48 protein-coding genes (1 of these 48 running past the window's edge) are annotated in these 57,671 nt (G+C 64.3%); 19 read left to right on the top strand and 29 right to left on the bottom strand.

Annotated elements, in window-relative coordinates:
• The 16 genes from DUPY_RS08320 to DUPY_RS08395 all read right to left on the bottom strand — a co-directional run.
• On the bottom strand, positions 1–408 hold a 408-nt coding region (locus tag DUPY_RS08320; protein ID WP_167359050.1), incomplete at its 3' end, for a penicillin acylase family protein.
• A gap of 132 nt (positions 409–540) precedes the next feature.
• Positions 541–1,479: a LysR family transcriptional regulator gene (locus tag DUPY_RS08325; RefSeq protein ID WP_070247365.1), complete on the bottom strand. Its 939-nt coding sequence runs from the start codon at positions 1,477–1,479 to the stop codon at positions 541–543.
• 65 nt (positions 1,480–1,544) lie between these two features.
• Positions 1,545–2,519, bottom strand: coding sequence for a glycoside hydrolase family 43 protein (locus DUPY_RS08330; protein ID WP_070247366.1), 975 nt, complete (start codon positions 2,517–2,519; stop codon positions 1,545–1,547).
• Positions 2,520–2,628: 109 nt separating this feature from the next.
• Positions 2,629–5,016 (bottom strand): glycoside hydrolase family 127 protein, encoded by a 2,388-nt coding sequence (locus DUPY_RS08335; protein WP_070247367.1) that lies wholly within the window; start codon positions 5,014–5,016, stop codon positions 2,629–2,631.
• A complete protein-coding gene (locus tag DUPY_RS08340) occupies positions 5,013–6,035 on the bottom strand; it encodes an arabinan endo-1,5-alpha-L-arabinosidase (RefSeq protein ID WP_070247368.1) in 1,023 nt (340 codons plus the stop codon). The genes DUPY_RS08335 and DUPY_RS08340 overlap by 4 nt, the downstream gene beginning before the upstream one ends.
• A gap of 106 nt (positions 6,036–6,141) precedes the next feature.
• A complete protein-coding gene (locus DUPY_RS08345; RefSeq protein ID WP_070247369.1) occupies positions 6,142–7,692 on the bottom strand; it encodes an alpha-N-arabinofuranosidase in 1,551 nt (516 codons plus the stop codon).
• 13 nt (positions 7,693–7,705) lie between these two features.
• A complete protein-coding gene (locus DUPY_RS08350; RefSeq protein WP_070247370.1) occupies positions 7,706–9,670 on the bottom strand; it encodes a glycoside hydrolase family 97 protein in 1,965 nt (654 codons plus the stop codon).
• Between the two features lies 1 nt (position 9,671).
• Entirely contained in the window at positions 9,672–10,439 is a 768-nt protein-coding gene (locus tag DUPY_RS08355) for an SDR family NAD(P)-dependent oxidoreductase (RefSeq protein ID WP_070247371.1), read from the bottom strand.
• 74 nt (positions 10,440–10,513) lie between these two features.
• Positions 10,514–12,094, bottom strand: coding sequence for an aldehyde dehydrogenase (NADP(+)) (locus DUPY_RS08360; protein ID WP_070247372.1), 1,581 nt, complete (start codon positions 12,092–12,094; stop codon positions 10,514–10,516).
• Positions 12,091–13,083 (bottom strand): AraD1 family protein, encoded by a 993-nt coding sequence (araD1, locus tag DUPY_RS08365; RefSeq protein ID WP_070247373.1) that lies wholly within the window; start codon positions 13,081–13,083, stop codon positions 12,091–12,093. The genes DUPY_RS08360 and araD1 overlap by 4 nt, the downstream gene beginning before the upstream one ends.
• 163 nt (positions 13,084–13,246) lie before the next feature.
• A complete protein-coding gene (locus DUPY_RS08370; protein ID WP_070247374.1) occupies positions 13,247–14,992 on the bottom strand; it encodes an IlvD/Edd family dehydratase in 1,746 nt (581 codons plus the stop codon).
• 144 nt (positions 14,993–15,136) lie between these two features.
• Positions 15,137–16,195 (bottom strand): aldose epimerase family protein, encoded by a 1,059-nt coding sequence (locus tag DUPY_RS08375; protein WP_070247375.1) that lies wholly within the window; start codon positions 16,193–16,195, stop codon positions 15,137–15,139.
• Between the two features lie 137 nt (positions 16,196–16,332).
• Complete coding sequence (locus DUPY_RS08380; protein ID WP_070247499.1) at positions 16,333–17,286, bottom strand: glycoside hydrolase family 43 protein; 954 nt, start codon at positions 17,284–17,286, stop codon at positions 16,333–16,335.
• 16 nt (positions 17,287–17,302) lie between these two features.
• Positions 17,303–18,658 (bottom strand): MFS transporter, encoded by a 1,356-nt coding sequence (locus DUPY_RS08385; RefSeq protein WP_070247376.1) that lies wholly within the window; start codon positions 18,656–18,658, stop codon positions 17,303–17,305.
• A 25-nt stretch (positions 18,659–18,683) separates the two neighbouring features.
• Positions 18,684–21,374 (bottom strand): TonB-dependent receptor, encoded by a 2,691-nt coding sequence (locus DUPY_RS08390; protein ID WP_070247377.1) that lies wholly within the window; start codon positions 21,372–21,374, stop codon positions 18,684–18,686.
• A gap of 192 nt (positions 21,375–21,566) precedes the next feature.
• Positions 21,567–23,084: an AMP nucleosidase gene (locus DUPY_RS08395; RefSeq protein ID WP_070247378.1), complete on the bottom strand. Its 1,518-nt coding sequence runs from the start codon at positions 23,082–23,084 to the stop codon at positions 21,567–21,569.
• A gap of 143 nt (positions 23,085–23,227) precedes the next feature.
• On the opposite strand from DUPY_RS08395, the gene DUPY_RS08400 reads away from it, so the two are divergent.
• Both DUPY_RS08400 and DUPY_RS08405 read left to right on the top strand, forming a co-directional pair.
• Complete coding sequence (locus tag DUPY_RS08400; protein WP_070247379.1) at positions 23,228–27,277, top strand: Pls/PosA family non-ribosomal peptide synthetase; 4,050 nt, start codon at positions 23,228–23,230, stop codon at positions 27,275–27,277.
• Positions 27,278–27,282: 5 nt separating this feature from the next.
• The gene (locus tag DUPY_RS08405) at positions 27,283–27,864 is read left to right on the top strand and encodes a 4'-phosphopantetheinyl transferase family protein (RefSeq protein WP_167359051.1); all 582 of its coding nucleotides are present in this window, start codon (positions 27,283–27,285) and stop codon (positions 27,862–27,864) included.
• On the opposite strand, the gene bla is transcribed toward DUPY_RS08405, so the two are convergent.
• Positions 27,865–28,752 (bottom strand): class A beta-lactamase, encoded by an 888-nt coding sequence (gene bla, locus DUPY_RS08410; protein ID WP_070247500.1) that lies wholly within the window; start codon positions 28,750–28,752, stop codon positions 27,865–27,867.
• A 132-nt stretch (positions 28,753–28,884) separates the two neighbouring features.
• Between bla and DUPY_RS08415 the strand changes: the two genes are divergently transcribed.
• The gene (locus DUPY_RS08415; protein WP_070247380.1) at positions 28,885–30,465 is read left to right on the top strand and encodes an FAD-dependent monooxygenase; all 1,581 of its coding nucleotides are present in this window, start codon (positions 28,885–28,887) and stop codon (positions 30,463–30,465) included.
• Here DUPY_RS08415 and DUPY_RS08420 read toward each other — a convergent pair.
• Positions 30,420–30,926 (bottom strand): DUF6622 family protein, encoded by a 507-nt coding sequence (locus DUPY_RS08420; protein ID WP_070247381.1) that lies wholly within the window; start codon positions 30,924–30,926, stop codon positions 30,420–30,422. The genes DUPY_RS08415 and DUPY_RS08420 overlap by 46 nt on opposite strands.
• Positions 30,927–31,238: 312 nt before the next feature.
• On the opposite strand from DUPY_RS08420, the gene DUPY_RS08425 reads away from it, so the two are divergent.
• The 3 genes from DUPY_RS08425 to DUPY_RS08435 are packed head-to-tail and all read left to right on the top strand — an operon-like array spanning position 31,239 to position 35,430.
• The gene (locus DUPY_RS08425; protein ID WP_070247382.1) at positions 31,239–33,122 is read left to right on the top strand and encodes a DUF885 domain-containing protein; all 1,884 of its coding nucleotides are present in this window, start codon (positions 31,239–31,241) and stop codon (positions 33,120–33,122) included.
• A gap of 17 nt (positions 33,123–33,139) precedes the next feature.
• Positions 33,140–34,402, top strand: coding sequence for a D-amino acid dehydrogenase (locus DUPY_RS08430; RefSeq protein WP_070247383.1), 1,263 nt, complete (start codon positions 33,140–33,142; stop codon positions 34,400–34,402).
• Positions 34,403–34,452: 50 nt separating this feature from the next.
• Positions 34,453–35,430, top strand: a complete 978-nt coding sequence (locus DUPY_RS08435) for a tetratricopeptide repeat protein (protein WP_070247384.1) — start codon at positions 34,453–34,455, stop codon at positions 35,428–35,430.
• A gap of 6 nt (positions 35,431–35,436) precedes the next feature.
• Here the strand turns inward: DUPY_RS08435 and DUPY_RS08440 are convergent, their stop codons facing one another.
• On the bottom strand, positions 35,437–36,402 hold the full coding sequence (locus DUPY_RS08440) for a LysR family transcriptional regulator (protein ID WP_229255292.1): 966 nt from the start codon (positions 36,400–36,402) through the stop codon (positions 35,437–35,439).
• Positions 36,403–36,571: 169 nt separating this feature from the next.
• Between DUPY_RS08440 and DUPY_RS08445 the strand changes: the two genes are divergently transcribed.
• The 4 genes from DUPY_RS08445 to DUPY_RS08460 all read left to right on the top strand — a co-directional run bounded on the left by DUPY_RS08445 (position 36,572) and on the right by DUPY_RS08460 (position 39,989).
• Positions 36,572–37,201: a response regulator gene (locus DUPY_RS08445; protein WP_070247385.1), complete on the top strand. Its 630-nt coding sequence runs from the start codon at positions 36,572–36,574 to the stop codon at positions 37,199–37,201.
• A 37-nt stretch (positions 37,202–37,238) separates the two neighbouring features.
• Positions 37,239–38,315, top strand: a complete 1,077-nt coding sequence (locus tag DUPY_RS08450; RefSeq protein ID WP_070247386.1) for an NAD(P)H-dependent flavin oxidoreductase — start codon at positions 37,239–37,241, stop codon at positions 38,313–38,315.
• A 64-nt stretch (positions 38,316–38,379) separates the two neighbouring features.
• Positions 38,380–38,667, top strand: a complete 288-nt coding sequence (locus tag DUPY_RS08455) for a helix-turn-helix domain-containing protein (protein ID WP_070247387.1) — start codon at positions 38,380–38,382, stop codon at positions 38,665–38,667.
• Positions 38,668–38,678: 11 nt separating this feature from the next.
• Entirely contained in the window at positions 38,679–39,989 is a 1,311-nt protein-coding gene (locus DUPY_RS08460; protein WP_070247388.1) for a type II toxin-antitoxin system HipA family toxin, read from the top strand.
• A 16-nt stretch (positions 39,990–40,005) separates the two neighbouring features.
• On the opposite strand, the gene DUPY_RS08465 is transcribed toward DUPY_RS08460, so the two are convergent.
• The gene (locus tag DUPY_RS08465; RefSeq protein WP_070247389.1) at positions 40,006–40,248 is read right to left on the bottom strand and encodes a hypothetical protein; all 243 of its coding nucleotides are present in this window, start codon (positions 40,246–40,248) and stop codon (positions 40,006–40,008) included.
• An 84-nt stretch (positions 40,249–40,332) separates the two neighbouring features.
• Here DUPY_RS08465 and DUPY_RS08470 point away from each other — a divergent pair, with 84 nt between their 5' ends.
• The 5 genes from DUPY_RS08470 to DUPY_RS08490 all read left to right on the top strand — a co-directional run bounded on the left by DUPY_RS08470 (position 40,333) and on the right by DUPY_RS08490 (position 44,504).
• Positions 40,333–40,743 carry a DoxX family protein gene (locus DUPY_RS08470; RefSeq protein WP_070247390.1) on the top strand — a complete coding sequence of 137 codons (411 nt, stop codon included), beginning with the start codon at positions 40,333–40,335 and terminating at the stop codon, positions 40,741–40,743.
• The gene (locus DUPY_RS08475) at positions 40,740–41,138 is read left to right on the top strand and encodes a GFA family protein (protein ID WP_070247391.1); all 399 of its coding nucleotides are present in this window, start codon (positions 40,740–40,742) and stop codon (positions 41,136–41,138) included. Before DUPY_RS08470 ends, DUPY_RS08475 begins: the two co-directional genes overlap by 4 nt.
• An 81-nt stretch (positions 41,139–41,219) precedes the next feature.
• A complete protein-coding gene (locus tag DUPY_RS08480; RefSeq protein ID WP_084640616.1) occupies positions 41,220–42,617 on the top strand; it encodes a CHASE2 domain-containing protein in 1,398 nt (465 codons plus the stop codon).
• Between the two features lie 13 nt (positions 42,618–42,630).
• Positions 42,631–42,996, top strand: a complete 366-nt coding sequence (locus DUPY_RS08485) for a hypothetical protein (RefSeq protein WP_070247393.1) — start codon at positions 42,631–42,633, stop codon at positions 42,994–42,996.
• The gene (locus DUPY_RS08490) at positions 42,996–44,504 is read left to right on the top strand and encodes a M48 family metalloprotease (RefSeq protein ID WP_070247394.1); all 1,509 of its coding nucleotides are present in this window, start codon (positions 42,996–42,998) and stop codon (positions 44,502–44,504) included. Before DUPY_RS08485 ends, DUPY_RS08490 begins: the two co-directional genes overlap by 1 nt.
• 28 nt (positions 44,505–44,532) lie before the next feature.
• On the opposite strand, the gene DUPY_RS08495 is transcribed toward DUPY_RS08490, so the two are convergent.
• From DUPY_RS08495 to DUPY_RS08525, 7 genes are all read right to left on the bottom strand, one after another.
• Complete coding sequence (locus DUPY_RS08495; RefSeq protein WP_070247395.1) at positions 44,533–45,024, bottom strand: VOC family protein; 492 nt, start codon at positions 45,022–45,024, stop codon at positions 44,533–44,535.
• 95 nt (positions 45,025–45,119) lie between these two features.
• Positions 45,120–47,156: a M13 family metallopeptidase gene (locus DUPY_RS08500; protein ID WP_070247396.1), complete on the bottom strand. Its 2,037-nt coding sequence runs from the start codon at positions 47,154–47,156 to the stop codon at positions 45,120–45,122.
• 149 nt (positions 47,157–47,305) lie between these two features.
• A complete protein-coding gene (locus tag DUPY_RS08505) occupies positions 47,306–47,887 on the bottom strand; it encodes a hypothetical protein (protein WP_070247397.1) in 582 nt (193 codons plus the stop codon).
• Positions 47,888–48,013: 126 nt separating this feature from the next.
• Complete coding sequence (locus DUPY_RS08510; RefSeq protein WP_070247398.1) at positions 48,014–48,670, bottom strand: YoaK family protein; 657 nt, start codon at positions 48,668–48,670, stop codon at positions 48,014–48,016.
• Between the two features lie 81 nt (positions 48,671–48,751).
• The gene (locus DUPY_RS08515) at positions 48,752–49,189 is read right to left on the bottom strand and encodes a DoxX family protein (protein WP_070247399.1); all 438 of its coding nucleotides are present in this window, start codon (positions 49,187–49,189) and stop codon (positions 48,752–48,754) included.
• A complete protein-coding gene (locus DUPY_RS08520) occupies positions 49,189–51,120 on the bottom strand; it encodes an amidohydrolase (protein WP_070247400.1) in 1,932 nt (643 codons plus the stop codon). The genes DUPY_RS08515 and DUPY_RS08520 overlap by 1 nt, the downstream gene beginning before the upstream one ends.
• Positions 51,120–51,386 carry a XapX domain-containing protein gene (locus DUPY_RS08525; RefSeq protein ID WP_070247401.1) on the bottom strand — a complete coding sequence of 89 codons (267 nt, stop codon included), beginning with the start codon at positions 51,384–51,386 and terminating at the stop codon, positions 51,120–51,122. Before DUPY_RS08525 ends, DUPY_RS08520 begins: the two co-directional genes overlap by 1 nt.
• Before the next feature lie 341 nt (positions 51,387–51,727).
• Here DUPY_RS08525 and DUPY_RS08530 point away from each other — a divergent pair, with 341 nt between their 5' ends.
• The 4 genes from DUPY_RS08530 (at position 51,728) to DUPY_RS08545 (ending at position 56,620) form a co-directional block, all read left to right on the top strand.
• Positions 51,728–52,402: a LuxR C-terminal-related transcriptional regulator gene (locus tag DUPY_RS08530; protein WP_084640618.1), complete on the top strand. Its 675-nt coding sequence runs from the start codon at positions 51,728–51,730 to the stop codon at positions 52,400–52,402.
• 59 nt (positions 52,403–52,461) lie between these two features.
• Complete coding sequence (locus DUPY_RS08535; protein ID WP_084640619.1) at positions 52,462–52,788, top strand: hypothetical protein; 327 nt, start codon at positions 52,462–52,464, stop codon at positions 52,786–52,788.
• Between the two features lie 99 nt (positions 52,789–52,887).
• The gene (locus DUPY_RS08540) at positions 52,888–55,038 is read left to right on the top strand and encodes a TonB-dependent receptor (RefSeq protein WP_070247402.1); all 2,151 of its coding nucleotides are present in this window, start codon (positions 52,888–52,890) and stop codon (positions 55,036–55,038) included.
• A 106-nt stretch (positions 55,039–55,144) separates the two neighbouring features.
• The gene (locus tag DUPY_RS08545; RefSeq protein WP_070247403.1) at positions 55,145–56,620 is read left to right on the top strand and encodes a serine hydrolase domain-containing protein; all 1,476 of its coding nucleotides are present in this window, start codon (positions 55,145–55,147) and stop codon (positions 56,618–56,620) included.
• Positions 56,621–56,655: 35 nt separating this feature from the next.
• On the opposite strand, the gene DUPY_RS08550 is transcribed toward DUPY_RS08545, so the two are convergent.
• Positions 56,656–57,315: an acyltransferase gene (locus tag DUPY_RS08550; protein WP_070247404.1), complete on the bottom strand. Its 660-nt coding sequence runs from the start codon at positions 57,313–57,315 to the stop codon at positions 56,656–56,658.
• A 48-nt stretch (positions 57,316–57,363) separates the two neighbouring features.
• A protein-coding gene (locus tag DUPY_RS08555; protein ID WP_141749476.1) for an alpha/beta hydrolase crosses the window boundary here: on the bottom strand, positions 57,364–57,671 show its final stretch. 589 nt of this gene lie beyond the right edge of the window; 308 of the gene's 897 nt are visible here — the last part of the coding sequence; its start codon lies beyond the right edge, outside the window; it ends in the stop codon at positions 57,364–57,366.

Genomic DNA, 57,671 nt, shown 5'->3' on the forward strand with positions numbered 1-57,671 from the left:
GGCCTGCAGCGCGGCCAGCGCCAGGTCGGCGCGGGCGCGCAGCCGGTGCAGCCGGTGGGCCTGGTCGCTGGGCAGCGCGCGCGGGCCGAACAGCTCCGACAACTCGCCGGCCGCCACCCGGCGCAGCAGGTCCATCTGGAAGTAGCGCTCCTGGGCGTGCACGAAACCGGTGGCATACGCCACGTCGAGCCGGCTGGTGCCGCTGATCACCGGCACACCGTGGACATCGCGCGCCACACTGGCAGCACCTTGCAGGCCGGGCGCCTTCTGCGTGCCGTCCAGCACTGGCAGACTGGCGCGCAAATACAGCCAGCCGCCGGCCACCATCAGCAGTACCAGAGCCACCAGGGCCAGCACCACCCTCGCCGGCCACTTCCACCAACGCTTCTGCCACACCTCGTTGCCCATACATCCCCACGACCATGGTTGATAGTCCGGTCAGTGTGCCAGAGCCGCGCCGGACGGGCAATCACGTCAGAGGCCAAGGTGCTGCCTGATATCTTTGCCAGCTTCGGCCCGACCGCTTGCCGCGGACATCGGTCAGTAAATCTCGCGCGCCACTTCGCGCACATAGCGCAGCAGCAGCTGCGCCCCTGGGGACATCAGGTGGCCATCGACCATGATGATGCCGTAGGCGTCCATCCGGCACGGCAGCTCGATCGGCAGAATCTTCAGCACGCCCTGGGACTCGTAGTACTGCGCCACCGCCACCGGCATCACGTTCAGCGCGTCGGTCTGCTGCAGGAGTGGCTTGATCATCAGTACCGCCGTGGTGTCGATCACGTTGAACGGCACTTCCAGCCCGGCGCGGCGGAACATCAGTTCGCAGCGCGCGCGCAGGATGCTGCCCTGCGGCGGCAGGATCCAAGGCTGCGATGAAATGTCGCGCAGCTGCAGGTTGCGGGCAGAGAGCAGCGGATGGCCCGGACGCACCACCGCGCACGCCGGCTCGTCGCCCAGCTCTTCGTAACTCAAGCCCTGGGCGCTCTGGCGTTCGGGAATCCTGCCGATCATGAAATCGAGGCGGCCGCGCTGCAACTGCTCGAGCAGCACGTTGGACTGTTCCATCTCGACGCCGATGCGCAGGCGCGGCGCGGCCTGCTTGGTGCGCGTGATCGCCTGCGGCAGCAGCGCAATCCCCGGTGTCATGATGGTGCCGATATCGACCTGGCCGGCCAGGCCGGCCTTGATGGCGACGATGTCCTCGTGCGCCATCGACAGGCTGGTCAGGGCCATGCGGGCGTGGCGTATCATGGTTTCGCCGTAGATGGTCGGCTCCATGCCGCGCGGCAGACGGTCGAACAGCTGCACGCCCAGCATTTCTTCCAGGTCCTTCAACTGCTTGGACGCGGCCGGCTGCGTCATGTGCAGCTCTTCGGAGGCGCGGTGGATGTTGCGTTGTTCGTCGAGTGCGATCAGCAGCAGCAGCTGGCGCGTCTTGAGGCGTGCGCGTAAAAACCAGTTCGGGTTAGTTTCCATAGGAAAAATGATATCACAAACGGTATAGATTTTTAGTCAACACCGCTTGTTTCGATATCACTCGTTCACTTGCTGCAAGCAGGACTGGGGTTGGCCTGTGGCCCGTCCGCGGTCTGCTTGATGTACGGGATGGTGCCGTCGGCGTTGTACGTGAACTCTTCCACCGCCACCGAGCGCCGGTACTCGCCGCCGCCAGGCAGCTTGTCGTTGTGGTACACGATGTACGACTTGCCGTTGAATTCGATGAACGCGTGGTGGATGGTCTTGACCACTTTGTTTTTTGACATGATCACGCCGCGATAGGTCCACGGGCCGGTGGGGCTCGGGCCGGTCACGTACGCGGTTTCTTCCGGAAACTCGCGCGAGTACGACAGGTAGTAGATGCCGTTGCGCTTGTGCAGGTATGGCGCCTCGGTAAAGCGGTCCATGCCCACGGTGACGATCGGACCATCGAACTCGGTCATGTTCTTTTTCAGCCTGGCGTATTTCAGTACCGTGTTGCCCCAGTACAGATAGGCCTGGCCGTCGTCATCGACAAACACACCGGGGTCGATATCATCCCAGGCGATCGGCGACTCCCTGGTCATGTCGTTCGATACCAGCGCCGAACCGCGCGCGTCCACGAACGGGCCTTCCGGCTTGTCGGCGACCGCCACGCCGATGGCGCGGCCGGGAATGGTGGCGTGATCGACGGTCGAATAGAAGTAGTACTTGCCATCGCGCTTGACGATGTCCGAGGCCCAGGCATCGACTTTACCGATCGCCCACTTGAAGGCGGACGGCTTGAGCGGCACGCCGCGGTCGGTCCAGTTCTTCATGTCGCAGCTCGAGTACAGGCGCCATTCCTTCATCACGTAGTCCTTGTCCTTGGGCGTGGCTTCGTCGCGGCCCACGTACAGGTAGGCCACGCCGTCTTCCACGAAGGCGGCCGGATCGGCGGTGAAGATCTTGGGGAGCAACGGATTGGCGGCATGCGCCACGGTGGCGCCAGCAAGGGCCAGGCCAGCAACGATGATGGTAGTGATGTTTTTCAGCTTCATATTCGACTCCTCAGTCTCCGAATGGCACGTACTTATAGTTCGTATTTATCGAACAAATACTAAGGGCTGAGGAAATATCTATCCAATCATATTTTGCGCATGTTCCATATCATTTCGGGTATGACCGCAGCAGCCGCAGGCCGTACAGGCCGCCCGCGACCGATCCGGCCCTGGCCACGAACTTCACCACCAGCTTGCCCCTGGCCGCAGCCACCAGCGTCGGCGGCAACGGATAGTCGACCGTGTAAAACGGTTGATCGGCCTGGTCGCCCAGCACCACTTGCGCCAGCAGTTCGCCATTGACCAGGATGTCGAACTTGCGCCCGGCGTCGCCCTTGGCGTAGGTCAGGCGCAGCGTGCGCGCCTCCGCTTTTTTGTCGGTGAGGTCGTAGCTGAACCAGCCGGTCGCATGGCGCCAGTGCCTGCCCTGGTTGATGCCGGCGTCGCCGCCGTCAGACTTGAAGAAGTGGTCGGACTCGGGTTGCTGCTCGCCCGGCGCCACCTGGTCGATGGTCAGTGCGTTCAACGCCAGCCGTTCCTTTTCACCTTCGGCAGCCCTGGCCTGCATGGCCTGAAGGTTGGCCGGCGTGGAATACGGCCAGTACATCACATAGCGCGCATCATGCAGGCGGAAGAACGGCATGAAGACCACGCTGCCCGCGTCCTTGCCCTGGACTAGTCCCGGCGCCGTGAACGTCAGCGGGTGACCCGGCACCGGCTTGAAGCGGTCCATGAAGTCCTTCGTGTCGCTCACCAGCGTGGGCGCCGACTCCAGCGGGCACACGGGGCCGGAAGCGATATGGCCCATGCGCGAGTCGTCGGCCAGGAAGCTGAGCTTCTCACCCGCGATCGGCGCGGTTTTCGCCGCCAGCACGATGGGACCGTGCAGCACGGCATAGTAGTTCGATTTGTCCGGCATCTGCTCGAGCCAGGTCGTCATCGGCAGCTTGACTTCCACCTTGTCGCCGCTCTGCCATTGGCGCTCGACGCTGACATAGCTGTCGGCGCCGGGTTTGGCGGCTACCGCGCGGCCGTTGACCGTCACCTGCATGGCGCCGCGCGCCACCCACGACGGGTAGCGGATCTTCATGGCGAACTTGCCGTTGCCAGTGACCGTAATCGTGCTGCGGTCCTGGTCCGGGAACTGGCTGGTTTGCGTGATGGTGAGGTTCTTCTCTTTCCACTTGAGCGTGGACGGGATGAACAGGTTGACGTACAGCGCATCCTTGCCGTGGGCGTAGATGAATTCACCGTACTTGGCGTGGCTCTCGATACCGGACCCTACGCAGCACCACATGCCCTGGTCCACCTGCGAATACACGCGGTAGTGATTGGGGCGCATCGGCGTGAAGTAGACGAATCCGCCCGTATTGGGCCGCTGCGACGACAGGATGTGGTTGTACAGCGCGCGCTCGTAGTAGTCGGTGTACGAACCCCTGGCATCGCCGAGGAACAGCAGCTCGGTGAGCTTGAGCATATTGTAGGTATTGCAGGTCTCGGGGCCCTCCACCTCGTCGATCATCGACGTAAAATCGTTGGAGGCGTGGAAGTGCTCCTTGACGCTGTTGCCGCCGATTGCCACCGTGCGATGGTCATGCACGGTCTGCCAGAAGAACTGCGCGGCCTGCTGCCAGTCGCGCCGGCCGGTCATGTCGCCGATGCGTTTGAAGCCGATCACCTTCGGAATTTGCGTGTTGGCGTGCAGGCCGGTGAGCTTGTCCTGCTTTTCTTCGAGCGGGCGCAGGACGGCCTGGTGCGAAAAGCGCACCGCCAGGTCCAGGTACTTCTTCTGCCCCGTCATCTCGGCCACGTCGGCCAGCACCTCGTTCATGCCGCCGTGCTCCGCGCGCAGCATGTTCTGCATCTGTTCATCGGTCAGGTGCGCGCTCAGTGCCAGCGCCCAGTCGGACAAGGCGATCAGCATCGTGCGCGCGTCCTCGTTGCCGGCGTACTTGTAGGCGTCGCGCAGGCCCGCGTACACCTTGTGCAGGTTGTACCACGGTACCCATTTGCCGTTGACCGAGAAGTTATCGGCCTTCATTTCACCGCGCGCGATGGCCTGCCACACGGCGCTGCCCTCGGGGATGCCGCCGAGGTAGCCATTGCCGTTCTTCTCCTGGCAGCGCTTGAGCTGCGCGACGAAGTAGTCGAGCCGCTGCTTGACTTCCGCGTCGCCGGTGGACGCAAACATCAACGCCAGCGCCGACAGGTAATGGCCGCCCATGTGGCCATCGAGACCGCTGGACTCCCAGTTGCCGTAAGTCGGCTTTTTGAGCGGCAGGCCAGCCTCGCGCAAAAATGGCGCCAGCAGGCGGTCCGGGTCCATCTCCATCATGTAATGGAGGTCGGTCTGCTGCGCTTCCAGGAATGGGCTGGCGCCCAGGCGTACGTCCTGCAATGGGAACAGCTTTAACGGCGCCGCATTGACGATACCGGCGACGGCGCTGGTGACAGCGATCAGGGTGACGGCAGCCAGCCGGCGAAGTCGGGGTTTCATTTGGCAGGCAGCAGCACGCTGCGATACTTGTTCAGGTCCGCCTGGTCCACGGTCGGCCAGCCGCTCTTGTCCCATTTCATTTCCATGATTTTCAGCTTTTGCAGGTAGTTGTCCGCCGTCTCGTACGCGTGCAGCACCAGGTAGTCCTTGCCATCCATGGTGTAGGCGCTGTTGTGGCCCAGTCCTTTCCAGTCCTTGTCGCCGGCGATCAAGAGCGAGCCGCCGCCCTTGACCATGTCCACGCCTTGCTGGTCCAGGTAAGGCCCCTTGACCGACTTCGAGCGCCCTACGACGACGTGATAGGTGCTGTCGGCCTTCTTGCAGCACAGCCCAAAGGAGGCGAACAAATAGTAATAGCCGTTCTTTTTGAAGATGAACGGCGCTTCGATTTCGGCGGGGCCGGCAGACTCGCCGGCCACCTTGTCGCTGCGCGGGCGGGCGGCAATCGCGTGCCACTCCTGCGGCTCTGCCAGGCCGGTCCATTCTTTGTTGAGCTTGACCAGTTTCAGGCCGCTCCAGAACGAGCCGAACGACATCCAGGCGTCGCCGTTTTCATCCTCGATCACGTTCGGATCGATGGCGTTCCAGTCGTCGCGCACCGGCACCGATTGCAGCACCATGCCCTGGTCTTCCCAGCGGTAGTCGGGCGAGCGCGGATCGAGCGTCTTGTTGACGGTAACGCCCATGCCGGACGTATTCTTGCCGAAGCCGGAGACCGAATAATATAAATAGTATTTACCGTTGTGATGCTGGATGTCCGGCGCCCAGATATGGTCGTCGAACGTCGGCGCGGCGCGCCTGGCCCACGTGGGCTGGCCGGCAAACACGCGGCCTTCGGGCTTCCAGTGTTTCATGTCCTTCGAGCTGTAGAAAGTGATGCCGGGACCGGTGGAGAAAACGTAATAGGTATCGCCTTCCTTGGCCATCACGGGGTCGTGGACGCTGACTTCTTTGGCGGTCGCTGGAAGGGCTGCCACGGTGGCGGCAACGAGAATGATCGAGGAGATGAGAGACTTCATTGTAACCCTAGACGTAAAATTTCGACCTCCCCGCGCAGGCGGGGACGCGCACGGACACCAGCCGCGCTGGCCTTACGGCGCGCGCAGCCGGTGTCCGCCATGGCGCTTACTCCACCGCCACCACGATCACCGCTTTCGACGGGATCTTGATCGTCAGCTTGCCGTCGGCGCCGGCGCTCGCGCTGAACGGTACAGGCTTGATGGTGTCCGGCGCCTGGAAGGTGTTGTGGGTGTCGAGGGCCGGCGCGGTCAGCACGCGTCCCTTGACCGACTTGATCGCCACACCCGGCACATCGACCGCCACTTCGGCTTCCTGGTTCGGATTGGTATTCACCAGCGCCAGGTACAGCTTGCCGTCCTTGGCGCGCGCGGCGGACGCACTGATCTCAGGAATGCTGCTGCCGTTGTACGAGTACTGCGGATTGTCCTTGAGCGTGATCGGCAGCGACGTCGCATCCTGGAACGGCACGTACATATGGTAGGCGTGGTAGGTTGGCGTCAGCAGCATCTTGTCCTTGTCGGTCAGGATCATCGCCTGCAGCACGTTGACCATCTGCGCGATATTGGTCATGCGCACACGGTCGGCGTGCTCGTGGAAGATGTTGAAGTTAAGCGCCGCCACCACCGCGTCGCGCAGCGTGTTTTGCTGGTACAGGAAACCGGCGTTGGTGCCCTTCTCCACGTCGTACCAAGTGCCCCATTCATCGACCAGGAAGCCGATTTTTTTCTCGGGGTCGTTGCGGTCCAGGACTTCGACATTTTTCTTGATCATGCTGTCGATCTTGAGGGTGTTCGACAGGGTCGAGAACCATTCGGCTTCCTTGAAGCCGGTGGCCGCGCCCTTCACTTCCCACTTGCCGGTCGGGATGGTGTAGTAGTGGAAGCTGATGCCGTAGGTCTGCTTCTTGGCCTCGCGGCTGATCATGTCGGTCCACGTGGTGTCGTAATCGTTGCCGCCGCTGGCGATGATTTGCGGGCGCAGGTGCTTGGGCGCGCGCAGGAAGGTTTCGGTCTGCTTGTACAGGTCCGTGTAGTAGCGCGGCGTCATGTTGCCGCCGCAGCCCCAGGCCTCGTTACCGATGGCGAAGAAGTCCACCTTGAATGGCTTGTCGCGGCCATTTTTGCGGCGCAGTTCGGCCAGCGTCGATTTGCTGTCGGAGGTCATGTACTCCACCCATTCCGACATTTCCTGTGCGCTGCCGGTGCCCAGGTTGCCGTTCACGTAGGTGTCGGCGCCCAGCTGCTCGGCCAGGTCGAAGAACTCGTGGGTGCCGACAGCATTCGATTCCTCCACGCCGCCCCAGTTGGTGTTGACCTTGACCGGGCGCTTTTCGCGCGCGCCGATGCCGTCACGCCAGTGGTATTCGTCGGCGAAGCAGCCGCCCGGCCAGCGCACCAGCGGCACGTGCATTTCCTTCAGCGCGCCGATCACGTCGTTACGCCAGCCACGGGTGTTGGGGATCTTCGATTTGGGGCCGACATACATGCCTTCGTAAATGCCGGTGCCCAGGTGTTCGGCAAACTGGCCGTAGACGTTCTTGTTGATCACCGGGCCGGGCCTAGTGGTGTCGATGGTGACGCTCACTGGCGCGGCATAAGCGTAACCGCCGGCGGCGATCAGGCACAGGGTGGCTACGGCGTGTTTGATAGGGTTCATACGGGTCTCCTGGTTACTGTTTTTTTGTTATTACGAAGCCACCATGCGGCTTGATGGTGACTACTGCTTTCTCGCCGGCGTCAATGCTGCGCTGGCTGAAACTGGCGGGGTTGCCGGTGACGGCTTCCCCATCGCTGATGATGCGCGCCGCGCCGCTGCCGGCGAACGACAGGTCGAGCGTGAGCGTTTTGTCTTCCCCGGTGGCGTTGATGCCGGCGATATACCAGGTGTCGCCGGCGCGGCGCGCGATCACCGCGTACTTGCCAGGGTAGCCATCGACGTAGCGGCTGTCGTCCCAGCTGCGCGGCAGTTCACGCAAGAAGTCTTTTACGTAGGCCGGCGCGGTCGCCATGCCCTCGGGACGCTCGGCGAAGTGCTGGATGCCGGAGACCATCAGCACCGAGGTGGCCAGCTCGAAGCCGTTGCTGCTGGTGCGTTTGATGTTGGGAATGTCGCCGAATACCATCGGCGTAAAGTCCATCGGATCGAACAGGTTGCGGGTAAACGGCAGCATGGCCACGTGGGTGGGCATCGCATCTTCATCCTTTTGCTCGAAGCTGGTGAACTCGAAACCCTTGACCGATTCCATCGTCATCAGGTTGGGCCAGGTACGGTGCCAGCCACGCGGCAGCGTGGAACCGTGGAAGTTCACCAGCAGGCCCGCCGCCGCCGCATCGTTGAGGATATCGACGTAATACGCCATCATCGCCTGCGAGTCGCCGTTGAAGAAGTCGATCTTCACGCCCTTGATGCCCATGGCGCGGATGCGCTTGAATTCCGCCACGCGCTGCTCGTGGGTGAGCAACTTGCCCTTCGGTGAATACTTGGTGCCGTTCCACGGGCCGGACGAGTTATACCAGAGCAGCAGGCCGACGTTTTTGGTGGCGGCGTAATCGGCCAGCTGCTTCACCTTTTCGTAGCCAATTTTCTGGTCCCAGTCGGCGTCGATCAGGGTGTAATCCCAGTGCATGTCGGCCGCGTAGTCGATGAATTTCTTCTGCACGTCATACACCGTGCCATCGTCCTTGAGCAGCGCCCAGCTCCACGACGCGTGGCCCGGCTTGACCAGCTGCGCGTCGAACTTGATGGCGGGTGCCGCCAGGTCGGTGCCCAGCGTGGAGTTGGTGACGGTGGCCAGCGATCCGAGCGCGATCAGGCGCCATGGCGTGGTCAGCGTGCCTGCCACGTCGGCCAGCAAGCCCTTGCCGCCATAGGCTTCGGCCGGCATCGGATTGCCAATGCGGTACACCCCATCCCTGGAGTCGGCCGCCAGGCGCGAAGCCTGGTAGCTGCCGTCCATACCCGCTTCGGACAGCGCGACCCAGGTCTCGCCGCTCTGGTACAGCGCCGGGAATACCCAGCCGGCCGGCGACGGCGACGTCGTGCCCACCGCGATGTCCATCCGGTAGTGCTCTTCGTAGGAAGGATTGGTGCGCTCCCAGCCGGTTTGCGCCACCGACATCGGTTGCAGCCAGGCCTTCGCGCCCGCCGGGAACGCGAACGTCGTGCGCTCCTGCACCAGCGTCTTGCGCGGCAGCGATGGTTCGGCGACAACGTAGCGGAAGGCCACGCCATCGTTGGAGACGCGGAACACGATGTCCATCTTCTGGTTCTGTGCATTCTGCACGGTCCAGGTTCTTTCGTTGGCGCGGTAGCTGATGTCGCGCTTTTTGCCGACCGCCATGCGGTAGTCGTCGGTGATCGCTTTGTCCTGCGACGCGTTCGTGATCGTCAGCGCGCCGGACAGGTCGGCGCCCTGCAACTGCAGGCCCAGTGCCGACGGCAGCAGTACCGGCTTGCCATCGCGCGCGACGGTGTACATCAACGGCTTGCCGGTCCTGGCGATGACGCTGACCGTGATGTGTCGATCGGGGCTTGCCAATACCGTCAGATTCGTATCACTGGTGGGGCTGAGTGCCATTGCACCTGGCGCGGCCATCACGCCAACCGCGAGCGCGGAAATAAAGTTCTTCACCATGTTAAACCCATCCTCCATCGACAATGAATTCCTGCGCCGTGCACATGGCGCCGTCGTCGGCGGCCAGGAACAGCACCATCGACGCGATATTTTGCGGCATCAGCTTGGTGGGCAGGCACTGGTTGCGCTTGATATCCTGCTCGCCGGCGTCATCGAGCCACAGCTCGACCTGGCGCTCGGTCATCACCCAGCCCGGCGTGACGGTATTGACGCGGATGCCGTGGGCGCCGAACTCGCGGGCCAGGCCACGCGTCAGGCCATGGGTGGCCGCCTTGGCGGTGGCATACACGGGATAGCCGGCATTCTTGACCTGCCACGAGATCGAGCCGACATTGATGATGGCGCCGGCGCCCTTCTCCCTCATGCCGTTGAAAACGGCCTGGCAGGTGAAGAACATCGGGCGCTGGTTGATGGCGATGCGCTGGTCCCAGTACTCGACGGTGACATCTTGGGTTTCGTGGCGCTGGTCGTTGGCGGCGTTGTTGACGAGGATGTCGAAGTCGCCGATGGCGCCCGCCAGTTCGGCCATGGTGGCCTTCAGGGCCGCGATATCGGTGATGTCGCACGCGCGGAACAACGGCTCGGGGTAGCCGGCTTCCTTCACGCGCCGGCACAGGGCCAGGCTGGGGTCGCGGGCGATGTCGACAAAGGCGACTCTTGCGCCCTGCTCGGCGAACGAGATCACCATCGCCTCGCCGATGCCGGTGCCGCCGCCGGTAATGAATACACGCTTGCCGCGCAAGCTGGGGAACTTGGCCAACTGGGTCATGCAGTCTCCTGAAGTTTAGGCTTGCGCCTGCGCCTGCGGCCCCGTCTAGGCGGGGCTCGCAGTTTGCATCTACATCATTTGCGGGTCAGCTCACCGTCGCGGCGACGCCAGCCTTCCGTACCGCTATCGCGCAGCACTGCCGGCAACAGCGCCTGCGGCAGGTTCTGGTACGACACCGGGCGCAGGAAGCGCACGATGGCGCCGGTACCGACCGACGTGCTACGGCCGTCCGACGTGGACGGGAACGGGCCGCCATGGACCATGGCGCTGGCCACTTCCACGCCGGTCGGGAAACCGTTGGCCAGGATGCGGCCCACTTTGCGTTCCAGCACCGGCAACAACGCGCGGGCGGCGTCGATGTCGGCGTCGTCCAGTTGCAGGGTGGCGGTCAGCTGGCCTTCCAGGTTTTCCGTCACTTGCAACAGCTCGGCCACGTCGCGGCACGCCACGACCAGCGAGGCTGGTCCGAAGATCTCTTCGCCCAGTGCATGCTGCGCCAGGAACGCCGCTCCGGTGGTGACGAACAGCGCCGGCGCGCCCTTGCCTTCTTCCTGCGGCGCCAGCGCTACGGTGGCAACGTTCGGCTGGTCCTTGAGCTGCGCCACGCCGCGCTGGAAGTTACCGGCGATACCGGGCGACAGCATGGTGACGGCCGCGCCGCCAGCCAGTGCTTGCGCAGCGGCGCTGGTGAAGCGATCGAGCTCGGGACCGGCCAGGGCCAGCACCAGGCCGGGATTGGTGCACATCTGACCCACGCCCAGCGTGAGCGAACCGGCGAAACCGGCGGCAATCTCTTCGCCTCGGTTGGCCAGTGCGGCTGGCAGCAGGAATACCGGGTTGATCGAGCTCATTTCCGCATACACGGGAATCGGTACGGGGCGCGCGGCAGCGACTGCCATCAGCGCCATGCCGCCAGCGCGCGAACCGGTAAAGCCCACCGCCTTGATCGACGGATGGCGCACCAGTTCCTGGCCGATGGCGTTGCCGGCGCCGGTCAGCAGCGAAAATACGCCACCGGGCAAACCGCACATCTCGACTGCCCTGGCCACCGCGCGGCCGACCAGCTCGGACGTGCCGGGATGGGCAAAGTGGCCGCGCAACACGACCGGGCAGCCGGCGGCAAACGCGGAAGCGGTGTCGCCACCGGCCACCGAGAACGCCAGCGGGAAATTACTGGCCGCGAAAACCGCGACCGGCCCCAGGCCGATCATGCGCAGGCGCAGGTCGGGACGCGGTGGCGCGCGGTCGGGCAGCGCGGCGTCGATGCGCACATCGTTCCACGAGCCTTCGCGCAGCAGGTTGGCGAACAATTTCAGTTGGCCGACGGTGCGGCCGCGCTCACCTTCCACGCGACCGCGCGGCAGTCCGGTTTCGGCCATCACGCGTTCGACCAGCGTGTCGCCAAGGGCGACGATTTGCTCGCCCACGGTTTCCAGGAACACGGCGCGCTGCTCGTCGCTGATGGAGCGGAAGGTGTCGAACGCGGCTTCCGCCGCGCGGCACGCCGCGTCGATCTGGTCATTGTCGACTGCGAAAAACTCGGTCTCGAGCAACTGGCCCGCTGCCGGGTCCCACGCGCGCAGGGCGGCGCCGGTGCCTTTGACGGCCTGGCCTGCGATCAGTGCTGCGCCGGTGAGGATGCTGGTATCGATCATAGTGCTTTCACTTTCGCCACGGTGGTTTTGTACACGGCCAGCTTGTTGCGCAGTGCCGGGCCAAATTGCGGCGCCTCGATCTCGAAGGTCTCGCCTTCCTTGACCACGATGTTGTCGGCCACGCTCAGTGTCGCGGTGCCGAAGAAGTGGATGTGCACGTCGCCCGCGCGGTTGAACAGCGGGTACTTGAAGTGGTGGTGCTCGAGGTTGGCGATGGTGTGCGACATATTCTGCTCGCCACTGAAGAACGCCTTTTCCCAGCGTACCTTGCCATCGACATCGATAATGCGCGACGTGCCTTCGATGTGCGCCGGCGCTGCGCCGACCAGCAGCGCCGGGCCCAGGCCGCACACGCGCAGCTTGGAGTGGGCCAGGTACAGGTAGTTCTGGCGCTCGGTCACGTGGTCCGAGAACTCGTTACCAATGGCGAAACCGACGCGGTATGGCTGGCCGTCGTCGCCGATCACGTACAGGCCCGCCACTTCCGGCTCTTCGCCGCCGTCGAGCGCGAAGTCCGGCATGGCCAGGTCCTTGCCGCTCGCAGCCACGATGGAACCGTCGCCCTTGTAGAACCACTCCGGCTGCACGCCAGCCTCGCCGGCGGCAGGTTTGCCGCCTTCCACGCCCATGCGGAACATTTTCATCGAGTCGCTCAGGGTTTCGACGTCACCGCCGATTTTCTTGTGCATGGCGTCGCGGGTGTCGGCGCTGCCCAGGTGGGTCAGGCCGGTGCCGGTAACGTAGGTATGGGCGTCGTCGGTGTGATCGAGTGGCGCCAGCAGGCGGCCGTCGGCGGCAATCGCCGCGAACGACGCGGTGTTGGTGCCGATCGACTTGTCGGCCAGCGCGGCCAGGCCGAGCGATTTACGGATGGCGTCCTGCGCCAGCGCGTAGGTGGTGTTGTAGCCGTCGATGATGCGGACGGTGTCCTGTTCCAGCACGCCGACCTGGCGCGCACCTTGTTCGTTGGTGAATTGGATGAGTAGCATGGAAGTCTCCTGAAATTTTATCTGCCGTGCCGCCGCGGTCACGGCAATCGTTGACCGCTGCTCCGTCGTCCTCGCGCACGCGGGGATGACGACTCAAAGGCTGGCGACTGGGCGGCTAACGACTTTCGGCCCGCCAAGCGCGACGGACCATAATTGATACCAATTAATGCGAATGACGCGGCACGGCCGAACCACGGTTCCCGACCAGGAAGTCGAAGTCGCAGCCTTCGTCGGCCTGCAGCACGTGTTCGATGTACAGCTGCTGGTAGCCGGTCTTCGGTCCCGGCGCGCTGCCGGTCACACGGACCGCCTGGCGCGCAGCCATTTCTTCGTCGGTGATCTCGAGATTGAGTTCGCCGCCGGCGCAGTCCAGCGTGATCCAGTCGCCATCCTGGACGATGCCCAGCGGGCCGCCAGCCATCGCTTCCGGCGCCACGTGCAGCACCACGGTACCGTAGGCGGTGCCGCTCATGCGCGCGTCCGAGATGCGCACCATGTCTTTCACACCCGCTGCCAGCAGCTTCGGCGGCAGGCCCATATTGCCTACTTCGGCCATGCCGGGGTAGCCTTTCGGGCCGCAGTTTTTCATCACCAGCACCGAGTTGGCATCGACTTCCAGGTTCGGATCCATGATGCGCGACTTGTAGTGTTCGAAGTCCTCGAACACCACGGCCTGGCCGCGATGCTGCATCAGCGCCGGGGTGGCGGCCGATGGCTTCAATACCGCGCCGCGTGGCGCCAGGTTGCCGCGCAGGATGCAGATGCCGCCGTCTTTCAACAGTGGCTTGTCCAGCGGGCGCACCACTTCGTCGTCGTAGATCGGCGCATCCTGGCAGTTTTCCCAGATGGTCTTGCCGTTGACGGTGAGCGCATTCGGGTTGGGCAGCAGGTTGCCGTCGCCCATGCGGCGGATCACCGCAGGCAGGCCGCCGGCGTAATAGAACTCTTCCATCAGGAAGCGGCCCGATGGCAGCAGGTCGACGATGGTCGGCATGCCACGGCCCACGCGGGTCCAGTCTTCCAGTTCCAGGTCCACGCCGATGCGGCCAGCGATGGCTTTCAGGTGGATCACGGCGTTGGTCGAACCACCGATGGCGGCGTTGACGCGGATGGCGTTTTCGAAGTTTTCCTTGGTCAGGATCTTCGACAGCTTGAGGTCCTCGCGGACCATTTCCACGATGCGGATGCCCGACATGTGGGCCAGCACGTAACGGCGCGCATCCACCGCCGGAATGGCGGCGTTGTGCGGCAGCGAGGTGCCCAGCGACTCGGCCATGCAGGCCATGGTCGAGGCGGTGCCCATGGTGTTGCAGGTACCGGCAGATCGCGAGTGCCCTGCTTCTGCGGCCAGGAATTCGTGCATCGAGATTTCGCCGCCCTTGACCTGCTCGTGCAGCTGCCAGACGGCGGTGCCGGAACCGATGTTCTTGCCGTTCAGTTTACCGTTGAGCATCGGGCCGCCGGTGACCACGATGGTCGGCAGATCGACCGAGGCGGCGCCCATCAGCAGCGCCGGGGTGGTCTTGTCGCAGCCAACCAGCAGCACGACAGCGTCCATCGGATTGCCACGGATCGATTCTTCGACGTCCATCGACGCCAGGTTACGGGTCAGCATGGCGGTTGGACGCAGGTTCGATTCGCCGTTCGAGAAGACCGGGAATTCGACCGGGAAGCCGCCGGCTTCGAGGATGCCGCGCTTGACGTGTTCGGCCAGCTTGCGGAAATGGGCGTTGCAGGGGGTCAGTTCGGACCAGGTGTTGCAGATGCCGATGATCGGTTTGCCCTGGAATTCGTGATCTGGAATGCCCTGGTTTTTCATCCAGCTGCGGTACATGAAGCCGTTCTTGTCATTGGAGCCGAACCATTCGGCAGAGCGCAGCTTAACCTTCTTGTTGTCGTTCTCGGACATGCAAATCTCCTCAGTTATTCTTGTGCGCCGGCTGGAAAATACCAGGCCGGCACAGCGATAAAAGCAGTCTAAAATGTACTGAGATAACTTTCCAATAAATTATTAAACGATCTTGATACCGAAACGGATATCGGTTTCAGCGATTTATCCGGTGGTGAACTTGTAGGCCATAACGGTGGTGTACTCCTCGCCCGGCCGCAAAATCGTCGAGGGAAAAGCGGGCTGATTGGGCGAATCGGGGAAGTGCTGAGGTTCCAGGCAAAAGGCGCTACGATGGCCGTAGATGCGTCCTTTTCCTTTGACCGAGTCGCCGAGGAAGTTACCGCTGTAGAACTGGATGCCGGGTTCCTGGGTCCACACTTCCAGCACCCGGCCCGAGACCGGCTCGCGCACGCGCGCCGCCAGTTCCAGTGCGCCCTCGGCCTTTTTGGCGAGGACGAAGTTGTGGTCGTAGCCAAAACCGTTGCGAATTTGCTCGTCGTCGGCATCGATCCGCGCGCCGATGGCCTGGGCGCTGCGGAAGTCGAATGGAGTGCCAGCGACGGGCGGCAGGTCGCCCAGCGGGATCTGCACATCGTCGATCGGCGTGTAGTGGTCGGCATGGATGGTCAGTTCGTGGCCGAGGATGTCGCCGCCGGCGGCCAGGTTGAAGTAGGCGTGATTGGTGAGATTGACCGGCGTGGCCTGGTCGGTAATCGCGTGGAAGGCGATACGCAGTTCGTTATCGGCGCGCAGTTCGTAAATCACCGTGGTTTCCAGGTTACCGGGGTAACCCTGCTCGCCGTCCGCGCTCAGGTACGAGAGTATCAGGCCGGCCGACTTGGGCGTCACGAAGGTTTCGGCGGTCCACAAGCGCCGGTGAAAACCTTCAAGGCCGCCGTGCAGGTGGTTGGCGCCGTTGTTCGCGTCGAGCTGGTACTGCTGGCCATCGAGAGTGAAGCTGGCGTTGGCGATGCGGTTGCCGTAACGGCCGATCAGGGCGCCGAAATACTGCGAGTCGCCCAGGTAAGACGCGACGTCGTCAAAGCTGCAGTTGACATCGGCCAGCTTGCCGTCGCGGTCCGGTACGTGGATTTCGGTGATCACGCCGCCCAGGTTGAGGATCTTGACGATCATGCCGTTGACGTTGGTGAGCGTGTATTCGGTGACGGGGCGGCCGTCGGGCATGTGGCCGAAAGTTGATTCGGTGATTGAGGTTTGCATAGGAGTGTCTCCATGTGAATGCGGCCGGAAGGAGTGATCCTTTCCGGCCGCGGCGTGCTCTCAATTGGATTCCCGCATGCGCAGGAATGACGAGGCGCTCCGTCGCCCCCGCGCAGGCGGGGGCCCAATGTAAAACATCAAGCGATCGAAGGTTTGCCGAACACCGGCATCCCCTGCGCGTCCCACTTCAGTGGCTTCACATAGGTATGACGGTCCGGGTTCCACAGCGGGTCGCCGATGATCTCGGTGTAAGTTCTTGCATGATAAACCAACATGACGGTTTCGCCATCGTCGCCGATGGTGAAGCTGTTGTGGCCCGGGCCGTACACCTTGTTCTCGAAACACGTCTGCAGCACCGGCTGCGGGCTCTTGGTCCACGCTGCCGGATCGAGCACGTCGGCGCTTTCGTCCGCCCACAGGATGCCCATCGCGTAGTTTTCGTCGGTGGCGCTGGCCGAGTAGCTGATGAAGATCTTGCCGTTCTTTTTCAGCACGGACGGGCCTTCGTTGACCCAGAAGCCACGGATCTCCCAGTCGAACTCCGGCTTGCTCAGCATGACGGGCGGGCCGCCCAGCTGCCACGGTGTTTTCATCGGGGCGATGTACAGGTTGGAGTTGCCCTCGATGGCCACGTCCTTTTGCGCCCACAGGTAGTACAGCTGGCCCTTGTGGGTAAAGGTGGTGGCGTCGAGGCAGAAGGTGTCGATGCCGGTGTCGATCTGGCCCATGAACTCCCACTCGCCGATCAAAGGATTGGGGTTGGTGTTACGGATCGCGTACATGCGGTGCTGGAACAGCTTGTACTTGATCTCGCGGCTCGGTGCGGCAGCAAAGTACACATACCAGGCGCCGTCGTTGAAATGGATCTCCGGTGCCCAAATCAGTTCGCTGTACGCGCCCGTATCCGGCTTGTGCCAGACGTCGACTTTTTCCGCGTCCGCCAGGCCGGCGATGGTTGTGGCGCGGCGCAGTTCGATGCGGTCGTACTGCGGCACCGAGGCGGTAAAGTAGTAATAGCCGTCGGTGTGGCGGATGATGAACGGGTCGGCGCGCTGTTCGATCAGCGGTTGCAGGATGTCTGGGGTTTGCATTGCTTCGGTATCCAATTTAAACGGTCACGGGGGGTTGTACAGCCATTTGCTTCTTCACCTGTGCATAGTACTGGTCGGTTACGCGGTAGCGGAACATCATCAAGCCCATCACGGTATGGAAAAAGCCCGGAATCAGGGTGACCATCAGCACGATGCCGTGCAGCGCGAACGCGGTCTGCTCGTGGTTGGGCGCATACTGGAAGTACGTCAGCAGCCAGCCTACCAGCACGCCGGCGATGCCCATGCCGGCCTTCTGGCACACCGAAATACCGCCGTAGGCAAAGCCCGAAACCCGCTTGCCGGTTTTCACCTGGCCGTAGTCGATGGTCTCGGCAATCGCCGACCAGAACACCGGCGCGTGCAGGTCCACCACGAACGACAGCACGAAGTACAGCACGAACGCCAGCATCACATCGCCAGGCTTGACGACGAAGTAGATCAGCGAGCTGATCACGCCAACCGCTATCTGCGACCAGCGGAACAGCTTGACCTTGCAATAGAACTTGGTGATCCACGTGGACGCGATCATCGACAGGATGGCCGCGACCACGCCGATCGACAAAAACGTGGAGACGGTGGCGGTGTTCCCGCCCAGGTAATACTTGGCGTAGTAGATGGCAGCCGAGGCGCGCACCACGTAGCCGATGGTGCCCACCACGCACACGCCGCACAGGATCAGCCACTGGTCGTTCTTGAGCAGCAGCTTCATCTGGTCCGACAGCGACTGGCGCTGCACCACGTGGCGCACGCGCTCGGTGGTGGTAAATACGCAGAACAGGAACAGCACCACGCCGATCACCGCCATGACCGCCATCGCGGCCTGGTAGCCCACGGCCGCGTTGCCGTGGCCCCAGCGCTCGGACAGCACCGGCACCACCACCGTCACCATGAAGGCGCCGATCTTGGCGAAGAACAGGCGGTAGCCGTTGGCCGACAGGCGGTCCTGCGGATCGTCGGTCAGGCTGCTGGGCAGCGAGATGTAGGCCACGCCCACGCCCGACGTCATCAGGGTCATGATGATGTAGGTGGAGTAGGCCCACACCAGCTTGGCGCTGTATTCCCAGTCCGGCGTGGTAAACACGAAGAACACGCTGATGCCGTAAGGGATGGCCAGCGCCAGCAGCCAGGGGCGGTAGCGGCCCATGCGCAGGCTGGTGTAGCGGTCGGTGAGCTGGCCGACAATCAGGTCGCCGATGGCGCCCGCCACCTTGACGACGAAGAACAGCAGCGCCAGGTCGGAGGTCTTGAGGCCGTAGATGTCGGTGTAGAAGAACGTGATGATCAACATCATCGACGAGATCACCACGTTCAGCGCCATGTCGCCGGCGCCGAAGCCCACTTTTTCCAACAGTGATAATTTTTGATTCGACATCTGCTAGCTACCTCTGCAAAACTGCTTAGTACTTCAGGTTCATCGACAACCCCAACGTGCGGTCATAGCGGCGGGTATCGCGCGGGAAGTCGTTCTCGTTATCCCAGTAATCGCGGTACTTGAAGTTGAGCAGGTTGGTACCGGTCAGGTTGACGGTGACGTGCTTGTTCACCTTGTAGCTGAGCGACCCGTCGAGCGAGGATACCGGTGCTACGGTCAGGTCCTTGCCTGCCAGGTTGGCCGCATCGGGCGTATCGCCATAGGTGAGCACGTATTTCGAACGCCAGTTGTAAGCCAGGCGTGCCGACCACTCGTCCTTTTCATACAGGCCCACGATGTTATATGACAGGCGCGACATGCCCTGGAACGGCTTGTCCGACTGGGCTGGATTGGTGGCCGAAGTCACACCGCCTTCGGTGTATGTGACGTTGGCCTGCAAACCGAAGCCGCTCAACCACCCGGGCAAACCATCGTAGAACTGCTGGTACGCCACTTCGACGCCCTGCAGGTGCCCCTTGTCCGAGTTGGTCGGGCGGGTGACGTTGTACGGTACGCCCTGGAAGGTTTCCGACACCACGCGGTTGACGATGTAGCCGTCGAAGTTATGGCGGAACACCGTGCCGCTCAAGGAGCCGGTGCGGGCGAAGTACCATTCCAGGGTGGTGTCGAAGTTTTGCCCGGTGAATGGTTTCAGGCCCGGATTACCGCCGGTGGCGCTGGCAACGTTGGTGGTGCCGTTAGGCCTGATGTAGGCGGTGGCCGGATTGAGGTCCGAAAAATTCGGGCGGGTCAGCGTCTTGTTGTAAGCGAAGCGGGCCAGCAGGTCCTTGCGGATCTCCAGCTTGAAGTTAGCGCTTGGCAGCACTTCGGTGCCCGAAGACTTGCTGGTGGTCGCCGTGTAGACGGGCTTGCCGTCGGTGTCGAAGGTCGTGTTATTCGCATCGATGGTCGCATCGGTTTTGGAAACGCGTACGCCAATCACGCCTTCAACCGGGTACTGGCCCAGGTCGAAGCCTACGCGGGTTTTCACGTATGCCGCGTAGTTCTTCTCGGTATTGCTGAAGAACGATGCAGGATCAATGTTCTTGGGCGCCGACGAGCCGGTAGCAATTTGGCGCACCGACGCGGTGTTGTTGATCAAATAGCTGCCGCAGGGCGTGGACCAACCGGCGGTGCCGTAGTTCTCCGACATGCCAGGCGTGGTGCATGCCAGGCCCGGAACACTGGCCATCGTCACGCCAGCAGTCGCTGGCACGCTGCCCTCCTCGGACTTGATCGAATTGGCCTTACGTTCATTGGTGCGTACGCCGAAACTGACGTCCTTGAACAAGCCGTCGGCTTCCGGCGTCCAGGTACCGTCCGCGCGCCAGTCGGTGGACTTGCCTCTGTCGTAGCCGTAGCGGTCGAAGAACTGCAGCAGCGTGATCTTGCTTGGATCGGTCAAACCGGAACCGGTGTACTGTGCAAACGGGCTTTTGCCGGCATTGGTCTTGATGTAGGCGCTATCGGCGGTGGTGCTGGTGTCGAGGATCGGATTGCTCCAATCGTATTTGCTGTCGGTGACGGCCAGCTCCGAGCTAACCCGCAGGCCCGGCGTAACGCGCCACTTGGCGCCTACCGCATGCTGCGACGACGTCGTCTTCGAACCAAGCACCTGGGTGGACAGGATGGTGAACGTGTTGGTCGAGTTGATGGTCTCGGTCTGATTGGTGCCGGGGATGCGCGTGACGCGCACCGCGTCCGGCGTATTCCAGGGCAGGCCAACGAAGAAATCGGTATCGGTGGTCCGCTTGAGCGTCGAATACAGGCCTTCCGCATACACCTCCAGGTCCGCGTTCGGCTTCCACTGGAACGCGTAATTGGCGGCCTGGCGCTTGCGCTGGCCGTGGATATTTTGCAGGCCTACCAGGTCGGGACCGGTCAGGGTCGGATCGGCAGCGCCGCCCTTGAAAATCGGGAAGGTCTGGAACACCCGCTCTTCGGCAAAGCGGTCCTTCACCGAAGACACGCCGAACAGTGCGCCCACTTCGCCGATGCCGGTGTTCCAGCGGTTCGAGACCATGCCCGACAGTTCGGGATCGGTGGCGTTGGCCTTGTCCTTGTTCTTGCCGCCCACTTGGGCGCTGGCGGTAAATTCCTTGAAGTCGAACGGACGATTGGTGCGCACATCGATCACGCCGGCGATGCCGCCTTCGACCAGGTCCGCGCTCTGCGACTTGTACACATCCACGCGCTGGAGCATGGTCGACGGAATGTCGGCCAACTGGATATAGCGGCCGGTGGTCGTAAACATCTCGCGGCCGTTGAGCAGCGTGGCGATGCCGGGCAGGCCACGGATCAGGACAGTGTCCGCTTCGCCGGCATTGCGGCTGACCTGCACACCGGTCACCCGGGCCAGGGTTTGCGCCACGTTCGTGTCGGGGAATTTGCCGATATCGTCCGCGACGATGGAATCCATCACGTTGTCGGCATCCTGCTTGATCTTTTGCGCCGATTCGGCGGCACGGCGCATGCCGGTCACGGTGACGACGGACACGTTGGGATCGGCGACAGGTGCTTGTGCCGCAGCGGGGGCTGGGGCTGGGGCCGATGCCTCTTGCGCCATGACAGGGAAAGCAGACAGCAGCCCGGCCGCTGCCAAAACGGCGACGCCCGCTTTAAGGACGAGGCGATGCTGCGCGCGGGACGAAGTGGTCCCGGTAATCGTGGTGTTCATGTGTCTCCAGTGCTCATTGTTATGTGGCTCTACCCAGGCCTGTCTCGGCCGTTAAAAAAGATCATATTTGTGAGCAGGAAAACAAACCAATCAATTTTTTGGCAGTTTTGATACCGAAACCGACATCGGGAGAGCATTCGAAACGTAAAAAAACCCGCACAAGGCGGGCTTTTGAGCACAGTGAGGCAACCTTTACTGGAACGCAACTTCCGTAAAACTGCGTAACTTGCGACTATGAAGCTTATCCACGCCGAGATTGCGCAGCATCTCCAACGCCTTCATGCCGATGCGCAGGTGTTGATCGACGCGGTCGCGGTAGAACTGGTTGGCCATGCCGGGCAGCTTGATTTCGCCGTGCATCGGTTTGTCGCTCACGCACAACAGCGTGCCGTACGGGACCCGGAAGCGAAAACCGTTGGCGGCAATCGTCGCGCTTTCCATGTCCAGCGCAATCGCGCGGCTCTGGCTGAAGCGACGCTCCGGCGTGCGCTGCGGCAGCAGCTCCCAGTTGCGGTTGTCGGTGCTGGCCACGGTGCCGGTACGCATCACGCGTTTCAGGTCATGGCCGGTCAGCTGCGTCACTTCGGCCACCGCCGCTTCGATCGCCACCTGCACCTCGGCCAGCGGTGGAATCGGCACCCACAGCGGCAGGTCTTCGTCGAGCACATGGTCTTCGCGCACGTAGCCGTGGGCCAGCACGTAGTCGCCCAGTTCCTGGGTGTTGCGCAGGCCCGCGCAGTGGCCCAGCATCAGCCAGCAGTGCGGGCGCAGCACGGCGATATGGTCGGTGATGGTCTTGGCGTTGGCGGGGCCGACGCCGATATTGACCATCGAGATGCCCGAGCCGTCGGCGCGGATCAGGTGATAGCCCGGCATTTGCGGCAGCCGTGGCGGCTGGGTGCCGTAGGCGTCGCCCGGCTCGGCCGCCTGGCCCACGCGGCGCGTGACCATGTTGCCCGGTTCGACAAAGGCGATGTACTCGTTGTCGCCCTCCCCCATCGCTTGGTTCATCAACTCGTGACCGAGCTTGATGAATTCGTCGATATAGAACTGGTAATTGGTAAACAGGACGAACTTCTGGAAGTGCTCGCACGAGGTGCCGGTGTAGTGACGCAGGCGTTGCAGGGAATAGTCCACGCGCGGCGCGGTAAACAGCGCCAGCGGCTGGGCCTCGCCCATCGCCGGTTCGTGGGTGCCGTTGGCGATGCCGTCGTCCATGGCGGCCAGGTTGGGCAGGTCGAAGACGTCGCGCATCAGCATGCGGCGGTCGGGGGTGAGGCTGCCCTCGATGTGTTCGTGCTCGGCAAACGAGAAGTGGATCGGGATCGGCTGGGCGCTGGTACCCACCTCGATGCGCACCTGCTGGCGGTGACCGTGATTTTGCAGCAGCAGCTTGAACTGCTGGATGTAATAGCGCTTGAACAGGTCGGGCCGGGTAACCGTGGTTTCGTAGGTGCCGGGGCCGGCGACGAAGCCGAAGGCCAGGCGCGAGTCGGCGCGGGCCACGGTGTCGGTATGGACCCGCACGAACGGGTAGCAGGCGCGCACATGCTCGCCCACGTCTTCGCCGGCCACGAAGCGCTTCATGGCGTCGCGCAGGTGGGCGATGTTGGCGTCGTAGATGGCCAGCACCTGGTCGAAGGCGGCTTCCGGGTCGTCGAATTGCACGGGGGCGATAAACGGTCTATTCGAGGGACGATTCGGTGACATACGACTCCTTAAAAGAAAGCTCTGGAGCCCATTGTAAGGGCTGGCGGCGGAAGTTGCAGATTTCTCCTTACCGCTAGGACAGGTAAGCAAAAAAAGCGTTCCTGTCGCGTACAATGATTGCCTCTTCTCCTCACTTTTTCAGCATGACCGAGCCAGCACCGCAGGGCCTTACGAATACGCACCCCGACATCCTGTTCGGGCCGTCCGACGCCGCGCTGCTGCGCGAGGAAATCCTGGCCGATTTGCTCGAAGCTAGCGCTGCCCGCGCGCCCGACCACCCGGCCCTGGTCTACGGCGATGTCACCCTCAGCTACCGCGAACTCGATGCGCGGGCCGCGCTGGTGGCGGCGCGCCTGATAGCCGCCGGTGTGCGACCCGGCCAGATCGTCGGCCTGTGGCTGCCGCGCGGGATCGATTTGCTGGTGGCGCAGGCCGGCATCGCCAAGGCCGGCGCGGCCTGGCTGCCGGTGGACGAAGACACGCCAGTCGAGCGCCTGCAAGTGTGCCTGATTGATGCCGACGGCGCCGGCGTGGTCACCAGTGCGGCGCTGGCGACGCGCCTGGCGCATCTTGGCCGCACCGCCTGGACCATCGAAGCGCTGCTGGCCGCGCCGCAGCCCGGCGAGAACCTCGCTGCGCGCGGCCCGGTCTCGCCCGACATGCCGGCCTACGTTATTTATACCTCCGGCTCCACCGGCAAGCCGAAAGGCATCCTGATCACCCAGCGCAGCATCTGCCACTTCCTGCGCAGCGAGAACGCGGTATTGCAAGTGACTGCGGCCGACAAGGTATACCAGGGCTTCTCGGTCGCCTTCGACATGTCGTTCGAGGAGATCTGGATTTCGTACCTGGCCGGCGCCACGCTGTGGATCGGCCCCAAGGAAATCAGCGGCGACCCCGAAACGCTGCCGCGCATGCTCGATGCCAACCAGGTGACGGTGCTGCACGCGGTACCCACCCTGCTGGCGTTGTTCAACCAGGAAGTGCCGTCGCTGCGCCTGATTAACCTCGGCGGCGAGGCCTGCCCGGAATCGCTGGTCGAGCGCTGGTCGCGACCGGGCCGGCAGATGTTCAACACCTACGGCCCTACCGAAGCGACGGTATCGGCCAGCCTGGCGCGCCTGCGCCCCGGCCACCCGGTCACCATCGGCACGCCGCTGCCGAACTACGGCCTGTTCGTGATTGACCCCAACCCGAACGCCAACGTCGAGATCAATAACCTGCGCCTGCTCCCCATCGGCGAAGTCGGCGAACTGTGTATCACCGGACCGGGCCTCGCCGCCGGCTACCTGGGCCGCCCCGACCTCACGGCCGAAAAATTTCTGCCCAATCCCTGGTCCACGGGCGAACATGACCACCGCCTGTACCGCACCGGCGACCTGGCGCGCATCGGCCCGGACGGCGAGGTGACGTGCCTGGGCCGCGCCGACGACCAGGTCAAGATCCGCGGTTTTCGCGTGGAGCTGGGCGAGATCGAAGCGCTGCTGGCGCAGCAGCCGGGCGTGGGCACGGTGGCGGTGTTGCTGCGCAAGGATGACGGCATCGACCAGCTGGTGGCCTACCTGGTGCCCGAAGCCGGCGTGACCCTCGACCCGAAAACGTTACGCAGCGCGCTCGCTGCCAACCTGCCGCCGTACATGGTGCCGGGCCGCTACGAAATGCAGGCGGCGATGCCGCGCCTCACCTCCGGCAAGATCGACCGCAAGGCCTTGAAGGCGCTGCCGTTGTCGGCGCCGGCCGCCGGCAGCGCCGCCGAATCGGATCTGCCCGAAACCCCGGCCGAAGCGGCGCTGTTTGCGGCGCTGGCCACGCTGTTCCCCGGCCAGGCCATCGTGCGCCAGGCCGACTTCTTCTCCGACCTGGGTGGCCACTCGTTCTTTGCCGCGCGGCTGGCGTCAACCCTGCGCGCCGATCCGCGCTTTGCCCACATGACGGTGCGCGACATCTACCAGCAGCGCCAGGTCGGCAAGATCGCCCAGGCGCTGGCCGACGGCGCCAACGACGCCAGCGCCGCCAAGGCCGAAACCGAATGGACGCCGCCGTCCAGCATCAAGCGCTGGACCTGCGGACTGGCGCAGGCGGCCGCCATGCCCGGACTGGTCGCCCTGCGCATGGCGCAGTGGCTGGCGCCGTTCTTCACGTACCACTTCTTCACCGGCGATCCCGGCGACTCGGTGCCGCGCGCGATTGCCGCCTCGGTAGGCGTGTTCCTGATCGCCACGGTGCTGGAGTTTGCCATTGCGATTGCCGGCAAATGGCTGATCGCCGGGCGCCTGCAGGCGGGCGAGTACCCGCTCTGGAGCCTGGCCTACTACCGCTGGTGGCTGGCCGACCGGCTGGTGGAAGCCGCCCCGGTCTACCTGCTGGCCGGGTCGTCGCTCAACAACTGGTGGCTGCGCGCGCTGGGTGCGAAGATCGGCAAGGACGTCATCATCGGCTCGATGACGCTGCGCGCGCCCGACCTGCTCACCGTGGGCGACTACGCCAGCATCGGCAACGCGGTCAATTTCGAGAACGCGCGGGTGGAGCGCGGCGTGCTCAAACTGGGGCGCATCACGCTCGAACGTGACGCCTGCGTCAGCTCCTTCGCGGTGATGGAAGGCAATACCCGCATCGAAGCGCAAGGCCACCTGGAAGGCCAGTCGGCGCTCGGTGACGGCGCGCACGTGCCGGCCGGCCGCATCTGGGCCGGTTCGCCGGCCGCCGACGTGGGCGCGTTCGATCCGGCGCGCCTGCCGCCACGCCCCGTCGTCTCCACCGCGCGCAGCGTAATGGAAGGCGTGTTTTTCGTGTTCGGCATCCTGCTCATCGTCACGCTGTTCTTCATGCCGGTATTCCCGAGCTTTGTCCTGATCGACTGGTTCGACGAGGCGGGCTGGATGCCGTGGCTGCAGGGCGAAGGCATGGGCATTCGCCTGCTGCGCTACTTCGTGCTGGCCTTCCCTGCCAGCGCGGTGCTGATCGTGCTCACCGCGCTGCTGTCGGCCGGCATTCGCTGGACCGTGCTGCCGCGCCTCAAACCCGGCCGGTCGGCGGTGCACAGCAACACCTACTGCGCCAAGTGGCTGGTGAGCCAGATCCAGGAATCGAGCCTGAACGTCCTGCACGGCATTTACGCCACCGTGTTCGCACCGTACTGGTACCGGCTGCTTGGCGCCAAGGTGGGCAAGGATGCGGAGATCTCCACCGCGCTGGGCGTGGTGCCCGACATGCTTACCCTCGGCGACGAAACCTTCATCGCCGACGCCGTGATGCTCGGTGACGAAGAGATCGACGGCGGCTGGATGACCATGCAGCCGACCGTGATTTCCAACCGCAGTTTTGTCGGCAACGGCGCCTACATCCCGGACGGCACCGTGCTGCCCGAGCAGGTGCTGATCGGCGTGCACTCGCGCGCGCCGGGCAACGCCCGCATGAACAGCGGCGACACCTGGCTCGGCTCCCCGCCGCTGAACCTGCCCGCGCGCGAGCAGACCAGCGGCTATCCCGAGTCGCTCACGTTCCACCCGTCGCCCATGCGGCGCCTTGGGCGTGGCCTGATCGAGGCGTTCCGCATCGTCGCGCCGCACGCGCTGGTGATCGCGGTGGGCTACACGGTGGTGCTGGAGGTGATGCCGGCCGCCGGCGCGGGCCGCTGGGGCGAAGTGATCTGGGACCTGACGCTGGCGGGACTGGTGTACGGGGTGGGCAACTACGTATTCGTGGTGCTGCTCAAGTGGCTGCTGATCGGCCGCTACCGCAAGCAGTCGGAGCCGATGTGGACACCGTTCGTGTGGCTCTCGGAGGGCGTGACCAACCTGTACGAGGGCATCGCCGTGCCCAACTTCATGCGCTACCTGCGCGGCACGCCGTGGCTGCCGCTGGCCTTCAACCTGATGGGCGCAAAAATCGGCAAGGGCGTGTACCTGGACACCACCGACATCACCGAATTCGACTGCGTGCGCATCGGCGACCACAGCGAACTCAATGCCCTCACCTGCCCGCAGACCCACTTGTTCGAGGACCGGGTCATGAAGATCGACCAGGTGACCATCGGCGAACGGGTGTACCTGGGACCGCGCAGCGCGGTACTATACAGTGCAGTAGTCGGGCGCAATGCGCGCCTGGGCGCCCTCACGCTGGTGATGAAGGGCGAGCACATTCCCGCCAACGGCAACTGGGCCGGCTGTCCCGCCGCGCCAGCAAAGGCATGAACAACATGAATAGTATGCAAAAACTCGCTGTCCACGCCTGGCCCGGCCCCGCGCCCACCATCGCCGATGGCGTGTTCGTGATCGGCCTGCCCACCGGCGAACAGCGCGAGGAAGCGCGCCAGCAGCTGCGCCAGGCCGTGGCCGAGGCGCTGGGCGCCGTACTCGACGTGCCGCCGCGCGAAATCGAGATCGAGGCCTCGCCCGGCGCCGCGCCGGTGGTGCTGCTGCCCGACGGCCAGCGCCTGCATTGCTCGTTCGCGCACGACGGCGGCATGTCGCTGGCGGCCGTGTGCTTCAACGGCCCGGTGGGCGTGGATCTGATGCTGTCGGAAGAGGTGGCAGGCTGGGAGGCGGTAGCGCGCGACTATCTGGGCCCGGAAGCGACGGCGCGCATCGCGGCAACGGCGCGGGCAGAACGCGCGGCCGTGTTTGCACGGGCCTGGACCGCGCGCGAGGCGCACCTGAAGTGGCTCGGCGTGGGGCTCGACGAATGGCCGGCGCACAGCCAGTCGTCGGGGACAACGGTGACGCTCGATTTGCCCGAACGGCTGGTGGGCACACTCGTGTACATGGACGGCGCGGCGTAGCTACGCCAGTTTGAAGGCCTCCACCACCACCCGCGCGGCCGCAGCCAGTATCTCGGAATTGGCCTTGTCGCCCTGGCCCGGCTGGGTAAAGTAGAGCGCCATGACCACCGGTGCCTTCCCGGTCGGCCACACCACGCCGATATCGATGGTGGTGCCGTAAGCGCCGGTGCCGGTCTTGTCGCCTACCTGCCAGTCGTACGGGACCCCGGCGCGGATGCGGGTGTCGCCGGTGGTGGTGCCAACCAGCCACTGTGTCATCAGCTTGCGCTTGTCCACCGTGAGCGCGGGGCCCAGCGTAACGCTTTGCAGCGACTTCATCATCGCCAGCGGCGTGGTGGTGTCGCGCGGGTCGCCGGGAATGGCGCTATTTAGCTCGGTCTCCCAGCGGTCGAGCCGAAACACCTTGTCGCCGATGCTGCGCGCATAGGCGGTGACGCCGGCCGGCCCCCTGATCTGCTTCATCAGCAGGTTGGCGGCAGCGTTGTCGCTGGTCTGGATGGTGGCCGCGCACAGTTCGGCCACGGTCATGCCGTCGGCCAGGTTTTGCTGCGTGACCGGGGAGTGGCTCACCAGGTCGGCCGCCGTGTAGCGGATGCGCCTGTCGAGCAGCGACGGCTCGTGCTGCAGGATCGCCGCCGCCAGCATGGCCTTGAAGCTGCTGCACAACGGGAAGCGCTCGTCGCCACGATGGGACAGGATGCGGCCATCGGCGGTGTTGATGGCGGCCACGCCGAGCCGTCCCTTTGCCTCGGATTCCAGGCGCGCCAGTTGCGCGGCCGGCGACAGCACGGTAGCCGCCGGGGGCTTGTCGAGAATTTCCGCCATGCCGGCCATGGGCGCGGCGGCCAGCGCCAGCAGCACGCTGCGGCGAGTAGTGAAACGAGTCATCGGAAGTTCGCCCAGGTAAAAAAATGGTGGTGCAATTTGCATCGCCATCATACCAGCCCCCCGGCGCCACCAGTAGCCCAACCGTCGCCCAATCGCGCGCACGGCCCCGACATGCGGCGCTACACTGTCCCCATGCAACCACAAGCCTCCCAACCACAAGTACTTATCGCCGGCGCCGGCCCCACCGGGCTGGTGCTCGCCCTCTGCCTGGCGCGGCGCGGAGTGGCCGTGCGCATCGTCGACCAGGCCAGCGGCCCGGGACTGGCCTCGCGCGCCATGGTGGTCCACGCCCGCACGCTGGAGTTCTACCGCCAGCTCGGCTTCGCCCAGCAGGTGGTGGACCTCGGCATTCCCATCCACGCCGTGCACCTGCGCGAAGACGGTGAAGAAGCTGCCGAACTGCCGCTGGGCGACATCGGCGCAGGCCTCAGCCCATACCCGTTCGTGCTGTCGTTCCCGCAGGACGAGCACGAACGCTTGCTGGTGGACCAGTTGCGCGCGGCTGGCGTGGAAGTGGAATGGAACACCGCGCTCGAACACTTCGAACAGGACGAATGGGGCGTGCGCGCCACGCTGCTGCAGGGCGGCCAGCGCATCAACACCAGCGCGGCATACCTGTGCGGCTGCGACGGCGTCCACAGCAGCACGCGCCACGCGCTGGGCGTCGCCTTCGACGGCGGCACCTACGACAACCTGTATTACGTGGCCGACGTCCATACCGCCTGCGCCAACCGCGACCTGATGGTGCACCTGGACGCCAACAGCTTCGCGCTCATGCTGCCGGTGCGCACTGCCGGCATGCAACGGCTGATCGGCATCGTGCCGCAGACCGAACATGCCAACGTCATCTTCGACGACCTGCGCCCCCGGCTCGAGGCGCTGCTGGGCATCGCCATCGACCAGGTCAACTGGTTTTCCACCTACCGCGTGCACCACCGCGTGGCGGGCCGCTTCCGAGTGGACCGCGTGTTCCTGGCCGGCGATGCCGCCCACGTCCACAGCCCCGCCGGCGGCCAGGGCATGAACACCGGCATCGGCGACGCCGTCAACCTGGCCTGGAAACTGGCGCAAGTGCTGCGCGGCGGGGCCGATGCATCGCTGCTGGACACCTACGAACCCGAACGCAGCGCCTTTGCCCGCAAGCTGGTGGCCACCACCGACCGCGCGTTCGAGCTGATCGTCGCCCAAGGCGCCGGTGGCCGGCTGCTGCGCAACTGGCTGGTGCCGCGCGTGCTGCCGGCGCTGGCCGGTTTCGACGCCGCCCGGCGGGCGCTGTTCCGCACCGTGTCGCAAGTGCGCATCCATTACCACGATAGCGGCCTGTCAGGCGGGCGCGCCGGCGAGATCATCGGCGGCGACCGGCTGCCGTGGGTGCCGGGCCAGGGTGGCGAGGCTGGCCCCGACAACTTCGCGCCGATGCAAACGCTGGACTGGCAGTTGCACATGTACGGCGCGGTCGATCCGCAACTGGCGGCGCTGGCCACCGCCCTGCGCCTGCCGCTGCGCGCCTGGCCATGGACCGAGGCAGCCGAACAGGCCGGCCTGCTCGAAGACGCCGCCTACCTGCTGCGCCCCGACATGCACGTGGCGCTGGCACTGCCGCGCCAGGAGACCGATGTGCTGCAAGAATTGATTGCGCGGTGGGGGTTGCGGTTTGGTGACGATGCTCAAGCTGCGACGGCAACCGGCTGGCGCAGCCAGGCCGACACGTAGCGCGCCAGGCGGCCCGCGAAGATGCCGTTGAACAGGCCGTAGATGGCGCAGGTGGCCGCAACGATGGTGGCGTCATGGGCGGCAGCTGGATGGATGGCCATCAGCACGGCGATGGTGTACTTGGTGGCGAAGATGCCCATCATCAGGGCCAGCGGAGTCCAGCTGCCGCGCTGCACGACGGTACCGGCAGCACGGTTGACGGTGATCGCCGCGCCGTGCGGCCGCCAGGCCAGCGCCGCGCCCGCTGCCGCGCCGCCCAGCCAGCAGGCCCATACCGTGGCGCCGCCGCCGAAGTACTGCTGCATGCCGCTCACGGACAGGTACAGCATCACGGCCGGAATGATGAACAGGTTGCGCAGGCTGACCTCGCGGTCGCTGGCGGCCAGATACCCCCGGTATATCAGGAAAGCCAGCAGCGCCCAGACGTAGAGGGGGGTGTGCGAGACGATTTGTTGCAACATGGGGGGCTCCGTTGGTGTTCGGTTGAGATGGGTACACTATGCCCGCCGCCCTTCCGCCTCGGGCAGCGATGCGACGAAATGCCTGTCGGTGGCGCCAAACGCGGCATGGCAGCGCGAATGACACGATGACAGCGCCGGGGCCCTGCTTCACCCCCATTCCAATTAATCGCGCCTTAACCTGCACGCAATACCAGTCGTCCCCATTGACATCGATCAGCACGGCGCGCTATGGTCATCGTCGCGCTGTTTTTTCGCAACTGTTGCATTGCCGTCAAGTTACGAAAAATACTTCTAACAAAGAAAAAGGATGTCATGAGCCACCAGCCCCAGAATTTCTCCCGCCGCGACCTGTTGTTATCCGCCCTCTCCGCCACCGCCGTTTCGGTCTTGCCGGGCTTTGCACTGGCCCAGGGACAAGCGGGGAATGTCGCCCCTGCGGCGCCGGGCGACGCCACGTTCGCCAAGCTGCTCGACACCTTTGCCGATGAAATCCTGCGCCTGTCGCCCACCACCGCCACGTCGCTGGGACTGGACAAGGGCGCCCGCGCCGACCTCAAGTCGAAGCTGGAGAACATCAGCCGCTCCGGCGACGCCGCCTGGGCCAGCCAGGTCAAGTCGATCCTCAAGCGACTGGACGCGGTGGACCGCGTCAAGCTTAGTCCCGACGCCCAGCTGCGCTACGACACCGTGCGCTACGCCGCCAGCGAAGGCGTGCAAGGCCTGCGCTTCTCGTACGGCGGCGCGGCGAGCGGCTTCAATGGCTATGCGTCGCCGTACCCGGTCACGCAGCAGGATGGCGCCATCATCCGGGTGCCGGAGTTTTTGCACTCGCAGCACCAGATCGCCAACGCCGCCGATGCCGAGGCCTACCTCGACCGCCTGAACGGCCTGGCGCGCATGCTGGAACAGGAAACCACCCGCATCAGCAACCAGGCCGGGCGCGGCATCATGCCGCCCGACTTTATCGCCCGCACCGCGCTGGGCCAGCTGAAGGAGTTCCGCGCCACCCCGGTGGGTCAGCAGAAGCTGGTGCAGTCGCTGGTCGATCGCACCCAGAAGCTGGGCATCGACGGCGACTGGGCCGCGCGCGCCGCCAAGCTCGTCGAGCGCCAGGTGTATCCCGCGCTCGACCGCCAGATCAAGGCGTTTGCCGCCGCCACCGCCAAGGCCACCGACGTCCCCGGCGTGCACCGCCTGCCCGACGGCGAAGCGTATTACGAATGGGCGCTGCGCCTCGGTACCTCCACCCGCCTGTCGGCCAAGGAGATCCACGCCATCGGCATGGAACAGAACCTGATGCTGCAAGCGCGCATCGACACCATCCTGAAAGCGCAAGGCATCACCCAGGGCACGGTCGGCGCGCGGCTGCTGGCGCTCACCAAGGACCCCAAGCGCTTCTATGCCGACAACGACAAGGGCCGCGAGGAACTGATCGCCTTCTGCAACGAGCGGGTGGAGGCGATCCGCGACCTGATGCCGAAGATCTCGCGCATGAACCTCAAGGTGCCGCTGGAAATCAAGCGCGTGCCCACCGATATCGAAGCGGGCGCGCCGCTCGGCTACATGAACTTCGCCTCGCTCGACGGCACCCGTCCGGCAATCTATTACATCAACCTGAAATCGACCACGCTGTGGCCCAAGCAGGAACTGACCACCCTCACCGCGCACGAAGGCTTGCCGGGCCACGCCTTCCAGGGCGCCTACCTGGCCGAGCACCACGACCGCCTGCCGCTGATCTCGTCGCTGATCGGCTTTAACGCCTTCATCGAAGGCTGGGCGCTGTACGCCGAGCAGCTGGTCGATGAACTGGGCCTGTACGCCAAGGACCCGTTCAGCCAGATCGGCTACCTGCAGGCGCAGCAGTTCCGCGCCTGCCGCCTGGTGGTCGATACCGGCATCCACGCCATGAAGTGGAGCCGCGAACAGGCGATCCGCTTCCTGGTCGAGAACACTGGCCGCGGCGAACAGGCCATGACCAGCGAGATCGACCGCTACAGTGTGTCCCCGGGCCAGGCCTGCGGCTACAAGGTTGGCCACAACGAGATCGTGCGCCAGCGCGAGCGTGCACGCGCGGCGCTGGGGAGCCGCTTCGACCTGCCCGGCTTTAACGACGCGCTGGTGCAAAGCTGCGGCGTGCCGCTCACGGTGCTGCCGACCGTGATCGACCGCTACATCGCCGCCGCCCAGCGGACCTGATGTAAGCACGAGGCGCCATGAAGACCATTGCCGTCATTGGCGCCGGCATCACCGGCGTGACGACCGCCTACGCACTGGCCAAGCGCGGCATGCGCGTAACGCTGATCGAGCGGCACCGCTACCCGGCGATGGAAACCTCGTACGCCAACGGCGGCCAGCTGTCGGCGTCCAACGCCGAGGTGTGGAACCACCGCAGCACCGTGGCCAAGGGCTTGCGCTGGATGCTGCGCAGCGACGCCCCCTTGCTGCTCAATCCAAGACCCGGCTGGCACAAGCTGTCGTGGCTGGCCGAGTTTTTGGCAGCCATGCCCCACTACCGCGAGAACACCATTGCGATTGCCAAACTGGCGGTGGCGGCGCGCCAGCACCTGTTCCGCTGGGCCGACGACGAAAACATCGATTTCGACCTGGAACGGCGCGGCATCCTGCACATCTACCGCGACCGCGCCGACTTCGAACACGGTGAGGATGTGTCGCTGCTGCTGGCGCAAGGCGGCGTGCAGCGGCGCACCGTCACGCCGGACGAAATGCGCGCCATCGAACCCACGCTGGCCGGCAACTACTACGCCGGCCACTACACCGAGAGCGACAGCTCGGGCGACATCCACAAATTTACCGCCGGCCTGGCGCGCGCCGCCCAGCGCCTGGGCGTGCACACCCGCTATGCACAGGAGGTCGTCGGCCTGTCGGCCGATGCGCGCGGCGCCTGCGTGACGCTGCTGCAGGACGGCGCGCCGGACATCGCCGTGTACGACGGCGTGGTGATCTGCGCCGGCACCGCCAGCCGGGCGCTGGCCGCCATGCTGGGCGACCGCGTCAACGTGTATCCGGTCAAGGGATATTCGATCACGGTGCACCTCGACGATGCCGAAAGCCGCGCCTGCGCGCCGCTGGTGAGCCTCGAGGACGACGCCGCCAAGCTGGTGGCCAGTCGCCTGGGCGAACACCGCTTCCGGGTGGCCGGCACGGCGGAGTTCAACGGTTTTAACCGCGACATCCGCGCCGACCGCATTGCGCCGCTGGTGGACTGGGTGCAGCGCTGCTTCCCAGGCGTCGCCACCCGCAACATCACGCCCTGGACCGGGCTGCGGCCGATGATGCCGAACCTGGTGCCGCGCGTGGGCTGCGGCAAGGCGCCGTGCGTGTTCTATAACACCGGCCACGGCCACCTGGGGTGGACCCTATCGGCCGCCACTGCCGAAATCGTCGCGACGCTGGTCCATACCTCCTATGGCCAGGCTGGCGCGTTCTGTGGCGCACCGCACCACCAGGCCCTTTAAAAAGGCGTAAGCTGATGTCACTTAGGGGCTGTCCCAACTGGAGATCCACCATGAAAACAACATCCATCGCCACCCGTCTTCTCTTTGCCGGAGCGCTTGCGCTGTCGGCGCCCGTGTTCGCGGCGTCGCCCACCGTGCACGAAGTCTATGTCGCGGCCGAAGCCGGCAAGTTCGCCGAAGCGCAAGCCATGATGGACCAGGTGCTCAAGGAGCATCCCAACAGCTCGCAGGCGCACTTCGTCGAGGCCGAGCTGCTGGCCAAGCAGGGCAAGTTCGCCGACGCACAACAGTCGCTGGCCACGGCCGAGCGACTGGCGCCCGGCCTGCCGAAAGTAAACGCCACCTCGGTGGCCAACCTCAAAGCGCTGATCGCCAAGGGTGAAAGCGGCGCGGTGGGCACGTCGTCCCCAAGCTACAACCAACAGGCGCCAGCCCACCGCGCCGGCCGTGAAAGTGGCGGCTACGCCAACCGCGCCGAGGCGCCACAGGCCAGCGCCGGCATTCCCTGGGGCAGCGTGCTGCTGATGGGTGGCGTGCTGGTGGCCTTCATCTTCGTGGCCACGCGCTTCATGCGCAACCGCCAGCAGCAGCAAGGTGGTGGCGGCGGTGGTAATGGCGGCGGTTTCAATCCCGGCTACAACCCGGGCAACCCGCCTGCGCCCGGCTATCCACCGGGCGGTTATCCACAGCAAGGCTACCCGCAACAGGGCTATCCGCAGCAGGGTGGCTATCCGCAGCAAGGTCCGGGCATGGGTTCGCGCATCATGGGCGGCCTGGCCACCGGTGCGGCAGTGGGCGCGGGCTTCATGGCGGCCGAGGCGATCGCCCGCAACCTGGGCGGTAACCATGGCGCCAGCGACAGCGCGGCCACCGACGGCGGCCGCAGCGACATCATTTACGAAGACCCTGCCCGCAGCAATATCGTCCAGAACGACGACATGGGCGGCAGCGACTTCGGCGTCAGTGGCGGCTGGGATGATGCCGGTGGCAGTGGCGGAGGCGACGCCGGCGGCGACGACTGGAACTGATTCGATTCAAGGGGCGCGCCGCTCGGCCGCCCCTGCTCTCTCCATCGCAATATCCCAGTACGGCGGATCGCCGAAAAATCCCTTCAAATGATTGATCAGCAGCTGCGTCTTGGCGTGATTGGAGCGTCCCGGCATGTGCACTGCGTGGATTGCCGACTCGGTCGGATCGTGCCGCGCGGCAGTGCTGCGCGCCACCGGCGCCATCGGGAATACCGGTACCAGCGTGCCAGCGACGATGGCGTCGCTCACCATCCAGTTGGCCAGGTGAATGATGCCGGCGCCGGCAACGGCCGCCTGCATCAGGGTGTCGGTGTCGTCGCAGCGGAAGGCTGACTTGACGGGCAGCGGCTGGTTGTGGTTGATGCCGTCGAAGCGCCACCAGGCGCGTGGCGACTTGCCCACCATCGACAGGCACTGGTGCTGCACCAGGTCGGCCGGTGTGGCCGGCCAGCCATGGCATTCCAGGTAGGCCGGGCTGGCGCTGACCACCCGGTGTTGCGGCGCCAGCCGGGTGGCCACCAGCTCGCCACTGGGCGGCACGCCGGCGCGGATCGCCACGTCCACGCGCTGCTCGGACAGGTCGACCACGCTGTCGCCCACCAGCATTTGTACTTCCAGCGCTGGATACCGCGCCAGGAAGCCGGCAATCGCCGGCGCCATGTGCATCCGTGCAAAGCCGGCCGGCACGGTCATCGTCAGCACGCCGCGCGGCTCCTGATCAAGTTCCTGCACCGCTGCCATGCCTTCGGCCAGCTCGGCGAGCATATTGCGCGCGCGCGGCAAAAAGCGTTCGCCGGCGTCGGTGAGCGCTACCTGGCGCGCGCCACGCACCAGCAGCCGCGCGCCCAGTTGCGCCTCGAGCGCGTCGAGCTTGCGCGATACCGACGATATCGACATTTCCAGCTGTGTTGCCGCGCGCGACAGGCTGCGGTGCTCCACCACTGCCAGCAGGCAGTGCAATGTATCGATCAAGATGCTCTCCAAATTTGCAGATGTTGCAAAGGTCATTTGCATGTACGGCTATTGTGCCATTCTTTCAAGGGATGCATACTTTGTGTTGCACCGCACACTAGCGGTTACTCCAGATCGCCAGGCAGCGATCCTCAGAAAAGTTAATTTGGAATACCACACTCGTTTCAGCATGGAATCTCCACGCCCCATTTCCGTCCTCGTCGTCGATGACCACCCGCTGTTGCGGGCCGGCCTGGGCGAGGCAATTTCCAGCCAGGACGACATGCGCCTGGCCGGCGAGGCGAGCAACGGCCGCGAAGCGGTCGAGCGTTACCAGGAACTGCGTCCCGATGTCACCATCATGGATATCGCCATGCCCGAACTGGACGGGGTGGCAGCCTTGCAGCGCATCCGCGGCGAACATAGCGACGCGCGCGTGATCATGCTCACCACCTACAAGGGCGACGCCCAGATCCTGCGCGCGGTGCAGGCCGGCGCCGCCGGCTTCCTGCTCAAGAGCACCCTGCGCCGCGAGCTGCTCGACACCGTGCGCGGCGTGCACATCGGCCAGCGCCGCATTCCGCCCGAAATCGCCATGGAACTGGCGCAGCACATGGGCCAGGGTCCGCTCAGCCCGCGCGAAATGGAAGTGCTGAACCACGCCGCCGGCGGCAACTCCAACCGCCGCATCGCCGAGCACCTGTCGATTTCCGAAGAGACGGTGAAGGCGCACATGAAAAACGTGCTGTCCAAGCTGGCTGCCAACGACCGCACCCACGCGGTGACGATCGCGCTCAAACGTGGGATCATTACGATCTAGAGCAAACCGCTCCCACCCTGAGCCAGGAGGCGGCACCATGGCAGCACTGCACCCGTTTTTCACGCAACTCGGCTTACGCCACCCCCTTATCGCCGCCCCGATGGCGGCCTTCTCCACGCCGGCGATGGCCGCCGCAGTGACCAACGCCGGCGCGCTCGGCTCGCTGGCCATCGGCGCGGCCACGGTGGCGCAGTCGCGCCAGATGATCGAAGAGACCCAGGCACTGACCGCTGGCCCGATCAACGTCAACGTCTTTTGCCATCCCCCGGCCAAGCGCGACGCGCAGCGCGAAGCGGCCTGGCTGGCGTACCTGGCGCCACTGTTCGCGCAGGCCGGCATCGTCCCGCCCACCGCGCTCGACGAGATCTACCAGACCTTCATCGAGGACGAGCAAGCGTTCCGGATGCTACTGGACCTGCGCCCGGCGGTGGTGAGCTTTCATTTCGGCCTGCCGCGCGCGGAGTGGCTGGCGGCATTTCGCGCGGCAGGCATCCGCACCATGGCCACGGCCACCAACCTCGATGAAGGGCGGCGCATCGAACAGGCCGGCATCGACGCCATCGTCGCGCAAGGCGTGGAAGCGGGCGGCCACCGGGGCATGTTCGATCCCGCTGCGCCCGATGAACTGCTGAGCACCTCGGTGCTGGTGCGACTGCTGGCGAAGCACACGCGGTTGCCGGTGATTGCCGCTGGCGGCATCATGGACGGCGCCGGCATACAGGCCGCACTCGACCTGGGCGCGGCCGGCGCGCAACTGGGCACGGCCTTCCTGTTGTGCCCGGAATCGGCCGCCAACGCCGGCTACCGCGCCATGCTGCAAAGCGACCGCGCGGGCGCCACCCGGCTGACCGCTGCCATCTCGGGCCGCCTGGCGCGGGGCATGGTCAACCGGCTGATCGTCCATGGCGCAGCAGATGGCGCGCCGCCACCAGCCGACTACCCGGTCGCCTACGACGCCGGCAAGCAGCTGCACGCAGCCGCCAGCAAGGCCGGCAACCACGAATTCGCGGCGCACTGGGCAGGACAAGGCGCGCCGCTGATCCGCGCGATGCCGGCGGCGGACCTGGTGCGGGTATTGATGGACGAGGTGGACGGAGTGCTACGGTCGCGCTGAGGCCAGCAACCACCAATTTACGTTTTAACGTAAAATCATCTATGCATTTATACGAAAGCATAAGATGACTATCTTTCAGCAGCTTCAGCAGCGCCGCCATCACCAGGGAAAAACCCTGCAGAGCCTTGCCACCGTGACCGGCATGAGCGTGCCGCAGGTTAGCAACGTTTTGGGTGGAAAAGTCGATGCGCGCTTCGGCACTGTCGAAGCACTGGCGAATGCGCTGGACGCCAGCGTGGTCGTGGTGCCCCGGCACTTGCTGCCGGAAGTAGAACGCCTGCTGTCCGGCAAAGCCATCGGACCGGACGACGTGCCATCGTCAGTCGACCGGTTCCTGGCAGGTACGCGATGAGCAGCCCCGCGATGAGCCCCCCCTTAAGTCCACGCTACCTGGAAGTGCTGCTGCACGGACAGCACGTGGGCTGGTTATGCGAAGCTGGCAGGGTCACGCGTTTTATCGCTACCGAGCAGTACCTGGCGGATACCCGCCGCGCCACGCTGTCGTTGTCCCTGACCATACCCTCAGCCGAGCCCATCACGCAGGCTATCCTGAAAAACTATTTCGACCCGGCAGTGTACCGCGAGCGCGGCGAGTTGCCGCCCTTCTTCGCAGGGCTGCTGCCGGAGGGATCGCTGCGCCGCCGCCTGGCTGCCACGCGCAAGAGCGAGCGCGACATGGATGATTTCGGCATCCTGGCCGCTGCCGGCGCAGACCTTCCGGGCGCCGTCACCGTGGTGCCGGCCAACCTCGACAAGCTGACTTCAGTGGCGCGCGCGTATGGCGTTACCGGTGGCGCCGATAATCTGGAGATCGGCGTGCCCGAGCAGGCGGCCGAAGGCGCCGCCTCCTTGTCGGGCGTGCAGGACAAGCTGGCGCTCTCGCGTGCGCAAGACGGCAAGCGCTATCGCATGCCTATCAAAGGCGTATTGTCGGACCTGATCGCCAAACTGCCGGCGGCCGGCAACGACGCGCAAGTCATGAACGAGTATGCGTGCATGCAGTTGGCCGGCCTGGCCGGAGTCAACGTTGCACGATGTCGGCCCGCCCCCATGAGCTCCATGACCGATCACCCGGAACTGGTTGCCGCGCTCGGTGCCGCAACGCGCTTCCTGGCGGTGGACCGGTTCGACCGCAGCCGCGGCGGCGCGATCCACATGGAAGACGCTTGCCAGTTGCTGACCCTGATGCCCAGCCAAAAATATTCCGGTGCAAAACAGTTCGTTAAATTTCTGCAGGTGCTGGACCGGCTCGGCGCGAACGGTATCGACGATGTGCGGCAGTTCTTCATCCGGCAAACCGTCAACACGCTACTCGGAAACTCGGACGCCCACCTGAAAAACTTCAGTGTGCTCTACCACGATAGCGTGCATCCGGAGCTGTCTCCGGCGTACGACATCGTCTGCGTGGCGGCACTGCCGGGCTTCCACGGCTTCGCCACCAATGTCGCCATCGACACATTGCAACGACGCGAAACCCCCGACACTTATGCCGAGATTGCCAGGCAGGCAGGCGTCTCGATGCGCATCGCCAAAGCAGCGGTGGCGCACACAGTCATGCTGGCCAGGGAGCTGTGGCCCAGGGCGCTGCGGGAGATGGAAGTGCCGGACGCGGTGCGTTCGGCAATCGAAGAGCGGCTCACGACGCTGCCACTCGCTGGCGCCACGAAGTCCTGACCATAAGCAGCCGGGTTCATGGCGACGGTGGCACAAGCGGGTGCTTCTTACTGAAACCTGTATTGACAAGGCATTCAGGGCGACGGTGATCGCCCGAGAAGAGAAAGCTCATGTCGCCGTCGTCGTTGCGATGCATGCCATGGATGAAATCAAGGACGCTTTTCTTTTCCACCCCTTCCGCCGACGCCGACGCCAATACAGCAGCAGCCAATATCAACATCATGGCGTAACCTTCAAGCCAACAGAAATTCACATTCATACGCTGCTCCGCATTCAATATTTTCTGATAACGTGTGAGGCTTGCGCCGCTTAGACCGCATTCAAGAATACAGGGGATCGATTGATGAAACACCGGCAGCAGACGTCCCGACCGCAATTGATCGGCTTGTCGATCATCTTCGTCTGGTTTTTCATCGGCGGCATTGCGCACTTTGTCGCCACCGACCTCGAAGCGACCATCGTGCCGCCCTACATCCCGTGGCCTGTAACGGCGGTGCTGGTGAGCGGGGCGTTCGAGTTGCTGGGAGCAGCCGGCATCCTGGTACCAGCGCTGCGCCGGGCCGCAGGCGTCGGCCTCTTTCTGCTGACACTGGCGGTCACGCCGGCCCACATCTACATGCTGCAACAGCCGGAACTGTTCAATGTGCCGCTGTGGGCGCTGTGGCTGCGCCTGCCGATACAGGCGGCGTTGCTGGCATTGATCGCGTGGAGCACCTGGCGACCGCGCGGCAACTGGAGCGAGGAAAACCATTGAAAACCTACCATGGCAGCTGCCATTGCGGCGCAGTGCGCTTTGAAGCGGACATCGACCTCGCTGCCGGCACCATCAAGTGCAATTGCTCGATCTGCGCGAAGCTGCGCTTTTGGCCGGCGATCGTCAAGCCGGCGGCGTTCCGCATGCTGCGCGGCGAGTCAGAACTGGGCAATTACCAGTTCCTGACCAGGACCGATCAGCACCTGTTTTGCCAGCACTGCGGCGTCCACGCCTTTGGTATCGGCCGCTCGCCGCGCTGGGGCGACTTCTACGCCGTCAACCTGTCGTGCCTCGACGATGCGACCCCGGAAGAACTGGCAAATGCTCCCATCACTTACCTGGACGGAAAAAACGACAACTGGGATGCTGCACCAACTGGGGTACGACACCTGTAGTTATCAAGATAGCTTTTTGTTGTAAAAAAAACTCTCTTAAGGCATTATGGAAACTATTTCCATAGATAAAGAGTTAACCGCATGTCAGCAGATCGAAAGACGTTCAAGCGGCGCATGGGCGAGTGCCTGTTTGCGCTGGCAGTGGGGCTGCTGCTGACAATGATGATGGAATGGGCGGTGGGTGAAGACTTCATGACGCGCCAGCAGGCGCGGGCCTATGCTCCCATCGCCGGCATCACGTATGGTGAAGGCAGCCGGGACGATATCCGCGTGCTGCTGATCGACGATGCCGCGCTGGCCGCCGCCGGCCAGGAGTGGCCGGCCCGCTACAGTTATTCGGCGCGCCTGCTGCGTGCAGTGGGCCAGTACCAGCCCAAGGCGGTGTTTGTCGATATTTATTACAGCGCGCGCCGCGACGATGACAGCCTGCGCTCCCTGCTCGACCAGGTGTGTGCGCTGCATGCACAGGGTACCCGGGTATTCATGGCCACTGCCCGTAACCGCGATCAGCAATATTCCCTGCGCCCGGAACTCGAAGCATTGGCCGGCCGCTGTTTTGAAAAAGTCGCCGTCAGTTATACCCCGGATGAACTCGACCGCCTGGCCTGGACCTATAACCTGGGCACGCCCGGCGCCGGCCATGGCGCAGCGGGCCTGAAAAGCGCCGCGCTGGCGCTGTACGAGACCAGCGGCAAAACCGTGCCGGTCGAGCACCACGCGATGGCGCTGACCTGGGGCAGTCACAGCGCTGCCCACGGCGTGGACTGGGTGGTCAACAATCCCGAGACCGGCAAGCCGACGTCCTACTGCCGCAACACGCTGGGCCTCGGCGAATTGATGCCTCCGGGCATGCGCAGCAGCTTCTACACCGACGGCGACAAGCCGATCTGCGTGTTCCATGAAACCATCCGGGCCGGCGCACTGGCCTCGACCACGCCGGAAGAAGATGCACACCTGCGCCAGCTGATCGCCGGCAAGGTCGTGCTGATCGGCACCGCCCTGTCCGACTCCAACGACCTGGTGCTCTCGCCGCTGCACGGCCGCATTCCCGGCGTCTACCTGCATGCGATGGCGCTCGATAACCTGATGAATTTTGGCGCCGACTATGCCCGCGCCATGCATCTCTCGTTTGACGTCAGCAACATCAAGCTGCTGCTGTTCCTGGTGGTGGCCATGGTGCTGGTGACGTTGCTGCCCAAGCAGCTCATGGAATGGCTGGGCTGGAGCCTGGCCCGCAAGCCCGCAGGCAAGCACGACTGGCGCGGGGCCGCGCGCTATCTGCTGTCGTGCGTGGTGCGGGTGCTGCTGTCGCTGGCCGTGGGCTGCGTGCTGCTGTGGATCGGCCAGTACTGGCTGGGACTCGGCTTCCTCTCGATTATCAATGTCATGGTCCTGACCATGCTGGCCGAATGGTTCGACTTCAATGAAAAACTGCTCGACTATATTTTCCCGCACCATGAAGCATCTGAAGCCCACTAGAAAGGAACCTGGCATGTCTCTGCGTTTTCCCCGTCTCGCCATTGCCGCCATGTTGTGCGTGCTGGCCTCCCCCGCCGCCCTTGCCGGCGACCTGATCACCAGCGTCAAGGGCAAGCAGGTGGAATTGTTCGACACCCCCGACGACGCCAAGCCAGGCCGCAAGGTGGACGTCACCGGCCTGCCGTGGGCCATCAAGGAAGAAAAAAACGCCTTCTTCAAGGTGAACGTCGGCGGCAAGGATGGCTGGGTCGATTCCATGCAGGTGATGGTGCCGCGCAGCGCCAAGTCCGATTGCGCGCCCAGGATCGGCATGCACCAGGGTAAAGTGCCGGATAACAACGCTGCAACCCCGGGCGCGGCCATGACGCGGTGCCCGTAATGAAGCGCGGCGCCAGGCTGTATGCCAGCTTGCTGGCTTTGCCACTGCTGACGCTGTGCGCCAGCGCGCAGGCGGAAGCCGAGGCCGAGTCGAAAATGATCGCGGCCGTGAAAACCGTCGGTGAACTGCCACCCGCACCGCCGCACCAGTGGAGCGACCTGGCCGCGGACCTGAACGACAATCGCGCGGCCGGCAACGGCCTGGTGTCGGCGCCGGCGCTGCAGCGCTATCTGAACCGGCTCTACACCAGCATCAAGACTGCCGCCGGCGTGCCCGAGTGGCCGGGCCAGGTGTATATCTCGTCCGACACCACGCTCAACGCCCATGCGTCGGCGTCGGGCAATATCTACCTGCACATGGGGCTGATTCAATCGGCCGAATCGGAAGATGAAATTTACGGCGTCATGGCGCATGAATTCGCCCACGTCTACCTGAACCACCAGGCCGCCTACGAGGCGCACCAGGTCACGTCGAATGTGGCAGCCGGCGCCAAGGCGCTGCTGCTGGGGTTTTTCAAGAAGAAGCTGCCGGGTACCAATACCAGCTGGAGTCCGTTCGACAGCGTGGCGCTGGTCGATTCGGTGGTGCACGAATCACTGCTGCCGGTCTGGCAACGCGACGTGGAGGAACAGGCCGACATGTTTGCCGGCACCCTGATGCTGCGCGAACGCTATTCTTATCCCGCAGGCTACAAGGTGTTCCTCGAGCGGCTGGCCACGCTGGAACAGCGCGACGTGGCGCCGTCGCCGTTTGCACAGAACGCTGTTGCTGGCGCTGGTGCCGGTACCGGCGCCGCTGTCGCGCCGGCAACCGGTGCTGCCCGCAAAACCCACGCCACCGCGCGCGAGCGCGAAGAGGTGCTGACCGCCAAAATGCTGCCGCTGATGCCGCGCCCGCGTCCCGCGCCGCGCAAGCAGGAATGGCAAGCCGTGCTGCAAGAGCAGGAGACCGCCGAACTGCTGGCCCATTTCGCGCTGCGCGCCGACATCGCCAGGCTGCAAGCGGCAGGACGCCATGCCGACGCCGTCAAACTGGCGCAAAAGGCAGCATCGGGCGCCACCGCCGGCGACGCCACCATGCTGCTGGTGCTGCAAGACGCGATGAGCAAAGCCGGTACCAACATCGATGAGCAGCGCACTGTGCTGCTGCGCAACCGCAACTGGCCGGAGCGCGCCTGGTCGCTGCAATACCAGGCGGCCGCGCTGGTCAAACCGGAGCAGGCTGCCTTCGCGAAAGAGTTCTTGCAGGAGCAATACGCGTACTTCGGCGAAACGCCGCGCACGTGGCCGGACATGGTGGGCTTTTATTTCCGCAACGATGACAAGATGTCGCAGATGGCCCTCTCGCTCAAGTGCGTCACCGATGCGCGCTTCCGCGATGCCTGCAGCGAACGCGCCCGGACCGACGCCCAGCGCCAGCAGGCCGCCGCCCAGCAGGCCGCGCGCGAACAGCAGCAGGCGGACAGCCTGCAGAAAAAAATCAACACGATTTTCAAGATCAAGCAGTGATGCTGCCTGCGCCAGCGCACCGATCAATCTAGTCGCTGGTAGCGGTCACCGCGATTGCCGCCTCGATACGGGCCACGTCGATTTTCTGCATCGTCATCATGGCCTGGAACGCCCGCTGCGCCACCTCCCCGCCCTGCGCGATGGCATCGGTGAGCACGCGCGGCGTGATTTGCCACGACAGGCCCCAGCGGTCCTTGCACCAGCCGCATTCGCTGGCCACGCCGCCGTTGTCGATGATGGCGTTCCAGTAGCGGTCGGTCTCGGCCTGGTCGTCCGTGGCGATCTGGAACGAGAAGGCTTCGCTGTGGCGGAAAGTGTCGCCACCGTTCAAGCCGATGCAGGCGACGCCGCACACGGTAAATTCCACCGTCAGCACGTCGCCCGCACTGCCGCTGGGATAGTCGGCCGGGGCCAGGTGCACCGGACCGACCGCACTGTCGGGAAACACGCTGGCATAGAAGTTGGCGGCCTGCAGGGCGTCGCGGTCGTACCACAGGCAAATAGTATTTTTAGCCATCATCACTCTCCTCGGGAAGGTTGGCGAGAGAGGAAATACTACGCCGAAGGCAGACAACGGGCCGCACGCTGCATGATTACAAAATGGTTACCACATGGTTACCACATGAGCACGCGCTGCTCCGGCGGCAAATACATCGGATCACCGGGCTTGATGTCGAACGCTTCGTAGAAGCCTGGCTGGTTCATTACCGTGCCCTTGGCGCGGAATTCGCCGGGCGAGTGGGGGTCGCTCTTGATCTGGGCGATAGCCGCTTCGGGGCGCAGCTTGGCGCGCCATTTCTGGGCAAAGCCGATGTACAGGCGCTGCTCGCCGGTCAGGCCGTCGATGACGGGCGATGGCTTGCCGCCCAGCGAGCGCTGGTACGCCTTGTAGGTGAGCGACAGGCCGGAGTTGTCGCCGATGTTTTCACCGAGCGTCAGCTCGCCGTTGATGTGGTAGCCCGGCACCGGGCTGTAGGCGCCGTATTGCTTGACCAGGCCGGCGGCGCGGGCCTTGAAGGCGGTGCGGTCTGCCGGCGTCCACCAGTTGCGCAGGCGGCCCTTGGCATCGTACTGGCTACCGGAGTCGTCGAAGGCGTGGCTGATTTCGTGGCCGAAAGTGATGCCCAGCAGGCCGTAGTTCACCGCGTCTTCCGCCTTGACGTTGAAGAACGGCGGTTGCAGGATCGCGGCCGGAATCGTGATCGAATTGAGCGCCGGGCTGTAGCTGGCGTTGACGGTTTGCGGCGTCATCGACCATTCGTCGCGGTCCACCGGCTTGCCCAGCTTGTCGAAGTTGTTCTGACGGCTCCAGGCGCGCGCGGCGCGCACGTTGGCGACCAGGTCCTTCGGCTGGGTTTTCATGGCGCTGTAGTCGCGCCATTTGTCCGGGTAGGCGATCTTCGGTTTCAATGCAGCCAGCTTGAGCTGCGCTTCCTTCTTGGTCTCGGCACTCATCCAGTCCAGGTGCTCGATGCCGTCCCTGAACGACGCGACGAAATTGTCGAACATGGCCATCACGCGCGGACGCGTTTCCGGCGGCAGGTACATCGCCACGTATTTTTTGCCGACCGCGTCGCCCAGTGCACCATCGGTGAATTTCAACGCCAGCTGCCACAACGGTTCGCTTTGCGGCACGCCGCGCAGGGTGGTGCCTTCGAAGGCAAAGCGCTCTTTGACTGCCGCGCTGTCCAGGTACGAGGCGTAGCTTTCGACGATGCGCCAGTTCAGGTAGCTCTTCCAGGCGTCGAGCGGCACGGCCGCCACGGTCTCGGAAAAGCCGGTCAGGAAGCTCGGCTGGCGCACCACGGCCGAGCTCTCCTTGGCCGCGTAGCCGGCAGCGGCAAAGTAGGCGTTCCAGTCGAAGGCTGGGGCCAGCGCGGCAAACTTGTCCAAGTCCACGCGGTTATACGATTTGACGGGATCGCGCATCTGCACCCGGGTCCATTGCACGGCGGCCAGGCGGGTCTCGATGTCGAGCACCTGGGCGGCGTGGGCGGCGGCCTGCTTGTCGCCGCTCATGGCGAGCATGGCCTCGACATGCTTGAGGTACTTGTCGCGCACGGCCTTGAGCTTGGCGTCGTCGTCCTTCAGGTAGTAGTCGCGGTCGGGCAGGCCCAGGCCGGACTGGCTGACGTTGATGGTGTAGCGCTCGGGATCCTGCGCATCGGGCGCCACGCCGGCCGAAAACGGTGTCTGGATGCCGCTGCGCTGCAGCGCTGCGAACAATGCCGGCAAGTCCTGCTTGTCCTTCAGGGCGGCCACACTGGCCAGTTCGGCCTTGAGCGGCTTGAAGCCGGCAGCGTTGCGCGCCTTTTCATTCATGTAGCTGGTGTACAGGTCGGCGATCTTGCGAGTGTCGCTGCCGGACTTGCCCGGGTGCTTGACCGTGTCGTCGAACAGCGCGCGCAACTGGCCCTGGGCAATCTCGCGCAGCTCCACGTACGTGCCCCAGGTCGATTTGTCGGCCGGGATCTCGGTGTTGCGGGCCCACACGCCGTTGACATAACCATAAAAATCAACCTTGGGGCTGACAGCCGGATCGAGGGTTTTGAGGTCGATGCCGGAGACAGGCGCAGCCGTTTCGGCGCGCAACGATGGGGAGGACAGGGCAAGCAAGGCGCAACAGGCGGCGCTGATCAGCGTACGGTACACAGGATTCCTTCAGGGTTAATCAGGAGGCACATGCCAGTGTTGGTCACACCAGGAATGCGACAAAAGATTATACCTATCAAGCAATACCGAAAACAGGGCGAATATGTATCAAGCCAGGATACAAACCAATTCGCCGGTGGCGCTCCATTTCACCCCAGAGCTTGCCGCAGATTGTGCAACCAGCCGATGGCAATGGCGCCCGAATCGTCACGATCGACAGCCTTGGCCTCTGCCACGATGTCACTGTCACTGTCACTGTCACTGCCGGCCGCGAGTGCGGCCAGCGCCACGAGGGATTTGTAATACGTCGCGTGCCTGGCCAGCGCATCGGCGGCCCGCTCCTGGAACCCGGCATCGATGTAAGCCGCTGTCGCCACCAGTTGCGGCGCGGTCCAGCTGCCTGCCCGGATGCGCTGCCACAGCGCCTCGATCGTCCGCGGAGAGGTAAAACCCGCAGCCAGCGCGATACATGCAATGTTGTGATACCGCCAGTTCAGGGAGCCGAGAAGGTGCACGATGTCCGTTTCGAGTTGCCCACCAAGTTGAGCGCCCAGAAACGATCTGATCTTGTCCACCTCCTGCTGCGCCGCACTGCCTGTCAGCGACAGAAACGCCAGGTAGTTGAAACGGCTGACCCGGTGCGGACGACCGTCGAATTCACCGTCGGTAAAGAACAGCGTTTGCGACGCTGCGGCTTCGGCCGCACGGTCGATCGGTGGAAATTCGCGCATACCATCCTCGACAGCAAAAATCCGATTGTGGCAGTGCCGGGACGACCATGACAACACCGGTGGTATCGCAAAAAAAAGCCGCGCGGCCCTGGTGGGCGGCGCGGCTCGAAGCACTGCACAGGAAGATCAGTCCTTGGTGGCGGCGGCCATGAACACCAGCACCACGCACGGCACCAGCAAACCGGTAAAGCCGAACGACATGTAGGCATAGGCGCCGAGGATACAGCCGGCGGCAAAGGCCAGCACCGGCCATACCAGCACCTTGCAGCGACCCAGCGCTGCCGGGTCGCCGCGCAGCGAGTCGGTCAGTTCGATCACCAGCTGGGTGACGTTACCGGTCATCACCGTGGTGGCGGCCGACTTACCGAGCAGCAGCTTGCCGTAGGCGTTTTGGGTGGCCATGGCGCCGGCGCAGATCATGCCGGTAAGCAGGCTCAGCGGTTGGTGGGCATTGGCCATCGGCGAGGCGATATCAGCGCACACCACGGTGGCTACCAGCAGGAACAGTTGCAGCAGATAGCTGTTGCGCAGTGCGGGGCTGCTGTTGCGCTCCCAGTGCAGGATCAGCATGCGCGAAATGGCCACGAACAAAATGAAAACCGGGAACACCAGCAATTTCGGGATGATCTCGTGCGCCGGTTCGACCAGCGCGCGGCCGATCAGCACGAAGTTGCCCGTGACGTGGGCGGTGAACAGCCCGAACAGGCCGATAAAGCCCAGTGTGTCGACATAGCCGCCCAAAAATGCCAGCGATATGCCTTGCTTGATATTGCCTCGTTCCATACTGTTTCCTTAATTGCTTGAAATGCTTAAATTACTTAACTTACTTAAATTACTTAAATCACTTGAGTTACTCGAGTTACTTTACTTCGGCGGAGCCAGACGGCGCTCCGCGAGGTCGAGCCAGGCGACCAGCAGGAATGCCCCGGCCAGGCCCAGGTGCTCGAAGAAACCGTTCTCGGCCGACATGCGGGCGGCGCCCGTCATCTGCCAGAACGGTCCGGCAACGGCCGATGCCATCACCGTAAACACGGCCAGGTAACCAGCCCCGAGCCAGCGGTAGAAGCCGGTCAGTATCATCAACGAGCAGCCAAGCTCACCGATGATGACGACCGCCGCCATCGGCGCGGCCGGCGACACGCCGAAGTGCTCCATCTCGGCAATCGCCGAGTTGAAGTCGGCCAGCTTGTCGATACCGCCCTGCAGGTACGCAGAGCACAGCAGCAACAGGCAAACCCGGCGCACCCACGGTGCGCGCAGGAAAGCCGGCAGCGTCGGGGCCAACACCGTGGGGCCCGACATCACACCGCCCAGCAGGCGCAGCCCAACGCACCCCAGAAACTCTTGAGGTCGGTGGTAGGCAGCTTGCTGGCCCACGCCGAAGCGTGCTGGTGGCCGTGGACGTTACACTCGTTGGCGCAGCCGCACGATGCCGCCTGGGCACGCAGTTGGGCTTGCTGCTGCTTGCGCTTTTCCAGTTCCTGCAAGGCAGCGCGGTTATTGCCGATCTGTTCTCCCCAGCCGGCGTAACCGCCGAAGCGGCGCACCGGCGACCAGTCCGGCATGGCCGGTGGCGGTGGCGTGTCGAGCGCGGCGAAGCGACCGGACGCGTACACGACTTTGCCACCAACGATCGTCAGCTCGGACGTCATGTCGGTGATCTCGCTCTCGGCGCACGCATAGAAATCCTTGTCCGGCACGATCAGGTCGGCCAGCTGACCCGCTTCGATGCGGCCCTTCTTGCCTTCTTCGTTCGAGAACCAGGTGGTGTTCTCGGTCCACATGCGCAGCGCCGTCTCGCGGTCGAGGCAGTTGGCGCGTGGGTACAGCTGCATGCCGCTCACGGTCTTGCCGGTGATGAGCCACGACAGCGACACCCACGGGTTGTACGAGGCCACGCGCGTGGCGTCGGTACCGGCCGAGGTTTTCACGCCCGCTTCGAGGATTTTTTTCACGGGAGGCGTGGCTTCCGCGGCGCCGTGGCCGTAACGCTCGACGAAGTATTCGCCCTGGTACGCCATGCGGTGCTGCACGGCCACGCCGCCGCCCAGTGCGGCAATCCGGTCGATCGAGCGGTCGGAGATGGTTTCGGCGTGATCGAAGAACCAGTTCAGGCCCGTCAGCGGAATGTCCTGGTTCACGCGCTCGAACACGTCCAGCGCGCGGCTGATGGTTTCGTCGTAGGTGGCGTGCATGCGCCATGGCCAGCGGTTCTGCGCCAGGATGCGCACCACGCCTTCGAGGTCGTCTTCCATGGTGTCCGGCAGGTCCGGACGCGGCTCGCGAAAGTCCTCGAAGTCCGCTGCCGAGAAGGTCAGCATTTCGCCGGCGCCGTTGTGGCGGAAGTAGTCGTCGCCCTGCTGGTAGGTCACGCTCTGGGTCCAGTTGAGGAAGTCTTCCTTTTCCTTTTTCGGCTTTTGGGTAAACAGGTTGTAGGCCAGGCGGATGGTCAGCTGCTTGGCGTCCGACAGCTGCTGGATCACTTCGTAGTCGTCCGGGTAGTTCTGGAAACCGCCGCCAGCGTCCAGCACACCGGTCACGCCCAGGCGATTGAGTTCGCGCATGAAGTGACGGGTGGAGTTGACCTGGTATTCGAGCGGCAGCTTGGGGCCCTTGGCCAACGTGGAGTACAGGATCGCCGCATTCGGCTTGGCCAGCAGCAGGCCGGTCGGGTTGCCCGAACCGTCGCGCAGGATCTGGCCGCCCGCCGGCTCCGGCGTGTCCTTGGTGTAGCCCACGGCGCGTAGCGCGGCGCCGTTGAGCAGCGCGCGGTCGTACAGATGCAGGATGAACACCGGGGTGTCGGGCGCCACCGCGTTCAGCTCCTCGATGGTCGGCAAACGCTTTTCGATGAACTGGTGTTCGGTGAAACCGCCCACCACGCGCACCCATTGCGGCGCCGGGGTGATGTCCACCTGCGCCTTGAGCATGCCCATGGCGTCGGCCAGGCTGCGCACGCCGTCCCAGCGCAGTTCGAGGTTGAAGTTCAGACCGCCGCGAATGATGTGGCAGTGGTTGTCGATCAGGCCTGGCAGCACGCGCTTGCCATGCAGGTCGATGACCTGGGTGTTGGGACCGGCCAGCGCCATGATTTCGTTGGCGCGGCCCACGTGGGTAAAGCGACCGTCCTTGATGGCGACCGCTTCCGCGTGCGGGTTGCTGCGATCGAGCGTGGTAAACAGGCCGCGATGCAGGATCAGGTCAGGCGTGGCGTTGGCGGTGGGTTGGGACATCATGCGCTCCTCTTGGTGTCGTCGGTTTTTTGGGCGCCCGGCAGTTCACCGAAGCAGTGTGGCTTGACGTGGTCTTCCACCCACGAGACCTTGGTCGCTTCGGGCTTGATCCACGTGCGCACCAGCGGCGGAATCTGCTCGCCGATCAGGATGCCGGCCAGGCCGAGCAAGGCGATCACCGGCGGCGCCGGCGAACGTACATTCAACAACGCGTAGATGACACCGACCAGCAGGCCGGTAGCGATCGATATGACATACATTCTCATGGTGGGGCGCTCCTTAAAAGTCAAAACTGTACTACCTGAAGTCCGGCGCCACACCTGTCTTTGGGCAGGGGGCGCAGCTTCAAATTGGAGAGCACAGTGTAGGGGCGCGGCCCGGCCTTGCCATCACTGGTATTGACCCTTTGCCACTACCTCTTTCGGGTAATGCTGCGCCCTATCCCTTTCGTATCACCCTATCTAGGGAGGGACGTACCCCCGGATCGGGTCGTGGCAATTTGCACAATCGCAGGTACGCTGTGGTCACGCTGGCGAACCATCGCCGGCACGGCAAACACGGAGAAAACGATATGCGACTCGATAGCAAAAGCTGGCCTCAAGGGGCCATGGGAAATAGCTCGGGCCAGAACGGATACAACGGCGCCGCGCAACACGGAGAAAAAGTCACGGTACTGGTGGCCCACGCGGACGCCATCGTCAGCGCCGGCCTGGCCGCGCTGCTCGGCGCCAGCGTCGACATGAACGTGCGCGTGGTGGAAGAAGGCGCCGATGTAGCCGGCGCCGACGTGGTCATCCTCGACCACAAGGCCGGCATGGAACACATGCGCCGCGCCGGCAGCGCCCACCACGGCGACACCCAGCCACGCGTGCTGATCGTCACCCAGCTCGACCGCGAATGGGAGGTGCGCACGGCGATGATGGCGGGCGTGCACGGCTACCTGCTGCAAAACAGTCCGGCCGACCAGCTGCTCACCGCCGTGCGCACGCTGGGACGCGGCACGCGCTACCTGAGCGCGGAGCTGAGCCGCTGCGTGGCCGACAGCTTTACCCGCATTGGCCTCACCAGCCGCGAAACCGACGTGCTGCAACTGCTGGCGCAGGGCCAGTGCAACAAGACCATCGCGCGCGAACTGGGCATCGGCGTGGGCACGGTCAAAACCCACGTCAAGGGCCTGTTCGACAAGCTGGGCGCCACTGCCCGCACGCATGCGGTAGTGCTGGCCACCAGGCGCGGCCTGGTGGGCGATTACTCGGGCGCGCGTGAACAAAGCCAGCATTGACACAGTTAATAAACTAACAATCGTTGTCGTTATGGGTTCATCCCTGTAGAATCGCGCCCATGCACGCCCTCGCCTCCAGTTCCACCACGTCACACCGCAACTCGCGCTACCAGCGCCTGGTGATGGTGTTCGTGCTGCTGTTCCTGGCGTTGCAGCTGCTCGGCTCGAATGCGCACGCGCACGCGTACGCCGAAAACCACACCGATTGCGCCGCCTGCCAGGTGGCCGACATGCCGCTGGGCGACCTGCCGCCGCCGGCCACGGTGGCGCCGGTCGCTGCCCTGGTGGCGTATGCGCCGCCGATGTCCGTGCACCACGATCCGCTGGTACGCACCAGCTGCATCACCCCGCCTTCGCACGCACCGCCTGCTGCTGTCCTCTCCTGACCGTACTTACCCCGCACTGCCGGCCGGGGTCTGACCCCGTACGGGGTCCGACCCCACGTCTTTGCGGGGTTCCAACTCGCCAATACCCAAGGATAGAACATGCAACACGCCCCTAAACTGCGCGCCCTGCCACTGCTGCTGGCCGCCGCTTTCTACACCACCCACTCCCACGCCGAAGATGCGGACACCAGCACCGACAAGCCGATGCAGCAAGTGGAGGTCACCGCCGCCCACCTGAAGAGCGCCCGCATCGACCTGTCGCCCAACGTGGGCACCACCGTGTATTCGATCGACCGCCACATGATCGACCAGCTGGGCCAGGGCGACAACACGCCGTTCAACGAAGTGTTGCTGCGCCTGCCCGGCGTAAGCCAGGACTCCAAGGCGTCCGGTTCGATCCACGTGCGCGACGACCATGCCAACGTCCAGTACCGCGTCAACGGCGTGCAGCTGCCGGAAAGTATCAGCGGCTTCGGCCAGTCGATCGATACCCGCTTCGTCCAGCAAACCGACTTCATCACCGGCGCGTTGCCGGCGCAATTCGGCCTGCGCACGGCCGGCATCGTCGACATCCAGACCAAGGAAGGCACCACCCAGCCGGGCGGGCGCATCGGCGTACTGGCCGGCACCAACAACTACTATGCGCCGAGCGCGGAATTCTTCGGCACCCAGGGCGCCTTCAATTACTACCTGTCGGGCAGCTATGTACGCAACGACATGGGCATCGAAAACCCGCTGCCCACGCGCGACGCCCTCCACAACCATACCCAGCAAACCAAGTCGTTCGGCGCGCTGTCGTACTTCCTCGACGACCAGACCCGCCTGGGCCTGATGTTCGGCACCTATAACGGCCGCTTCCAGATTCCGAACAACCCGGACCAGGCGCCCGCATTCTCGCTCACCGGCCAGAGCGACGCCGGCGCCGGCACCACCAACGCGCCGTCGTCGCAGCTGGATCAGAAGCAGCGCGAAGTGAACCGCTTCGTGGTGCTGTCGCTGCAAAAAAGCCTCGGCGACCTCAATTACCAGGTGTCGGCCTTCCACCAGTACTCGGAACTGCACTACACGCCGGACGCGCTGGGGGACCTGATTTACAACGGCGTGGGTTCCAACACGCTGCGTTCCAATTCCGCCAGCGGCGCGCAGTTCGATACCAGCTACAAGCTCAATCCCGAGCACACGCTGCGCGCCGGCCTGTCGTACACGCGCCAGAACACTCATAGCGACAACACCGTGGCGGTGTTCGACACCAATAGCGACGGCACCCAGGCATCGAGCGATCCGCGCACCATCCTCGACAACAGCCGTCAGACCGGCAAGTTGGGCAGCGTGTATCTGCAGGACGAATGGCACATCGCCGCCCCGCTCACGCTGAACTACGGCATCCGCTACGACAAGGTGCAGGCCTTTATCAACGAGCAGCAATGGAGCCCGCGCGTGAACCTGGCCTGGCAAGTGGGCAAGGACACCGCGCTGCACGCCGGCTACTCGCGCTACTTCACGCCGCCGCCGCAGGAACTGGCCGCGCAGGAGAGCATCGACAAGTATGCCGGCACCACCAATGCGCCGGAAGTGGGCGTGTCGGACAACGTGCGCGCCGAACGCACCAACTACTTCGACGTGGGTGTGAGCCACAAGGTGAACGGCCAGCTGACCGTCACCGCCGACGCCTACTACAAGAAGATCCACAACATGCTCGACGAGGGCCAGTTCGGCCAGGCGCTGATCCTGTCGCCATTCAACTATGAACGCGGCTACGCCAAGGGCGTGGAGCTGTCGGCGATTTACAGCCAGGCCCACTGGGGCGGCTTCCTCAACCTGACCACGCAGCAGGCCAAGGCGCAGAACATCGTCTCGGGCCAGTCGCTGTTCGGCGCGGATGAACTGTCGTACATCAGCAACCACTACATCCACGTCGACCACGACCAGACCTACACGGTATCGGGCGGCGCCCACTACCACTGGGGCGATTCGCAGGTCAGCAGCGACTTCCTGTACGGCAGCGGCCTGCGTACCACGCCGGACGGCGCCGCGCCGAACTCGGGCCACCTGCCGTCGTACACCACGGTGAACCTGGCGCTCACCCACAACTGGAAACAGACCGGCGCGGGCGACATCGAGGGCCGCATTGCGGTGATCAACCTGTTCGACAAATCGTATCTGCTGCGCGACGGTTCCGGCGTGGGCGTGGGCGCACCGCAGTACGGCGCCCGCCGCTCGCTGTATGCGGGGCTGTCGACCAGTTTTTAAGAGCCCATGCGCGCACGCTTGGCCGTTGTGCTCGCAAGATGATGCAGGCATAATCGAGTCGATTTGTACGTGAAAGTTGACTCGAAAGTTGCCTGCGTGTTGCTCTATGCCGAATAAGCTGGTCTCCCGCCTGATCATCGCCACCGGCGCCTTGCTGGTGGTAGCCGCCGGTGGCGCCCTCACCCTCATCGGCCGGCCGCCCGAGCTGCTGCGGGTGGGCGCCAGTTACGGCGCCAAGATGGTTTGCTCCAATGTCTTCATCGCCCATCGCGATCCGCAATCCGTGCTGGCCGACGACGTGCAGGCGCCCGGCCATCCGCTGCTCAAGTACCTGCGGGTGCGGGTGGACCAGCAACACAGGACCGTCCACGCCGACTTCCTCGGCATCCTGGGCAAGGGCCTGGCCGTGTACCGCCCCGGCACCGGCTGTGCGGTCGTGCCGGATGGCGACCTGGCGCAGGCCAACCAATATCAATATCCGCCGCTGCGCATCTGGAGCGCTTCCCCCAACGTGCCTTGGCCCACCGGCTCGATGACGGAGACTGTGCCGGCATTGCAGGCCACCGTCAACGACGACATGCTGGCAGGTCCCGGCATGCGCGGCCTGGTAGTGATCCATCGCGGCCGCCTGGTGGCGCAGCGCTACGGCGCCGGCTTCGGCGTTGCCACGCCGCTCCTGGGCTGGTCGATGACCAAGACCGTCAGTGCGGCGCTGGTCGGCATCGAGATCGCCAGGGGTAACCTGGCGCCGGACCGCAAAGGCTTCTGGCCCGAACATGCCGACCCGCGCGCACAGATCACGGTCGCGCAATTGATGTCGATGACCAGCGGCCTGCAGTTCAATGAATCCTACGGCGACGTCTCCGATGTGACGCGCATGTTGTACTTGGAGCCGGACATGGCGGCCTACGCCGCCGCACAGCCACTGGCGCACGCGCCGGGCACGGTGTGGAATTATTCGAGCGGCAGCACGGTGCTCTTGTCGCGCATCTGGCAGCGCGCAGCGGCGGGCCCCAATATGCCGGTCAAGCCGATGACCGGTCCCACGGCGGTCGGCGTGCTGGCCCTGCCGCACGACCAGCTGTTTGCACCGCTGGGCATGAGCAGCGCCATCATCGAAGCCGACGCGCGCGGCACGCTGGTCGGTTCGAGCTATATGTACGCCAGCACCCAGGACTGGGCGCGCTTCGGCCAGTTCCTGCTGCAGGACGGCGTCTGGCAAGGCAAGCGGATTTTACCGGCGGGGTTTGTCGCGTCGATGCAGGCGGTGGCGCCGGCGTCCGGCGGCCAGTACGGCCAGGGCCTGGTGTGGCGCCAGGGACCGTCGTCGGGACAGAACGCCGACGGTCCGTACGGCCTGCCGGCAGACACATACTGGATGCAGGGCCACGATGGCCAGTCGATCGCCATCGTGCCGTCGCGCCAGCTGGTGGTGGTGCGGCTGGGATTGACGCCACGGTCGTTGCAGTACCGGCCGCAGGCGTTGCTGGCGGCGGTGGTCAAGCAGGTCGACGCGATGCCGGCGCCTGTGGTTCAACCGAATGTGGCGCCGGACCTTGATCCGGACGAGGAGTCGGACTGACAAGCGCCGCCGCTCAGCTACGGCTACGGCTATGGCTACGTGCCGCTCTCGACCTGCCCCACCACGCGCGCCGGATTGCCGGCGACGATGGACAACGGCCGCGCCTCGAAGCCCGGCGGCAGCACACTGCCGGCCGCGAGCACACTGCCGTCGCCCACGCGGCAGCCTTTCAGTATCGTGACGCGGGCGCCAATGAAGACGTCGTTGCCGATGTGCACCGCTCGCGGGCGCTGGTCGTTCATGGCGCGCCGCGCCACCGCAAGCTCGTGGAAATTCGAGTCGGTGATCAGCACTTCCTGGCCGATCATGCAGCGCTCGCCGATATGGATGCCCGCTCCCTCCGACAGTATCGAAGCGCGGTTATTCAACGTCGTGGACGCACCGATCTCGATCAGTGACGCCTCGTTGCGCGCGTCCAGGTAGCTGCTGGCGTAGGCGCCCGGTGATTGCGCCACGCCCAGCACGGTAGTGCCGGACAAGCGTATCCGGCCGCGCCCACGAAACAGCGCAGGGCTCATCAGGTTCAGTGCGGTTGCGCCGCCGGGCACGACCGGCACCACTTCCACCATGGCCTTGTTTGACACATGATAGAAATAATGGATCAGAACCGCGCGCACCGCGTTCTCGAGCAGCGTCGGCTCGCTTTGGATCACGCCGATGCGCAAACTTTCCAGGTCCAGCGGGTTGAATGTCAATGCAGCCTCCTTTGGGGACGGTCAGCCTCTCATATTTATTTCAGTCGGTCAATGTTTGACAAGCGTGGCGGGCACCGCCCATTTCAACGCTGCCGTAATCATGTCCGGAAATACATCGAGGTGATCGCGGCCGTTCCACACGTGGAGTTGCGTGGTCAAGTGCGGGTAGCGGCGGGCCTTGAAGGCCCGGTCGAATTTTTTCAGGTCCGCCACCATGTCGGCATCGCCTGCCGACTCCAGCGCGCCGACCGAAAAGAATATGTCTGCGCCGAGATCGCTATTGGACGCGACGAACTTTTTCTGGCGGCTGAACATCACGTCATCGTCATACCACAGCGACGGGCTGCTGATGACGT

Origin of the sequence: Duganella phyllosphaerae (genome assembly GCF_001758785.1) — a bacterium.
Lineage (GTDB): Bacteria > Pseudomonadota > Gammaproteobacteria > Burkholderiales > Burkholderiaceae_D > Rugamonas > Rugamonas phyllosphaerae.

Coding starts and splice junctions, on each gene's coding strand:
- DUPY_RS08325 (WP_070247365.1), bottom strand. CDS start 1,479: ATGGAAACTAACCCGAACTGGTTTTTACGCGCACGCCTCAAGACGCGC.
- DUPY_RS08330 (WP_070247366.1), bottom strand. CDS start 2,519: ATGAAGCTGAAAAACATCACTACCATCATCGTTGCTGGCCTGGCCCTT.
- DUPY_RS08335 (WP_070247367.1), bottom strand. CDS start 5,016: ATGAAACCCCGACTTCGCCGGCTGGCTGCCGTCACCCTGATCGCTGTC.
- DUPY_RS08340 (WP_070247368.1), bottom strand. CDS start 6,035: ATGAAGTCTCTCATCTCCTCGATCATTCTCGTTGCCGCCACCGTGGCA.
- DUPY_RS08345 (WP_070247369.1), bottom strand. CDS start 7,692: ATGAACCCTATCAAACACGCCGTAGCCACCCTGTGCCTGATCGCCGCC.
- DUPY_RS08350 (WP_070247370.1), bottom strand. CDS start 9,670: ATGGTGAAGAACTTTATTTCCGCGCTCGCGGTTGGCGTGATGGCCGCG.
- DUPY_RS08355 (WP_070247371.1), bottom strand. CDS start 10,439: ATGACCCAGTTGGCCAAGTTCCCCAGCTTGCGCGGCAAGCGTGTATTC.
- DUPY_RS08360 (WP_070247372.1), bottom strand. CDS start 12,094: ATGATCGATACCAGCATCCTCACCGGCGCAGCACTGATCGCAGGCCAG.
- araD1 (WP_070247373.1), bottom strand. CDS start 13,083: ATGCTACTCATCCAATTCACCAACGAACAAGGTGCGCGCCAGGTCGGC.
- DUPY_RS08370 (WP_070247374.1), bottom strand. CDS start 14,992: ATGTCCGAGAACGACAACAAGAAGGTTAAGCTGCGCTCTGCCGAATGG.
- DUPY_RS08375 (WP_070247375.1), bottom strand. CDS start 16,195: ATGCAAACCTCAATCACCGAATCAACTTTCGGCCACATGCCCGACGGC.
- DUPY_RS08380 (WP_070247499.1), bottom strand. CDS start 17,286: ATGCAAACCCCAGACATCCTGCAACCGCTGATCGAACAGCGCGCCGAC.
- DUPY_RS08385 (WP_070247376.1), bottom strand. CDS start 18,658: ATGTCGAATCAAAAATTATCACTGTTGGAAAAAGTGGGCTTCGGCGCC.
- DUPY_RS08390 (WP_070247377.1), bottom strand. CDS start 21,374: ATGAACACCACGATTACCGGGACCACTTCGTCCCGCGCGCAGCATCGC.
- DUPY_RS08395 (WP_070247378.1), bottom strand. CDS start 23,084: ATGTCACCGAATCGTCCCTCGAATAGACCGTTTATCGCCCCCGTGCAA.
- DUPY_RS08400 (WP_070247379.1), top strand. CDS start 23,228: ATGACCGAGCCAGCACCGCAGGGCCTTACGAATACGCACCCCGACATC.
- DUPY_RS08405 (WP_167359051.1), top strand. CDS start 27,283: ATGAATAGTATGCAAAAACTCGCTGTCCACGCCTGGCCCGGCCCCGCG.
- bla (WP_070247500.1), bottom strand. CDS start 28,752: ATGACTCGTTTCACTACTCGCCGCAGCGTGCTGCTGGCGCTGGCCGCC.
- DUPY_RS08415 (WP_070247380.1), top strand. CDS start 28,885: ATGCAACCACAAGCCTCCCAACCACAAGTACTTATCGCCGGCGCCGGC.
- DUPY_RS08420 (WP_070247381.1), bottom strand. CDS start 30,926: ATGTTGCAACAAATCGTCTCGCACACCCCCCTCTACGTCTGGGCGCTG.
- DUPY_RS08425 (WP_070247382.1), top strand. CDS start 31,239: ATGAGCCACCAGCCCCAGAATTTCTCCCGCCGCGACCTGTTGTTATCC.
- DUPY_RS08430 (WP_070247383.1), top strand. CDS start 33,140: ATGAAGACCATTGCCGTCATTGGCGCCGGCATCACCGGCGTGACGACC.
- DUPY_RS08435 (WP_070247384.1), top strand. CDS start 34,453: ATGAAAACAACATCCATCGCCACCCGTCTTCTCTTTGCCGGAGCGCTT.
- DUPY_RS08445 (WP_070247385.1), top strand. CDS start 36,572: ATGGAATCTCCACGCCCCATTTCCGTCCTCGTCGTCGATGACCACCCG.
- DUPY_RS08450 (WP_070247386.1), top strand. CDS start 37,239: ATGGCAGCACTGCACCCGTTTTTCACGCAACTCGGCTTACGCCACCCC.
- DUPY_RS08455 (WP_070247387.1), top strand. CDS start 38,380: ATGACTATCTTTCAGCAGCTTCAGCAGCGCCGCCATCACCAGGGAAAA.
- DUPY_RS08460 (WP_070247388.1), top strand. CDS start 38,679: ATGAGCCCCCCCTTAAGTCCACGCTACCTGGAAGTGCTGCTGCACGGA.
- DUPY_RS08465 (WP_070247389.1), bottom strand. CDS start 40,248: ATGAATGTGAATTTCTGTTGGCTTGAAGGTTACGCCATGATGTTGATA.
- DUPY_RS08470 (WP_070247390.1), top strand. CDS start 40,333: ATGAAACACCGGCAGCAGACGTCCCGACCGCAATTGATCGGCTTGTCG.
- DUPY_RS08480 (WP_084640616.1), top strand. CDS start 41,220: ATGTCAGCAGATCGAAAGACGTTCAAGCGGCGCATGGGCGAGTGCCTG.
- DUPY_RS08485 (WP_070247393.1), top strand. CDS start 42,631: ATGTCTCTGCGTTTTCCCCGTCTCGCCATTGCCGCCATGTTGTGCGTG.
- DUPY_RS08490 (WP_070247394.1), top strand. CDS start 42,996: ATGAAGCGCGGCGCCAGGCTGTATGCCAGCTTGCTGGCTTTGCCACTG.
- DUPY_RS08495 (WP_070247395.1), bottom strand. CDS start 45,024: ATGATGGCTAAAAATACTATTTGCCTGTGGTACGACCGCGACGCCCTG.
- DUPY_RS08505 (WP_070247397.1), bottom strand. CDS start 47,887: ATGCGCGAATTTCCACCGATCGACCGTGCGGCCGAAGCCGCAGCGTCG.
- DUPY_RS08510 (WP_070247398.1), bottom strand. CDS start 48,670: ATGGAACGAGGCAATATCAAGCAAGGCATATCGCTGGCATTTTTGGGC.
- DUPY_RS08515 (WP_070247399.1), bottom strand. CDS start 49,189: ATGTCGGGCCCCACGGTGTTGGCCCCGACGCTGCCGGCTTTCCTGCGC.
- DUPY_RS08520 (WP_070247400.1), bottom strand. CDS start 51,120: ATGTCCCAACCCACCGCCAACGCCACGCCTGACCTGATCCTGCATCGC.
- DUPY_RS08525 (WP_070247401.1), bottom strand. CDS start 51,386: ATGAGAATGTATGTCATATCGATCGCTACCGGCCTGCTGGTCGGTGTC.
- DUPY_RS08530 (WP_084640618.1), top strand. CDS start 51,728: ATGGGAAATAGCTCGGGCCAGAACGGATACAACGGCGCCGCGCAACAC.
- DUPY_RS08535 (WP_084640619.1), top strand. CDS start 52,462: ATGCACGCCCTCGCCTCCAGTTCCACCACGTCACACCGCAACTCGCGC.
- DUPY_RS08540 (WP_070247402.1), top strand. CDS start 52,888: ATGCAACACGCCCCTAAACTGCGCGCCCTGCCACTGCTGCTGGCCGCC.
- DUPY_RS08545 (WP_070247403.1), top strand. CDS start 55,145: ATGCCGAATAAGCTGGTCTCCCGCCTGATCATCGCCACCGGCGCCTTG.